We start from the raw sequence: 54,020 nt of genomic DNA on the forward strand, positions 1-54,020 counted from the left end.
GGACGGCGGCCGGGCGGCCGGTGGTGCCGGGGGCGACCGCGACGCGATCGGGCAGGCTGACCTCCAGGCGCTTGCCGCCGACCTCGACGACGACCGTGTGCCGGGCGTTCGCCGGAGCCGGAGCCTCGAGCTCGCCGTCCCACGCGGGGATGTCGTTGTCGAACTCGGTCTCGATCCAGCGCGTGTACACCCCGAACGTCCCGTCCTCGGCCGTGAAGGCGGGGTCGCGGACGACCTTGCGGTGGAACGGGATGACGGTGGGCAGACCCGCGACCTCGAACTCGTCCAGAGCCCGCCGCGCGCGCTCCAGGGCCTCGGCTCGGTCCTTGCCGGTGACGATGATCTTGGCGAGCAGGGAGTCGAACGCGCCGGACACCGCGTCCCCGGCGGTCACACCGGAGTCGAGGCGGATGCCGGGGCCGCCGAAGGTCTTGAACACGTGGATGGGGCCCGGCTGGGGGAGGAACCCGCGACCCGGGTCCTCGCCGTTGATGCGGAACTCGATGGAGTGACCCTGCGGCTGGGGGTCGTCGTAGTCGATCGTGCCGCCGGCGGCGATGCGGAACTGCTCGCGGACGAGGTCGATCCCGGTGACCTCCTCGGACACGGGGTGCTCGACCTGGAGGCGGGTGTTCACCTCGAGGAAGGAGACCGTGCCGTCGGCGCCGATGAGGAACTCGCACGTGCCCGCGCCGACGTAGCCGACCTCCTTGAGGATGGCCTTGGAGGCGGAGTAGAGCTTCTCGTTCTGCTCGGGGGTGAGGAACGGGGCCGGCGCCTCTTCGACGAGCTTCTGGTGCCGGCGCTGCAGCGAGCAGTCGCGGGTCGAGATGATGACGACGTTGCCCTCGGCGTCGGCGAGGCACTGGGTCTCGACGTGGCGGGGCTTGTCGAGGTACTTCTCCACGAAGCACTCGCCACGGCCGAACGCGGCGACGGCCTCACGGGTGGCGGACTCGAACAGCTCCTCGACCTCGTCGAGCTCACGGGCGACCTTGAGGCCGCGTCCGCCGCCACCGTACGCGGCCTTGATGGCGATCGGCAGGCCGAACTCCTGGGCGAAGGCGACGACCTCGTCGGCACCCGAGACCGGGCCGGGGGTGCCGGGCGCGAGGGGCGCACCGACCTTCTCGGCCACGTGGCGGGCGGTGACCTTGTCGCCGAGCGCCTCGATCGCCTCGGGAGAGGGGCCGATCCAGATCATCCCGGCGTCGATCACCGCGCGCGCGAACTCGGCGTTCTCCGCGAGGAAGCCGTAGCCGGGGTGCACGGCGTCGGCGCCGGCGCGGCGGGCGACGGAGAGGATCTTCTCGATCTGGAGGTACGTCTCGGCGCTGGTCGCGCCACCGAGCGCGTACGCCTCGTCGGCCAGGCGCACATGCAGCGCGTCCCTGTCCTGGTCGGCGTAGACGGCGACCGAGGCGATCCCGGAGTCACGAGCGGCACGGACGATGCGGACGGCGATCTCGCCGCGGTTGGCGACGAGCACCTTCGCGATTTCAGGCATGGTTGCCAGCCTAGCGAGTAGCATCCCGATACTTTTGACGACTCTCGACAAGAAAGAGGGAAAAACGTGGAGGGGAGTCTACGACCACAGATCCGTCCACCGGACCCCGAGGTCGGCGGTGAGGCGGCGCACGGTGGACAGCGACATCCCCACGACGGTGGAGGGGTCGCCTTCGACCTTGGTGATGAAGGCGCCGCCGAGGCTGTCCACGGTGAAGGCTCCCGCGACGTGCAGCGGCTCCCCCGACGCCACGTACGCGGCGATCTCCTCATCGCTCACGTCGTCGGCGAACGTCACCGCGGCCTCCGCGACCGCGGTCGCCTCGACGGGTTCGATGCCGGGGGCGACGCGGAACACGGAGTGCCCGGAGTGCAGCACCCCCGTGGCGCCGCGCATCTCCCGCCACCGGCGTGTGGCCTCCTCCGGCGTGTAGGGCTTGCCGTACACGCGCTCCCCGAGCGCGAACATCGAGTCCCCGCCGATGACGATGCCGTCGAACGCGCCCTCGGCGGCCAGCCGCTCGGCGACGGCCGCGGCCTTGGCACGGGCGAGCAGCAGCACGAGGTCGGCAGGCGCGAGGGGGCCCATGCGCTCCTCCGCCGCGGCGGCCAGGGCATCCTCGTCCACCTCCGGCGACAGCGTGAGCGGTTCGATGCCGGCCTGACGCAGCAGCATGAGCCGGGCGGGGGAGGTGGAGGCGAGGCAGACGCGCATGGAGACCACCGTATCCTCGAAGGATGACTTCCTCCGCAGCCGACGTGCTCGATCTCGACATCACCGGCATCGCCCACGGAGGCACTTTCGTCGCCCGTCACGAGGGACGCGTCGTCTTCGTCTCGGACGCGATCCCGGGGGAGCGCGTCCGTGCCCGGCTGCTCGACCCGTCCGCAGGCGCCGGGGAGCCCGATACCCGGAGCTTCTGGCGCGCCGAGACGATCGAGGTCCTCGACGCCTCCCCGCATCGCCGGCCGCACATCTGGCCGGAGGCGGACGTCGCGCACGACCCCGCCCAGCGGCCGGGGGGTGCCGACCTCGGGCACATCGACCTCGACCACCAGCGCGTGCTCAAGCGCCAGGTCCTCTCGGAGGCGTTCGACCGCTTCGCCGGCCCCGGCCTCGAGGCCCCGGAGATCGAGGCCGTGGAGTCCGGGGACGGGACGGGGTGGCGCACCCGGGTGACGCTGCACGTCGACGATGCCGGGCGGATCGGCCCGTTCGCCGCCCGCAGCCACCGGGTCGTTCCTGTCTCGACCTACCCGCTCGCCCGCCCCGCGATCGCCGAGGCCGCCCTCGCCCTGCGGGGCGAGAAGGCCGGACGCATCGAGCTGGTGGAGCCCGCGGACGGCCGGGTGCGCATGCTCCGGCACCCCGAGGCCGAGCGTCGGGCGCCCAGGGACCGCCGCCCTCGCCCGAAGCCCGAGGTGGTGCAGGAGCGCGTCGGCGACCGCACGTTCGACGTCGACGCCGGCGGGTTCTGGCAGGTGCACCCCCGCGCCGCCTCCGTCCTCGACGGCGCCGTGTACGGGCTGCTCGACGGACACGTGGAGCCGGACGCGACGCACTACGACCTGTACGGCGGCGTCGGCCTCTTCGCGCAGACGCTCGCCGATCTCGGCGGCACCGACGTCGTCACCGTCGAGTCCAGCCGACGCGCGACCGCGCATGCCGCCGCGAACCTCGCTCCGCTCGAGGTGGCCGCCGTCACCGCCCGCGTCGACCGTTTCCTGCAGCAGCCGCGGCGCGGAGGCGCGACGGGGGCCGTCGTGCTCGATCCGCCCCGATCCGGTGCCGGCCGGGCGGTGGTGGAGGGCGTGCACGCCCTGTCGCCGTCTGCCATCGCCTACGTCGCCTGCGACCCGGTCGCCCTCGCGCGCGACCTCGGGACGTTCCGCGGTCTGGGGTGGCGGGTGGAGGCCCTGCGCGGTTTCGACCTGTTCCCGCACTCGCACCACTTCGAGGTCGTCGCGCTGCTCACCCGGTGAGCGCATTCCCGGCCGCGGGTCCGTGACTCACTAGGCTGTGGGCATGAGCACCGTCGCCCTCATCGACGACCACGAGTCCGTCCGCCTCGGCCTCGAGGCCGCATGCGCCAGGGACGGCCAGACCGTGGTGTTCACGGGGAGCACCGTCGGCTCCTATCTCGTATGGCGGTCCTCGACGGGGGCTCCGCCCGCCGACGTCGTCGTGCTCGACCTCACGCTGGGGGACGGGACGACCGTGACGGAGAACGTCGTGTCCCTCGTCGCCGACGGTGCCAGCGTCGTGATCCACAGCGTCGCCGACCGGCCGGCCGCGGTCCGGGAGGCCCTGGCGGCGGGTGCGGCCGGTGTCGTCAGCAAGTCGTCGGCCCTCGACGACGTGCTGGACGCCATCCGGACCGTGGCTCAGGGCGAAGCGCTGAACAACGTCGAATGGGCGAGTGCGGTCGATGGAGACCGTGCGTTCGCCGATGCCCAGCTGTCCACCCGCGAGCGGGAGGTGCTCCGCCTGTATGCGACGGGTCTGCCGCTGAAGGCCGTGGCCGAGCGTCTCGGTGTCGCATACTCCACCGCGAAGGAGAACATCACCCGGATCCGGGTGAAGTACGTCGAGGTCGGTCGGCCGGCGCCCACCAAGGTCGATCTGCTGCGACGCGCGATGGAGGACGGCATCGTGACGGCCGACGGGGCGCCGAGTGCCCGCTGAGCCGCTGAGCGTCCGCGACGCCTGGAGCAAGATCCCGTCTCCCGGCAGCGCGGAGAACGGCTTCGAGCGGTTCACCGGCAAGCGGATGGAGCGCATCCTGGCGATCGTGGTCGCCTTGGGGTCGGCCGTGCTCGGGGCACAGGCGCTGATCGCGGCCGTGCAGACGATGTCCCGCGCGGACGCGCCGCACATCTCGATGCTCGTCGCCGTCTTCGTACCACTGACCGCGATGCTCGTCGCCTGTCTGGTCGGACGCGGCGTGCGCCTGGCCGCGGGGGTGTTCGCCGTCGTATACGTGCTCGCGCTCGCGGCATGGCCGGTCGTCGTCGACCCGACCGACAAGGTCGCAGGAGACCAGCCGTGGATCTTCTTCCTCGTGAACGTGGGCGTGGTGGCGGCGATGCTGGCCTTCCCCGTGCGGCTGCAGTTCGCGTGGGCTGTCGGCGTGCCCTTCGTCTACGGGTACGTGCGTCTGGTGCAGGGGGAGTTCTCCCGGGAGTTCTGGGTCACGACGGCATTCGACGTGTCCTTCACGCTGATCCTCGGCGTCGTGATCGTGTCGCTCGGCTGGATGTTCCGCTCGGTCGCCGCGGGCGTCGACGAGGCGCGGGGGACGGCCGTGGCCTCGTACGCGACGGCGGCCGCTGCGGCGGCGGCCGAGGAGGAGAGGGTCGCCATGTCGGCCCTCATGCACGACAGCGTCCTGGCCGCCCTCATCGCCGCAGAGCGCGCGGAGGGCGAGCGGGCACGGGAGCTCGCCGTGGCGATGGCCAGGGAAGCCCTCACGCGGCTCGCGAACACCGAGGCGGCGGTCGCGGAAGAGGGCAGCGACGAGCCGGTCGGAGCCGCGCAGATCGTCGTGGAGCTGCGACGGGCGCTCTCCGAACTCGGCGCGGACGCCATCGTGGAGGAGCGCGGCGGCAGTGGCCTCATCCCGGGGCGTGCCGCGCGAGCGCTCGTCCTCGCCGCCCGCCAGGCGATCGGGAACGCGGTCGCCCACGCCCACGGCCGTGGCCTGCACATCCTCGTCGTCGGTCACGGTGACGAGGGCATCGCCGTGACGATCTCGGACACCGGCGGCGGCTTCGACGTCGACGCCATCGGTCCCGACCGGCTCGGCATCCGCGCCTCGATCCTCGCCCGCATGGCCGGTGTCGCCGGAACCGCGCACATCTCCTCGGACGTGGACGGCACCGTCGTCACCCTGGGGTGGGAGCGCTCATGAACCGGACCGTCCGCAGCGTCGCGACCTCGCTCGCCGTCGGCTTCGCGCTGTACTTCGTCGCCCGGGGGATCTGGTGGATCGAGCAGCCGACGGCTCCGCTGCTCATGGTCCTCGCCATCGCCGTGTACCTCGTGGTGGTGAACATCGCGATCCTCGGGAGCCCGGCCACGGTGCGCATGCCGCTGTGGTCGGCGCTCCTCGCCCTCGGAGCGAGCGCGATCATCCCGGCACTGGTCACCCTCTCGCTGGACCCCGACGATCGGACGGCGCCCTTCGCCACCTGGTACATCGGCGCCCTCGGTCTGCTCGGCATCGTCTGCGTGGTCCGTCGCCGCGCGTGGGCGGGCTGGGCGACGCTGGTGGTGCTCGTCGTCGCCGCCTCCGCAGCCCTCGGGTTCGGCGTGGCGCTGAACCTCGGTGTGGTGGGGTCGATCATGTGGGTCGCGGTCGCCCAGCTCCTGGTGATGTTCTGGGACCGCGCCGTGAGCGACACAGAGCGCCTGTCGGAGATCCAGCAGGCGGTCTCGGCCTGGCACGCGACCCAGCGTGTGCGCCAGCGCGAGCGTCGCCTCCGCACCCAGTTCGCCCTCGCCGTCGCCGGCCCCGTGCTCAGCCGGGTGGTGGCGTCGCGCGGACAGCTGGACGACGATGAGCGGCTGGAAGCCCGGCTCGCGGAGGGGCGTCTTCGCGACGAGCTGCGTGGCGCGGATCTCCTGAACGACGACGTCCGCAACGCGATCGACGCCGCGCGCCGCCACGGCGCCTCCGTGACGGTGTTCGACGAGGGCGGTCTCGACGGCGTCGACGAGGGCCGGCGCATGGAGATCCGCGACGAGCTCGCGTCGGTGCTGCGCAGCGCCGGCACGGGGCGCATCATCATCCGCTCCGCACGAGACCCGCTCGTCGCCGTCACTGTCGTCGGTCGCGCGGGCCTGCGGGCATCGGACGACGATTCCGTCGACCTCTGGCACGAGATCGCGAGGGAGCGGCGGGGGACGGCAACCGACGCGCGGAGCTGAGAGTGGGCGAGGGGCGGCGAATCCGCCTGCCCCTCGCCGTGCGGACAGTTACCCGAAAACCGTCCGCTGGTGGCCGATCAGCGTCTGTCTACCCTGGGACAGAGAGACCAGCCGAACGCGAAGCGTCCCCTTCAGTCTGCGGGGTCGCGCAACGGTTGTCTGTAGGTATTTTGGGGGACAAGATCCGCGACCGGCCTCAGCCCGCGAAACGTCCCCAGGGGATGTCCCGGCGTAGGGGCCGACGCAGCGGACGCTGCGTGCGGGTCCATGCCGAGACCCGTGGCTCCTCGACCGTCGCCTCCGCCTGCTCGTTCGCATAGGCGTCCCCGAGCACCGCGATGAGGGCTGCGAGCTCCTCCTCGGTCGCGGTGCCGCGGGTGACCTCCAGCATCACGGGCGCAGGCGCTGCCCCGTCGGCGGCGGGTTCCTGGCCGCTCACAGCGGGATGTTCCCGTGCTTCTTCGGGGGCAGCTCGGCGCGCTTGCCCCGCAGGGCCCGGAGCGCCTTCGCGATCGCCACCCGGGTGTTCGCCGGCTCGATGATCCCGTCGAGCTCGCCGCGCTCGGCCGCGAGGAAGGGCGAGGCCACGTTGTACGTGTACTCGTTCGCGAGGCGGGTGCGGACGGCCGCCACGTCCTCGCCTGCTTCCTCCGCCTTGCGGATCTCCCCGCGATAGAGGATGTTGACGGCGCCCTGGCCGCCCATCACGGCGATCTCCGCGGTGGGCCAGGCGAGGTTCACGTCGGCACCGAGCTGCTTCGAGCCCATGACGATGTACGCGCCGCCGTAGGCCTTGCGCAGGATCACCGTCACGAGCGGCACGGTGGCCTCGGCGTAGGCGTAGAGGAGCTTGGCGCCGCGGCGGATGACGCCGGTCCACTCCTGGTCGGTGCCGGGCAGGTACCCCGGCACGTCGACGAGGGTCACGATCGGCAGCGAGAACGCGTCGCAGAAGCGCACGAACCGGCTCGCCTTCTCGCCCGCCTCGATGTTGAGCGTGCCCGCCATCTGCGAGGGCTGGTTGGCGATGATGCCGACCGAGCGGCCCTCGATGCGTCCGAAGCCGATGACGATGTTCGGCGCGAACAGCGGCTGGACCTCCAGGAAGTCGCCGTCGTCCACGACGTGCTCGATCACGGTGTGGATGTCGTACGGCTGGTTCGGGGAGTCCGGGATGAGCGTGTTGAGCGTGCGGTCCGCGTCGGTGGTCTCGAACTCGAACGCGCTCTCGTAGGACGGCAGCTCCGCCATGTTGTTGTCGGGCAGGAAGCCGAGGAGCGTGCGCGCGTAGTCGATCGCGTCGTCCTCGTCCTCGGCCAGGTAGTGCGCGACGCCGGAGCGCGTGTTGTGCGTGTAGGCGCCGCCGAGCTCCTCCATGCCGACGTCCTCGCCGGTGACGGTCTTGATCACGTCGGGTCCGGTGACGAACATCTGGCTGGTCTTGTCGACCATGATGACGAAGTCGGTGAGGGCGGGGGAGTACACGGCGCCGCCGGCCGCCGGGCCCATGATGATCGAGATCTGCGGGATCACGCCGGAGGCACGGGTGTTCAGACGGAAGATCTCGCCGTACTTGCCGAGCGCGACGACACCCTCCTGGATGCGCGCGCCGCCCGAGTCGAGGATGCCGATGCACGGCATGCCGCCGGCCAGGGCGAACTCCATGATCTTCACGATCTTCTCGCCGGCGACCTCGCCCAGCGACCCGCCGAAGGTGGAGAAGTCCTGCGAGTACACGGCCACGGTGCGGCCGTGGATGGTGCCGACGCCGGTGACGACGGAGTCGCCGTACGGGCGCGAGCGGTCCATGCCGAACGCGGTGGTGCGGTGGCGCACATACTCGTCGAACTCGACGAAGCTGCCGGGATCGACGAGGAGCTCGATGCGCTCGCGGGCGGTCATCTTGCCCTTGGCGTGCTGCTTCTCCTTCGCCTTCGTCTCGGCGTCGACGACGGCTTCGGTGTAGCGAGCGCGCAGATCCGCGATCTTTCCGGCGGTGGTAAAGGGGTCGGGCTTGTCCGTCACGGATTCCACCCTAGCGTCGGGTTCGCGCCGTCCGTTGGATGATCGGCACAACGGGGCGGCGGATCCTTTGGCGAGGTGCACGCTCCCTCATTCGGCGGTCGTGTCGGAACCCGGGCGCGGTGGCAGTCCGTGATCGCCGTCTCCGGGACGGGCGTCGAGCTCGTCGGCGGAGTGCTCCCGTCGGCGGCCGGCGATCTCGCCGACCCGGTGCCCGACCCATCCCGCGCCGCGCGCCACGGTGCCCGCGGCTCCCGCGACCGCGTTGCCGGCGTAGCGCGCTCCTCTCAGCATCCGCAGCTCCACCTTCTCGGCGTCGGGGATGGGCTCCAGCTCGGCAGGGAGGGTGAGGGGTGCCGCCCCGAAGGCTCGGTGGGAGGTGGTGAGCACGCGGCGTCCGAGGATGTGGTTGCCCGCCCCGCCGATCGCCGCGCCGATCCCGAAGGGCATCGCCTTGCCGATGAAGGAAGCCCCGCCCTTGGCCGCGAACTGCTTCACGAACATCCCTTTGAGCTGGTCGACGAGCGGCCCCACGGCGGCGCGGGGGAGCGACTTCGTCACCAGCTCGCCCCAGTACGCCGACCGGCTGCTGCCGCGACCGGTGACCTGCCGGGCGAGCTGCCCGACGAGGTCGACGCCCTCCTTGCCGAGCATGAGGGTCATGACGAGAGCGCGGGCACGGTCGGGGTTGCCCACCGCGATGCCGTGCACCTCGGCGACCGACTGCGCGAAGAGGGCCGTGGATTCCACGAACCCCACGGTCTCGACGCCGGAGAGCGCGAGGGTGATCCCCGTGCCGATACCCGGCACGACGGCGGTCGCGCCCACCGCGGCCCCACCGGTCGTGACGGCCGCGAGGTAGCGCCGCTCCAGGATCCGGATGATCTCGTCAGGGGTCGCGTGCGGGTTGCGGAGCCGGATGCTGCGGATGTGGGCGAGCACCAGGGGGCGCTGGATCGAGAGCACCCGGTCGAGCCCGCGGACCATCATCGGGTGTTCCGGGGAGCCGACCGGCGGCACGCCCTTGTCCCACGGGGCGTCGTCCGGGAGGGAGTGGATCTTGTGCACCTTGGGGGCCATGTGCCGATCCTATGAAGCCCGTCCGCGAAAACACCGAGAGCCCCGGTCCGTGGCGGATCGGGGCTCTCGGACGGGAGCGTCACACGAAGAGGTTCGCGCGCTCCAGGTCTTCCGCGAAGTCGACCTCGACCGCGTACAGGTCGGAGACGTCCATCGGCTCGAGCAGCAGGCCGTCCTCGGCGATCGCCAGCTCGAGACCCCGCTCGAAGTAGTCCTGGTCCTCGACCCGCTGCAGCTGGCGCATGAACGCCTTCTTGAAGCCCGAGGAGATGTAGTTGATGCCGACCGCCTCGCCGAGGCCGCCCTTGACGGACTTCGACAGCTCCTTGATGAAGCCCTCCGCCGTGACGGTGTACTTCACCTCTTCATCGCTGACCTTGGCGGTGTTGACGGTGACGAACGACTGGTCCCGCTCGATGTACGCGGCGGCGCGACCGAGGATCATCGGGTCGAACACGACGTCGCCGTTCATCCACAGCACGCCGCTCTTGCCGGTGGCGCTCAGGGCGCGCAGCAGGCTCTTCGAGGTGTTGGTCTCGTCGTAGCGGTCGTTGTGGACGTAGTTCACGGAGGGGAAGGCCTCGATGATGGTCTCCGCGCGGTAGCCCACGACCGTCGTGATGCGTGCGTCGGATCCGAAAGCGGCCCGGATGTTGTCGTGCTGCTGGCCCATGATCGTGCGGCCGTCGTTGAGCTCGGTGAGCGGCTTGGGCAGCGCACGGCCGAGGCGGGAGCCCATTCCGGCTGCGAGGATGACGGTCTGAAGAGTCACGAATACTCCTAAGGAAGTTGTGTTCACGGTCGGTTCACCGACCAGACACTTCGTCGTGCCGGGGATCATGCTAGCGATTCCCCCTGAGAACCCCGGGGTCAAGCAGGCCCCGTTGTCATTTCGTGATCGAGTACACACGCAACGCACAGGGACGACAACCCCCTTGCGAAACGCGCAGAGGAGGGGATCGGATTGCGGATTGTCGCGTGGGGCCTTGGCTCTCAGCCACCCGTTGATACCGTAGGACGGTGACTTCCTCCCCTGATGACCCCACCCCCCAGGCAGAGGGAGCCGAGACTCCGACCGAGGCCTCCGCGCCCGCTCGGAAACCGGCCGCCAAGAGAACTGCCTCGTCCTCCGCCGGCGCCAAGAAGGCGACCGGAGTGAAGTCCTCCGCGCCGAAGCCGGCAGCGGCGAAGACCACTGCCTCGAAGGCCACAGCCTCGAAGAGCACCGCCTCGAAGAGCACCGCCTCGAAGAGCACCGCCTCGAAGAGCACCGCTGCGAAGTCCACCTCAGCGAAGACCGCCGGTACGAAGTCCACGTCGGCGAAGACCACGGCGGCGAAGGCCGCCGGTGCGAAGGCCGCTCCGGCGAAGACCATCGGTGTCAAGGCTGCTCCGGCGAAGTCCTCCGCAGCGAAGTCCTCCAGCCCGGCGAAGTCCTCGACGGCGACGAAGACTCCCGCGGCGAAGACTCCTGCGGCGGAGAAGTCGACCGCCGCGCGGCCCACACCGACCAAGGCTGCGGCTGAGAAGGCGGCCCCCACGTCTGAGGTCGTGGTCGAGCCGACACCCGCAGCGAGTGTGGACCCCGCGGCTGCGCGCACGGCGTCCGCCGCCCGAGCGGCCGCGGTGAAGAACACCGCCGCGCGGAGCACAAGCCCGAAACGTCCGTCCGCGACGACGACGAAGCCGAGCACGGCTGCCGCCAAGACGACGGCTGCCAAGACGGCTGCGGCGAAGGCGGCTGCGGCGAAGACGGCCGCCGCGAAGGCATCCGCGGCCAGGACGACGGCCAAGACCACCGCCGCCAAGACCGCTGCGGCGAAGGCGGCTGCGGCCAAGGCGGCTGCCGCGCAGGCCGAGGAAGCCGAGGCCGCGGAGGCGAAGGCGGCGGAAGCCGCGGCTGCGGACGCGCAGGCTGCGGAAGTACAGGCCGCTGCGCAGATGCAGCCCGAGGAGTCCGCCGCGGTGGCGGCGCCGACCGTGTCCGCACCGGCCGGTGAGTCCGACACCGCGTCCGCCGAGGCGGTGGCGACGAACGAGCGCGCCGCCGCGACGGCGACCCGCGTCGAGGATGCCGCCGTCGCGGAGTCCGCCTCGACGGAGTCCACGGTCGAGGCATCGGACACCGCACTCCCGGTGACGAAGGAGCCTGCGCTGGAGGACAGCCGCGTCGCGGACGTCGAGGTCGTCGAAGTGGTCGAAGGCGTGATCGCCGAGGAGCCGCCGGCCGAGGTCGTCGAGGAGGAGGCGGCGGAGCCCGCCACCGAAGCCATCCGGATCCGCGGTCTCGTGAAGCAGTTCGGCGAGAACCGCGCGGTCGACGGCATCGATCTCACCGTGCCCGCGGCCTCGTTCTACGGCATCGTCGGCCCCAACGGTGCCGGCAAGACGACGACCCTGTCGATCGTCGCCGGCCTCCTGCGTGCGGACGAGGGCAGTGTCCTCATCTGCGGCATCGACCAGGCGCGCGAGCCGCTGGCGGCGAAGCGCGTGATGGGCGTCCTGCCGGACCGCCTGCGCACGTTCGACCGCCTCACCGGCCGGCAGCTGCTGTACTACTACGGGCTGCTCCGCGGCCTCGCCGCCGACGTCATCGAGAAGCGCACCGGCGACCTCGCCAGGGCCTTCGATCTCGGCGACGCCCTGAACCGGGTGGTGTCCGACTATTCGGCGGGTATGACCAAGAAGATCATGCTCGCGGGCGCGATGATCCATTCGCCGCGCGTCCTGGTGCTCGATGAGCCGTTCGAGTCCGTCGACCCGGTCTCTTCCGCCGTGATCCTCGACATCCTGCGCGCCTACGTCGCGCACGGCGGCACCGTGATCCTGTCGAGCCACGGCATGGACCTCGTCGAGCGCGTGTGCTCCCGGGTGGCCATCATCGTCAACGGCGAGGTGCTCGCCGAGGGCACGATCGACGAGGTGCGCGCGGGGCAGACGCTCGAATCGCGCTTCGTGGAGCTCGCGGGTTCCAGTGGAGAGGTGGAGGGGCTCGAGTGGCTGCACACGTTCTCCGACTGAGGTTCGCGCTTCTCCTGGGAGCCCTGCGTGGGGAACACCGGGGGCGCACCCTGCTCTCCTTCGGCGCCGTGATCGCGGTCACGGTGGTCGTCTGCGTGGCGGTGTTCAGCCTCGGTGATGCGCCGGTTCCGGTCTCCCAGGCGGTGACCGTGCTCGGCGGTGCGGCCGTCCTGCTCGGCTTCCTCGTGGGGCCCCTGCTCGTGGGGGCCGTCGATCAGCTCGATCCCCGGCGTTTCGCGGTGTTCGGCGTCGACGAGCGGAAGATGCCCGGGGTCCTCGCGATCGCCTCACTGGTCAGCGTGCCCAGCCTTGCGCTCCTCGCGGTCTACGTCAGTGTGACGATCGTCGCCGTCCGCGCCGGTGCGCCGTGGGTGCCGGCCGTCCTCCTGGCGGCGGTCGGGCTGCTGTCGACCATCCTCCTCTCCCGAGTCGGGATGGCGCTCAACGCGCTGCTGCTGCCGGAGCGTCGATCCCGCGAGCTGACGGCGCTGTTCGCCCTCGCCTTGATCGTCATCGCCTTCCCCGTCGCGGTGTTCCTCGGCTCGCTCCGCTGGGACGGCGAGGTGCCGGCATCGTTGGCGACCCTGACCTCGGTGATCGGGTTCACCCCGCTCGCCGCGTCGCCGGCGGCGATGTTCGCCGCGGCCGCCGGTGAGACGGCTGTGGCCTGGGTCAGCGGATTGATCGCCGTGGCCACCCTGGCGTTGCTGTGGCTCGCCTGGACATGGTTCGTGCGCCGCCTGCTGACGACGACGGAGCGTCCGGTGGCGGCACGCGAGCGCACCGGACTCGGCTGGTTCGCCCTGCTGCCCTCGAACGCCTTCGGCGCCATCGCCTCGCGAAGCCTCGTGTACTGGCTCCGCGACCGTCGGTACATCATGAACATCATCGTGGTGCCCGTGGCGGGCGTGCTGACCGTGTTCCCGCTGATCGTCGCGGGCGTGCCGGTCGAGATCGCCGCGCTCGTCCCCGTGCCCGTCATGGCCCTCTTCTTCGGATGGCTGCCGCACAACGACGTCGCCTACGACTCGACCGCCCTCTGGACGCACGTCGCGAGCGGCGTCCGGGGAGTCCCGGATCGGCTGGGGCGCCTGGTGCCGGTGCTCCTGGTCGCCGTGCCGGTGCTGGCGATCGCCGTACCGCTCTCGCTCGTGCTGGCCGGCCGCTGGAGTCTTCTCCTCCCGCTCGTCGGCCTCGGCGCGAGCCTGCTCTTCTCTGCGCTCGGCATCTCGAGCGTGGTGTCGGTGGTGGCGCCGTATGCGGTCTCCCGCCCCGGGGACAGCCCGTTCCAGCAGCCGCAGCGACCGACCTCCCGGGGGATCTACGGCCCGGCGGCGGCATTCCTCGGTGCGATCCTCCTGAGCGTGCCGACCATGTGGCTGTTCGGCGCGAGCATCGTCGCCGATCCCGGCTTCGCGCCTGCGGCGTTCTGGGTCGGCATCGTCACCGGGGCGGTCGCGTTCATCGGAGGAGCCGTGATCGGCGGGCGCATCTTCGAGCGCAGCGGCGAGCGTCTGATGGAGTTCGTCGAGACGGCATGAGACCCGCCCCGGCGAGGCTCGGACGCGGCTAGAATCACGGGATGAGTACTCCGCTGGACAGCCCCGATCAGGGCGGCGTGGCAACGCTTGATCGCGAACTGGAAGAGCTCCTCCGCGAGGAGAACATCGAACCGGGCGACCACGAGCGCTTCTCGCACTACGTCAAGAAGGACAAGATCCTCGAGTCGGCGATCACGGGCAAGCCCGTCCGCGCGCTCTGCGGAAAGAAGTGGACGCCGGGTCGTGATCCGGAGAAGTTCCCGATCTGCCCCACGTGCAAGGAGATCTACGAGTCGATGGTCGGCTGACCGCCGACCGCCGTCTGCGCCTCAGTCCGCCTCGACGTAGACCGTCGGGATCGCCGGATCCGACTTGCTGAGTGCGAGCGCGCGCACCGGCAGCTCTTCGCGCACACGCAGGTGATGCGCGCGGGCGGCAGCCGTCCCCGCCGCGCCCTCGGCGGCGGTGTCGATCTCGCCGCCCTCGACGAGGGTGACCTGGAGCGGACGTCCGTCCGGGTGCTCGGCAGGCGTATCCAGCGCTTCGAAGCCGTCGGAGACGACCACCGTCTCCGCTGCGGCGACGCCGTCGTCGAGGGTGCGGAACGCCGCCTTGCGCCCACCGAACGACGCCTTGTCGGCCGAGGCTTTGGCGACCCCGATCCATGCCCCATCGGAGTCCTGCCGGGCGACGAGCTTGTAGACCATGCTCGCGGTCGGATACCCGGAGCCGGTGACGACCGAGGTGCCGACGCCGTAGGCGTCCACGGGGGAGGCGGCGAGGGCTGCGATCGCGTATTCGTCCAGGTCGCTGGTGACCGTGATGCGGGTCTCGGTGGCGCCGAGCTCGTCGAGCTGTGCCCGGACCTCCGCGGCGACGATCGGGAGGTCGCCGGAGTCGATGCGGACGCCGCCCAGTCTGGTCCCGGCCACGCGGATCGCGGTCTCAACGCCGGTGCGGATGTCGTAGGTGTCCACGAGGAGCGTGGTGTCCACGCCCATGCTCTCGACCTGTGCCCGGAAGGCGTCCTCCTCGCTGTCGTGCAGCAGCGTCCAGGAGTGGGCGGCGGTGCCCATGGTCGGGATGCCCCAGGCGCGCCCGGCCTCGAGGTTGCTCGTGGCGCCGAAGCCGGCGATGTAGGCGGCCCGCGCGGCAGCAACCGCCGAGCGCTCCGCCGCGCGGCGGGAGCCCATCTCGGCGAGCGGTCGCTCACCGGCGGCGATGCTCATGCGCGCGGCGGCCGTCGCGACGGCGGAGTCGTGGTTGAGCACGCTCAGCGCCAGGGTCTCCAGGACAACCGCGTCCGCGAACGAGCCCTCGACCGTGAGGATGGGGGACCCGGGGAAGTACAGCTCGCCCTCGCGGTAGCCACGGATGGTCCCGGTGAAGCGATAGCGCTCGAGGTAGGCGAGGGTCTCGGGGTCGACGACGCGCTCGTCGCGGAGGAAGCGCAACTCGTCGTCACCGAAGCGGAAATCGCGCAGCAGCCCGAGCAGCCGCCCGGTGCCGGCCACGACGCCGAAGCGGCGTCCGCCGGACAGCCGTCGCGAGAAGAGCTCGAAGACACTCGGACGGGAGGCGGTGCCGTCCCGGAGCGAGGCGGCGAGCATCGTGAGCTCGTAACGGTCGGTGAGCAGCGCCGTCGACGTGGTCATGCGCTCAGCTTAGTGAGGCCAGGATGCACGAGGCGCCGCGCACGCGGGTAGGCTTGGGGGTCATGAACGACGCGCCCATCGGGATCTTCGACTCCGGTGTCGGCGGGCTCACGGTGGCCAGGGCCATCCGGGCCCAGCTGCCCCGCGAATCGTTCGTCTACATCGGCGACACCGCCCACTCGCCGTACGGCCCCAAGCCCATCGCCGACGTGCGCCGCTACGCGCTCGAGGTGCTCGACACGCTCGTGGACCAGGGCGTGAAGATGCTCGTGATCGCCTGCAACACGGCCTCCGCGGCCATGCTGCGCGATGCGCGCGAGCGCTACGACGTGCCGGTCGTCGAGGTGATCGGTCCGGCCGTGCGACGCGCGGTGTCCACGACGAGGAACGGCCGGGTCGGCGTGATCGGCACGGTCGGCACCATCGGCTCCCGGGCGTACCAGGACATGCTCGAGGTGAACGAGCGCCTGCAGGTGTTCACGGCGGCCTGCCCCCGGTTCGTCGAGTTCGTCGAGGCCGGGGTGACCGGGACCCCCGAGGTGCTGGCCGTCGCCGAGGAGTACCTCGCACCACTGCGCGAGGCCGAGGTGGACACGCTCGTCCTCGGCTGCACGCACTACCCGTTCCTCCGTGGCGCCATCAGCTACGTCATGGGGGAGGGCGTGACCCTGGTCTCCAGCGACGACGAGACCGCGGGTGACGTGTACCGCCAGCTCGTGCGCGGTGATCTGCTGGCGCCGCCCGACGCCACCGCGACCTACGTCTACGAGGCCACGGGCGACTCCGCCGATGACTTCACGGCGCTCGCGAACCGGCTCATGGGCCGTGAGGTGCGCGACGTGCAGCTCGTCCAGACCGGCGTCATCACGCTTCCCGATTCCGCCCTCGACGCGCGCTGAGCCCGTCGCTCCATCCCCGACCGAGAGAAGCACATGACCGACATCGTCCGCGCCGACGGCCGTTCCACCTCGCAGCTCCGCGAGATCACCATCGAGCGCGGCTGGAGCGCGCAGGCCGAGGGCTCGGCTCTCATCAGCTTCGGCGGGACGAAGGTGCTGTGCACCGCCTCGTTCACGAACGGTGTGCCGCGCTGGCTCACCGGCAAGGGCAAGGGCTGGGTCACAGCGGAGTACGCCATGCTCCCGCGCGCGACGAACAGCCGCAACGACCGGGAGAGCGTGAAGGGGCGCATCGGCGGCCGGACGCACGAGATCTCCCGCCTCATCGGACGCGCTCTCCGCGCCGTCGTCGACACCAAGGCGCTGGGCGAGAACACCATCGTCATCGACTGCGACGTGCTCCAGGCGGACGGCGGCACCCGCACGGCGGCCATCACCGGCGCCTACGTCGCCCTGGCCGACGCGATTGAGTGGGGACGGGACAAGAAGTTCATCGGCAAGAACTCGACGCCGCTGCTCGACTCCGTCGCCGCGGTCTCGGTCGGCATCGTCGACGGAGAGCCGATGCTCGACCTCGCCTACGTCGAGGACGTCCGCGCCGAGACCGACATGAACGTCGTGGTGACCGGTCGCGGCCTGTTCGTCGAGGTGCAGGGCACGGCCGAGGGGGCGCCGTTCGACAAGCGCGAGCTCGACGCGCTCCTCGACCTCGGGGTCGCCGGCTGCGCGGAGCTGAAGGACCGGCAGCTCGCCGCTCTGGCGGGAGCCTGAGCATGCGCGTCGTCCTCGCGACCCACAACCCGCACAAGGTCGCGGAGTTCCAGCAGATCGTGCAGCAGACGCGGCCCGACCTGGAGGTCGTCGGCTACGACGGTCCCGAGCCGGTCGAGGACGGGGTGACGTTCGCCGAGAACGCGCTCCTCAAGGCGCGTGCGGCTGCCGCGCACACCCGCCTCGCGGCGCTCGCCGACGACTCCGGCATCTGCGTGGACGTGCTCGGCGGCTCGCCAGGGGTGTTCTCGGCGTACTGGGCAGGGCAGAAGAAGGACGCCACGGCGAACCTGGAGCTGCTGCTCGACCAGCTGCGTGACATCGCCGACCCGCATCGATCGGCGCACTTCACCTCGACCATCGCGCTCGTCCTCCCGGACGGTCGCGAGCACGTCGTGGAGGGGGTCTGGCCCGGACGCCTCGCCCACGAAGCCTCCGGAGCCGGGGGCTTCGGCTACGACCCGATCTTCCTCCCGGACGGTCAGCCGGCCGGCGCGGAGCGCACCGTGGGGGAGTTCACGGCGGAGGAGAAGCAGGCGCAGTCGCATCGCGCCCGCGCCTTCACGGCGCTCGTGCCGCTGCTCGCCGCGCTCTGAGCATTCCGCGGAAGAATCCCTGCTGAAGCTGAGAATCGTTACTGTTCCCGACTAGCCGGGAACGGCCTCGCTGCACCCGCCACCGGGCTAGCCTGGGGGCATGCACGATCACGCGCCCGCGCCCGGCGGTCTCCGTTCGGCGAGCAGCCGCCGCCTGCTCGCGATCTCCCTGACCCTCACGGCCACCGTGATGATCGTGCAGGTCGTCGGAGCTCTGCTCACGGGCTCGCTGGCGCTGCTCGCGGACGCCGCGCACATGTTCACGGACGCCTCGGCGCTCGTGATCGCGCTGATCGCCGCGACCGTGGCGGCGCGGCCCGCGGACGACCGGCGGACGTTCGGCTATCAGCGCGCGGAGGTCTTCGGCGCGCTCATCAACGCGGTCATCCTCATCGCCCTCGCCACGGTCGTCGCCGTGCAGGGGGTGCAGCGGCTACTGAACCCCGCCGAGGTCGAGGTCGCCGGCGGGCTCATGCTCGTCGTCGCGGTCGTCGGCCTCGTCGCGAACGCGGTGTCGATGTGGCTGCTCAGCCGTGCCCAGCGCACGAACCTGAACGTGCGCGGCGCCTACCTCGAGGTGATGGGCGACCTGCTCGGCTCGCTCATGGTCATCATCGCGGCGGGCGTGATCCTCGTGACGGGCTGGATGCCGGCCGACGCCCTCGCCTCGCTGTTCATCGCGGCGATGATCATCCCGCGGGCGTTCGTCCTGCTCAAGGAGGTGTTCTCCGTGCTCGCCGAGTCGGCGCCGAAGGGCATGGCCGTCGGCGAGATCCGCACCCACCTGCTCGGCTACGACGGCGTCGTCGGGGTCCACGACGTGCACGTGTGGCAGCTCACCCGCGGTGCTCCGGTCTTCACCGCGCACGTCAGCGTGCGGCCGGACCTGCTGGCGGACGGCCGCTCGGCGGCGCTGCTGTCGGAGATGCAGGCGTGCCTCGCGGATCACTTCGACGTCGCGCACTCCACGTTCCAGATCGAACCAGCCGAGCAGAGCGACTGCGAACCGCACCACGCCTGAGCGGCGTGCCCCTCAGGCCTCGACGGTGATCTCGTCGACGGTCTTGTCGGGACGCAGACCCCGCCAGCGGGCGTGCCGCAGGAAGCCGTCCGGCGTCCAGTTCGCGAACTCCACCTCGCCCACGACCTCGGGGCGCACCCACAGTGCGTCGGAGGCGTCGGGTCGGGGGACACCGTCGAGCGGTGCGCGCGGCACCCGCAGCGGCTCCAGGCGCGCCAGGAGATCGCGGAGGATGCGGTCCGTGAAGCCGGTGCCCACACGACCGATGTAACGGAGATCGCCATCCTCCGGGACCGCGAGGAGGAGGGAGCCGAGAGTGCCCTCCCGCTCGCCCTTCCCCGGGCGGATGCCGACGATCACCGCCTCCTGCATGCGGGTGTTCTTGAGCTTGAGCCAGGACGACGAGCGCTGGCCGGCACGATACCGTGACGCCGGGTCCTTCACGACGACGCCTTCCAGACCGAACTCCTCGCTCGCGGCCAGCGCCGCGTCCACGTCGTCGAAGACGGGAGGGACCCGGATAGGCGCGTCGACCCCCGCCACGATGTCGCCGAGCAGCGTCCGCCGCTCGCGCAGCGGCATCCCGGTGAGGTCGTGCCCGTCGAGACGGAGCAGGTCGAACAGCATGTACACGACGGGCGTGCGCACGACCTCGCGCTCGATCTCCCGCGGCCGGGTGAGATGCATGCGGTTCTGCAACAGCGAGAAGCTCGGCCGGCCGGCGCTGTCGAAGGCGACGGTCTCCCCGTCGACGATCGCCTCGTCGACCGGGAGGAACGGGGCGCCGTCGGCCGTCAGCTCGGGGTAGCGGGCGGTGATGTCGGTGCCGCGACGGGCGTGCAGCGACATCTGCCCGTCGCGCCAGGTGCCGATCGCACGGATGCCGTCCCACTTCACCTCCACCCAGGACGGGGTGCTGAGGTTCCGAGCGATCGCGGGGGTGCCGTTCTCGGCGAGCATCGGGGCGAGGGAGGGGAGGGTCGCTCCGGCGGGGGACGGTGCGGGCGCGGCGAGGGGCCGTCCGTGGCGGGCGGGGGCGGGGGCCGCCGCCCGGATCGCGGGTGCCAGGGTCGCGGCGGGCGCGTTCGCAGGCAGTGCCGGAGCGTCGGGGCGGAGCGACGAGAGGGGGTCGAATCCCGCAGCCGCGCGCGCGAGCACGTCGTCCAGTTCGAGGTGTGCGAGCCCCGGATCGTCGAGCTCCTCCCACGTGCGTGGCGCCGCGACCCCGGGGCGAGCGCGCCCGCGCAGGGAGTACGGGGAGATCGTCGTCTTCTTGCCGTTGTTCTGGCTCCAGTCGAGGAACACCTTGCCCCCGCGCACGGCCTTGGACATGACGCTCGTCGCAAGATCCGGGTGCTCGTTCTCGATGATGCGGGCCAGCTCCTTGACCACGGCTGAGACCTCGGCGCTGGTCTGCTCCCCGGGCAGGGACGCGTAGAGGTGGATGCCCTTGCTGCCGCTCGTGACGGGAAGGGGGTCGAGACCCATGCCGGTGAGGAGCGTCCTGGCGATCCGGGCGACCTCGGCGCACTGCGCGAGGTCGGCACCGGGTCCGGGATCGAGATCGAGCACGAGACGGTCCGGGCGTCCGGGCAGACCCTCCGGGGTGAACCGCCACTGCGGCACGTGCAGCTCGATCGCCGCGACCTGCGCGAGCCACACGAGCGTGGGCACGTCCTCCACCAGCGGGTACGCCTTGGGACCGTCGGAGTGCTGGATGTCCTGCCGCGGGATCCAGTCCGGAGCCCCGGGCTCGAGCTGCTTCGTGAAGAAGGAGTCTTCGGGGGCGGCGGCGGTGCCGACGCCCTCGACCCAGCGCTTGCGGGTGACTGGGCGGCCGTCGAGGAGCGGCAGGAGCAGGGGCGCGATGGCCGTGTAGTAGGCGATGACCTCACCCTTGGTCGTGCCCGTCTCCGGATAGACGACCTTGTCGAGGTTGGTCACGCGCAGTCGTCGGCCGTCGACCTGTACGACCTGCGCCTCTCCCACCATGGAGCCAGCGTAGTCAAGGGGTGGTCGTGACGGGTGGGGCTGGTGTCTACTGGTGTGATGAGGACGATCTGGAAGGGCGCCTTGACGTTCGGGCTGGTGAACGTGCCGGTCAAGGTGTACTCCGCGACCGAGGACCACGACGTGCCGCTGCATCAGGTGCACGACAAGGACGGCGGCCGCATCCGCTACCAGCGGACCTGCGAGGTGTGCGGCGAGACGGTCGCGTACTCCGACATCGACCGCGCCTACGTCGACGACGGCCAGACGGTCGTGCTCACCAAGGACGACCTCGCCGCGCTGCCGGCGGAGAAGAGCCGCGAGATCGACGTCGTGGAGTTCGTGCCCTCCGAGCAGGTCGATCCGCTCACCCTCGACAAGCCGTACTACCTGGAGCCCGACTCGAAGTCGCCCAAGGCGTACGTGCTGCTGCGCAAGACTCTGGAGCAGACCGACCGCACCGCGATCGTGCGGTTCACGCTGCGCCAGAAGACCCGGCTCGCCGCGTTGCGCGTGCGGGGCAAGGTGCTCGTGCTCCAGACGCTCCTGTGGTCGGACGAGGTCCGGGAGGCGGAGTTCCCGTCTCTCGATGAGGACGTGCGGATCTCGAAGAAGGAGCTGGAGCTGTCTTCTTCGCTCGTGGACAGCTACTCGGCCGACTTCGACCCCGAGGAGTTCGTCGACGAGTACCAGAAGGAACTGCGCACCCTCATCGACGCGAAGATCGAGGCCGGGGAGACGTTCGATGTGGCCGAGACGTTCGGCGGCGACGCCGAGAAGGCAGCGGACGGCGGCGAGGTGATCGACCTGATGGAGGCGCTGCGCGCGAGCGTGGCCCGCTCCAAGGAGAAGCGCTCGAAGAACGCGGGCTGACCCGCCACGGGGTCAGTGCTTTCCGTCGCCGTCGAGGTCGGGGGCCCGGTCGAACACGTCGGCGTCGAGGACGAGCTCCTCCGCCTCCTCATGGTCGGTCACGACGTCTTCGCCCGCGGCCGCGGCCTTCTTCGCCTTGTGGCGCTCGGTGAGGTAGTGCCACAGGGTGACGATCGCCGTCCCGCCGACGGCGATGAGCAGGATGATGTCGATGTACTCGACGACGAGGTGCCGGATCCACGGGATGTAAGCGATGAGGTAGCCGACCATCGTGAGGCCGAAGCCCCAGATCATCGCTCCGATGAAGTTGTAGAGCGAGTAGCGCCGCCAGGGCATGTGGCCCACGCCGGCGGCGACCGGGGCGAACGTGCGCACGATCGGCACGAAGCGCGCGAGGATCACGGTGAGTCCGCCGAAGCGCTCGAAGAACGCGTTGGTGCGCTCGACGTTCTTCTTGCTGAACAGGCCGGACTCCTTGCGTTCGAACACCGCGGGGCCGCCCTTGTGTCCGATGACGTAGCCGACCTCGCCGCCGATGAACGCCGAGAGGGCGATGAGCAGCGAGACGACCCAGATGTTCACGCCGAAGACGTTGCTCGTGTGGGTCAGCAGGCCCGCGATGATGAGCAGCGTGTCACCGGGCAGAAGGAAGCCGACCAGCAAACCGGTCTCGGCGAAGATGATGAAGCAGACCACGAGGAGCGCCCACGGACCCGCCGCCCCGATGATCGTCTGCGGATCGAGCCACGGGATGAGCGCGGTGGGGGCGTGCAGCATGCTTTCGAGCACTGGCGGGATTCCCGTCGGTCGTGAGGTGTCGGCGGTGGAGCGATGCGGGCGCCGAAGCACCCGTCGTGCGGAAGGTGGGACTTGAACCCACACGCCCTGGGGCACAGGAACCTAAATCCTGCGTGTCTGCCAATTCCACCACTCCCGCGCGGTGGCTTCAGTCTACTGACCCGCGCGCTGTTCGACCCTGGGGATCGTCCCGCAGTTCCGCGCCGTCACGCCGAGCGGCGACGCTCCAACCGGACGACGGCGACGAGGGCTCCCGCCGCGAGTGCACCGAGGCCGCCCATCGCCATGTCGCCGATGGTGTCCTCATAGGTGACGAAGATCTCGTCGGTGATGAACGTGCGACCCGCCCACTCGATCATCTCCCACACGGCGCTGGCCGCGAGCCCGATCACGGTGCAGAGGACGATCGGGATGCGGGGGCGGAACGTCGGCGACTCCTGCGCGGTGACGATGCCGAGGCGGGAGAGCACGAGGTAGCCGGTGGCGGCGAGGGCGCCTGTGCAGACGAAGTGCACGACGAGGTCCCACCCCGTGAGCGTGCGGTACAGGTCGAACACGTTGCTCGCCGCCGCGATGAGCACGATCAGGCCGATCGCGAGGTCGATGCCGCCGCGCATCCCGAGGACGCGGGGGAGCATGAGGGCAGGGAGGGCGAGGGCGAGGATGCCGGCGTCGGTCGCTGTCGACCAGATCGCTGCGACGAGGACGCTGAGGATGCCGATCACCCGGACGGCGTCGGCACCGTATTCTGCCACGGACTGCGGTGGGCGGAGGAAGTCCTCCTTCATGCGGGCTCCTCGGAGGCGACGGCGGCGAACGGGGCCAGATCGATCAGGGCGTGCACGGGGAGATGATCCGACGGCCAGCCCCCTCCATACTGCCGCGCGTCGATGCCGGCCCGGCGCACGGGAAGCGCGGGGGAGACGAGGATGCCGTCGATGCGGCGTCCGCGGCGGGGCGTCCGATAGCCGGCGAACGTGCTCCAGGAGGGGGTGCGTCGGGACACGGCGGACGTCCACGAATCGCGGAGGACGTCGTCGGCTTCGAGGGCGCGCCATGCTGCCGAGCCGGCGGAGGCGTTGAGGTCCCCGAGGACGACGACGGGAGCAGCAGAGGCGGCGGCGACGTCGTGCACCGCCTGCGCCTGACGGAGCCGCGCCCAGGGCGAGAACGCATCGAGGTGGGTGTTGAGCACGGTGAGCACGGCGTCCGTGCGGCGGTCGCGGAAGGACGCCTCCACCGCCACGCGCGGCGCGACGCTCAGCCAGGAGCGGGAACCGGGGCGATCGGGGGTGCGTGAGAGGGCGATCTGTCGCCAGGTGCGCAGTTCCAGCCGGTCGGCGTCGTAGAAGAGCGGACAGCCCTCGCCGCGGGGTCCCGGGAGGCGGCCATGGCCGACGCGGCGGAACGAGGGCCCGAGGGCGGCAGAGATCGCGGCGGCCTGCGCGGGAAGGGCCTCCTGCACACCGACGACGTCCGGCCGCTCGGTGCGCAGGAGCGCGGTCAGCCGGGGGCGTCGGATCTCCCAGCGGTCGGCGCGCGGCCAGGCGAGCGCGCCGAGGTCGCGGCGGATGTTGAGGGTCATGACGTGCAGCTCGGTGGCAGACGGTGTTCCGAGGAGCGGGGCGGTCATCGGCGGGCTCCGGGCGCAGGGACACCGAGTCGGTGCAGTGCGCGGCGCAGAGCGAGCCGCACCCAGCGCACGGGAGGGAAGTCCTCCGGCCAGTGCATGAGGACGGTGCGGGCGCCGATCCAGGCCCGGCGGGCGAAGGAGCGGCCGCTGCCGAACGGGCGCATGGAGATGCCCATGTCGGTGTGCAGGAGCCAGCGGATGCGGTGGCGTTCGCCGACATGGAAGGCGAGGTCGAGGTCGTCGTGGAGGTCGGCGTCGGCGCGGTGCACGTGGTCCCGGACGGCGAGCCACGTCGATCGGCGGAGGGCGAGGTTCGACCCGAACAGCGGTACGTGACCGAGAGCCGAGCCGCACACGACGACGTAGGAGAAGAGGTAGGCCGCCGCCAGGGGGCGGCGCAAGAACCGAGGGCCGTCCACGAAATGAGCCCCGCCTGTCCAGGCGCCGACCCGCGGATCCCGCATGCACGCGGCTGCCATCGTCTCGATCCACCGCGGCCCCGGGACACCGTCCGCGTCGAGTCGCAGGATCACGTCGCCCGTCGCCGCGTCGCACCCGGTCGCGCTCGCCGCGGGGATGCCCGGGGTGTCGCACCGCACGACCCGTGCACCCTGCCGGACAGCCACGGCGGCCGAATCATCGGTCGAGGCGTTGTCCACGACGATGATCTCGTCGGGAGGAAGCGTCTGCCGGGCGAGGGCGCGGAGACACAGCCGCAGTTCCGCCGCGTCGTCCTTGACCGGGATGACCACGCTCAGGGTCGGTTCGGGGGCGGCTGGTGTGGCGCGGTGCACGTCGTCTCCTTGCAGGTCTGCTCCTCAGCCTAAGGAGCGCGACGGCGGGGGACGTACCGGTTGACACCAGGGCGGGCGGCTCGATACGGGAGACCTTAGGAGGAGTTCTCTATGCAGACGGCCTGCCCCTCGACGAAGGTATCGATCGCGGTCCGGCGGAGTTCCTGTTCGCGGTCGGGGTCCGCGTCGTCACCGTTCTGGACGCCGACGCGGTAGTCGTAGAGCGCGCGCAGGTCGTCGCTCACCGCGGTCGCAGCCTCCTGCACCTCGCCGTCGACCTCCAGATCGGCGTACTCGTCCGCGAGCTTCTTCAGGCGCTCGGTCTGCTCCGGGCTCGGCGTGCCGCCGACCGTGTCCTGGGCGAAGAAGGCCTCGAGCTCCGTGTCGACGGCGGCCACGCTCTGGCACTGCAGGAGATCGGCACCACTGGTGCAGCCGGACAGGAGGAGAACGCCGAGGAGGCCGCACGAGACAGTGAACCGCTTCATGCCCCCACCATACGTCGATGGAATGAACGCCCTCCAGCGTTCCCCAGAAGCAGTCTGCTGATCCATATAACACGACCGCGCATCGTTCAAGTCGGCATTAAGGAGGACAGACAAGAGACGCAGGTTGTGGCACCTTCTTCGCAGGCGGGCTGCATAGAAAGGTACAAAGATGAACCGCACGAGGAACATCTCGATGCTCGCCACTGCCGTCTCGCTGGTCGGGATCGCGCTTCTGTCATCGCCAGCCGCAGCTGACGACTACGTTCAGCCCGTGAATGACTCCATCACCGTGGATGGCGTCGAGTATCGCGCCGACGTCATGCCGGGTTTCGACCCGAGTTCAGGCGTCCAGATCGCTGGCTCGCCCACCCAGACGCGCGCAACCGCGCGTTCGGGAAGTTTCTGCCGGACCGGCTGGGTCGTCCCCGGGACAGGGACCAAGTACACGTCTGTTCAAGGTTGTTCGGTGATTGGTTGGGACGCCAAGGCGAAGTGGACCTACGACTGGGCCGCTAACTTCAACTCCAGCGGACGGATTTGTGCCGAAGGCAAGGGGTTCGTGAAATCCGGTACTCGATACGTGCAAACATGGCGTGGATTGGGCTGCAATAGCTCAGGCTCCGGGACCGTCCCGTGGGGAAACGTCGCCGGGAACTTGCAGATGCGGGGGTACGTTACCTCCGTTCCCATCGGGTGGGCTGGCGACTTCGGGTGAACGACCGTAGGCGATTGAGCCTCGCTCCGCTGGCCATCGGGGCTGTCGTCCTGATGGCCGGCGGCTGCACCGCCGCAGAATCAGTCACGGAATCGACGCAACTGAGACTGACGGGTGACGATGTTAGGCGTCTTGCCCAAGATCTCGACTGTGCTGAGGTTCGCGTACTCGAAGACGACGTGTATCACTACGACGCCATGACGGGCTTCGAGTGCGTCGGGGGCGATGGACGCTGGGTGACGGTTCGCGCCTACCAGTCCGACGCCTCGGTGGGGCAAGTGCTTGTGGACTGAGAGGGGCAGTTCGGGGATGACCTCAATGTCATCGCGGGGGCCAACTGGTTCGCTCTCGGTCCGCCGCAGCGTCTCGCACAGATTGAGGACATTCTCGAGATCGGACCATCACACGGAACCTCGGCTCCGTCGCCCGAACCGCTCACGCGAGAGCAAGAAGGTGTGCGGGCCTGCACTGTCGGAGTCGTGAGCATCGCCCGGAATCAGGTGCTCGGGTCTCCCGATGGAGCGCTCGCAGAGTCGTACGAGAGCGTCTTTCCTGGTATCGGACGAGAAGCGGATGAGGTGGCTGTGACGCTGACGGGCATGGTGACTTCCGAAGCTGATTTCGAGTATGCGATCGAGGATCTCGGGCCGGAGATCAAGTCATTTTGCGCCGAAACCGTTGAATGATCTCGGCCTCTTCGTGGAGGCCGCGCATGGGGTGTGGATAACTCCGCGGGCCGGGAGCGGATCGTTGCGAGGATGCAGGGATGGAGCAGCCCGCGTCGATCATCGCCGACCTCGTGCGGCGTCGGCTGCGGACCGAGGGGGTGGATCCGGCGACCGACCCGGAGCGGGCGCGGGAGGTGGCCCGGGCGGAGGTGCGGCGTCACGATGATCGGGCGCTCGCGCGGGGCGGGGTGCTCGTCGAGGACGAAGAGGCGTGCGTACGGGACGTGCTGGCGACGGTGAGTGGGTTCGGTGCTCTGCAGCCGCTGCTCGACGACTCGGGCATCGAGGAGGTGTGGGTCAACGGCGACGGGGCCGTGCACACGGCGCGGGGTGGGGTGGCAGAGCGGACGGCGCTGTGGTTGGACGAGGCGACGGTGCGGGATCTGGTGGAGAGGATGCTGCAGGCGACGGGACGGCGGGTGGACATCGGACAGCCGTTCGTCGATGCCTCGCTGCCGGACGGCTCGCGGCTGCACGTCGCGATCGCCGACGTCGTGCGCGGGTCGTGGGTGGTCAACATCCGCAAGTTCCTTCCCGGGCATCGCTCGCTGGAGGCGCTCACGGCACAGGGCGCGCTGGTTCCCGAGGCCGCGCGGGCCCTCGGTGAGGCGATGCGGACGGGCGCATCCGTGATCGTGTCGGGGGCGACCCATGCGGGGAAGACGACGATGCTCGGAGCGCTGCTCGCCGCCTGCGCGGCCGAACAGCGCATCATCACGGTGGAGGAGACGTTCGAGCTCGCGGTGGACGGCCCCGATGTGGTTGCGCTGCAGGGACGTCAGCCGAGCCTGGAAGGCACGGGGGAGATCACGCTTCGACGGTTGGTGAAGGAGGCCTTGCGGATGCGGCCGGACCGCCTCGTGGTGGGCGAAGTGCGCGATGCCGAGGCCCTCGACCTCGTGCTCGCGCTGAACACGGGCGTGCCCGGCGCCTGCACGGTCCACGCCAACTCCGCCGCGGAGGCGCTCGACAAGCTGTGCCTGCTTCCCCTGCTCGCCGGACGGAACATCGACCGCGACTTCGTCGCTCCGGCGATCGCGTCGTCCGTCGATCTCGTCGTGCACTGCGCGCGCGATGCGGCGGGGCGCCGATTCGTCGAGGAGATCGTCGCGCCGACGGGTGAGGTGATCCAGGGGCGGGTGCTCAGCACGCCGGTCTTCGGTGCCGGGCGCCCGCGCGGCCGATCGACCGTGGCCGGGACGGAGGCCCTCGCATGACGATCCTCCTCGGGGCGACGCTCGCGGCCGGCGTGCTCCTGATCCTGTCACCGTGGCTGTGGCCGGCGAGGGAGCGCTCCGCGACTGCTCCGCATCGCGGTCGTCTGGCTCGTCTCGCGGGCGAGGCAGGGTTTCCGGCGGTGCAGACCCGCTCCCTCCTGATCGGCATCGCCGGTGCTGCGCTCGGCGCCGCCTCCCTCGCCTGGCTCGTCACGGGGAGCGCCGCGCTCGCGATTCTCGCTGGGCTGGCCGGAGGCACGGCGCCGATCGCCTACCTGCGTGGCCGACGGCTGCGGCTGCGGCGTCTGCGGCGCCAGCTCTGGCCCGACGTCTGCGACCTGCTGATCGCCGCGATCCGCGTCGGCCTGTCGCTCCCCGATGCGGTGGCCACCCTCGCGGAGTCGGCTCCACCGCCGCTCCGACCCGCGTTCGACGTGTTCGCCCGAGACCTCCGGAGCAGCGGACGGTTCGACGCCAGCCTCGACCGGCTGAAAGTCGTCCTCGCTGATCCTCTCGGGGACCGGATCATCGAGACCCTGCGGATGGCGCGGCAGGTCGGCGGGACCGAGCTCATCGGCGTGCTGCGGGCGCTCTCGTCGTCCGTGCGCGCCGACGCGGCGCTCCGCGGCGAGGTCGAGGCGCGGCAGTCGTGGATCCGCGGGGCGGCCGTCCTCGGAGCCGTGGCACCGTGGGTCATCCTCACCCTCCTGATCCTGCGTCCGGAGGGGGCCAAGGCCTATGGCACCCCGGAAGGGATCGCCGTGATCGTCGTCGGCGCGGTCGTGTCCGTCGTCGCGTTCCGCCTTATGATCCGGATCGGTCGGCTGCCCGAGCCGCGTCGGTGGTTCGGGTGAGCGGGCTCTCCGCGCTCGCCGTGGCCGTGCTGCTCGGCGGGGGATTCGCCGCGGGTGTCCTCTCGCTTCTGGCGGGCCTCCCGCGGTGGCGGGCGGCGTCGCTCGCGTCGCGGATCGCGCCGTACGTGCGGGACGTCGTCGACGACGAGGTGTTGCCGCGCGACGCCTTCGCCGGGCCCGGCACCCTGCCCGCCGGAGGGTTCCGCCTCGGTGCGCGCGGGGCGCGGGCGCTCGACCGTCTGCTCGGCGGGACGGACGCTCTCCGACGGCGGCTCGCGCAAGCGGGCTCCGCACTCGATCCCGTCGCCTTCCGCGGTCGTCAGCTCGCGGTGATCGTGGGCGGAATCGCTGCCGGAGCGCTCGCCGTCATCGTTCTCGTCGTGATCGGTCGGTGGTCGCCTCCGGTCGGGTCGATCCCGCTCCTCGCGGGAGCGGCGGCCGGTGTGGCGTACGACCTGCGACTGTCGGCGCGGGTGCGTGCGCGGAAGGTGCGCCTGACCGAGGAGCTGCCGACGACGCTGGAGTTCCTGGCGCTCTGTCTCTCGGCGGGCGAGGGGTTCCTCGATGCCGTGAAGCGCGTGGCCGGTGTGGGGTCGGGGGAGCTCACGGGCGAGCTGCGTCGCGTGGTACTGGAGGTCGGGACGGGGTCGCCGCTGGCGGACGCGCTGAGCGCCATGGCGGCCAGGCTGGAGCTGCCGGGGCTGACACGGGCCGTGGACCAGATCGTCGCCGCGCTCGAGCACGGAGCGCCGCTCGCCGCCGTCCTCCGCGCGCAGGCCGACGACACGCGGGAGGAGGCCAAGCGCACGCTCATCGAGCAGGCCGGACGGAAGGAGATCTTCATGCTGCTGCCGCTGGTCTTCCTGATCCTGCCGCTGTCCGTCGTGTTCGCGATCTACCCGGGCCTGTTCATCTTGCGCCTCGGCATCGGGTGAGTGGTCGGTGGGTGAGGTCGCGAGGGCTTACGTTTTGTCTATGGGAAGTCTCGAGTACAACAGCTCTCGTCCGCCGATCGATGTCGAGGACACCCTGCTGGCGCATCTGAAGATCGTTATCTCCACGAAGCTGCGGCGCCAGGAGAGCTTCATGATGACGTGGCCGTCGGGCAAGAAGAGCCCCGGTCGGCTCTCCGCGTGGATGCACCCGGCCATCCCGCTGGTTCTCGAGTTCGACGCCGACCCGGTCCCGGCGATCGACCCGGCCCGGGTCAGTCACATGATGGAGCGCTTGAACGCGCGCGGCGAGCTCCTCATCGACGAGTTCACCTCCTGACGCTACCGCGGCTTCCCGCGGCGCTCAGACGTCCCAGTCCGGTAGTCCCCCGAGGTCTTCGGCGAGGCTTCCCTCGCCGGCTACCTTGACTCGGAAGAGGAACACTCGCGACGTCGGGTGGACGAGGACACTCGCGAGGCCGTCCGACGTGGCGAACGAGACGAATGTCGGCTCGGTACGTGCGGCGGCTTCGATCCGTTCTCGGAGGGCGACGACATCGGTGCCGCGAGGCAGAGGATAGGTGAGCCCGTCGATCTCGACCCGCGCCCGCATCTCATCGTCAGGTCCGGGGCGCATGCGTGACAGGCTATCCCTCGTCGTGGTGTCCGGACCCGGGGTTGTGCGAATCGTGCGACGGGAGTACAGAACCCCGCCGCTTCGTCCTTCGCGCAGCGACGACGATGATGACGACGGCGACGAGGATCACCACGCCGACGACGATCGCGGTCAGCACCGGAATCGACGGCAGCAGGGGTTGGGTTCCACGGGGCAGGAGCCTATTGCGCTCCCGCGGCTTCCGGTAGACGACCATGAAGGCCGCCCCTGTGGATAACGTCCGCGCCGCGACGGGTCGCCGATGCACACTGGCGGCATGATCTCTCGTGCGCGCTCGATGTTCCGTGCCCTGCAAGACGACGAACGGGGAGACGTGCCCGGCTGGGTGCTCGTCACATTGATGACCGCGGGCCTCGTCGTGCTCATCTGGGCGGTCGCCGGACCCGCGCTCACCTCCCTCTTCGAGCAGGCCATCCAGCGGGTATCGGGGCTCTGACATGCGTGCGCCTGCGGGGGTGACCGACGACCGCGGATCGAACCCGGTGGAGTTCCTCCTCGTCGGCACCCTGCTCACCGCGCTCACCCTCGCGGTGCTGCAACTGGCGTTCGCGATCTACGTGCGCAACGTCGTCCATGACGCCGCCGTGGAGGGAGCGTACTACGCGGCTCTCGCCGACACCACGGCCGCGGAGGGGGAGGAGCGGGCGCGCGAGGTCATCCGTCGTGCGGTCGGCCCCTCCTATGCGGACGACATCACGGTGGCCTCGGCACGGCGGGGCGGACAGGAGACCGTCGAGGTCCGCATCCGGACGACGCTCCCGGTGTTCGGGCTCGTCGGTGTCCCTGCGGCCTTGCAGGTGGAGGCTCACGCACCGGCGGAGTCGTTCGATGCGCGATGATGCGGGGTCGAGCTCGCTGGAGTTCATCGCCGTCGGGGTGATCATGCTCGTGCCGCTGCTGTACCTCGTGATCGCCGTGGGCTCGGTGCAGGAGCAGTCGTTGGGCGTCGAGGCCGCGGCGCGGCAGGCCGCACGTGCCATCGCCTCGGCACCCGACATGTCGGAGGCTGCCGGCAGCGGGGAGCGAGTGTTGGAGGCGATCGTCGAGGAGTACGGCATCGACCCCGACGCCATCGACGTGGCGGTCTCGTGCCGCCCCCGTCCATCGCCCTGTCCGGCGGCCGGAGCGACGGTGGTCGTCACGGTCTCGACGCGGGTGCCGCTGCCGCTCGTGCCGGGCGTGCTCGGACTCGACCAGGCGACCTCTGTCCCCGTGGAGGCTGTGTCGGTGCAGAAGGTGTCGCGGCGATGGGGCGGGGGATGAGGGGGCGCGTGCCGGCCCTGAAGCAGCACGGTGAGGGCGACGACGACGGGAGCGTACTGCTGCTCGTGCTCGGCTACCTCCTCCTCGCGCTCGCGGTGCTGTTCGTGTGCATCTGCGCCACCGACCTCTACATCGCCCAGAAGCGGCTGGACGGGCTCGCGGACGCGGCGGCGCTCGCCGGAGCGGACGGCTTCACGCTGCAGGTGGAGGGGGAGGTGCCCCGGGCGACGCTCTCCGACGCGGGGGTGGCCGAGCAGGCGCTGCCGCTCGTCCTCGGAGCGGGGTTCGAGGCGACCGTCGTCGACGCGGGCACCCCGGACGGCGTGAGCGCGCGCATCACCGTCGCGGCGACCTGGCACCCGCCGCTGCTCTCGCCGTTCGTGCCGGATGGGGTGCCGCTGCAGGCGACGGCCACGAGCCGAACGGCGCTGCGCTGAGCGACCGGGCACTCAGTCGTCGGCCGGGTCTGGCGTGGGCGGGGGCGTCCGAGGGACGAACCGGGGGATCCAGCGCAGGAACCCGGCGGCGCCGACGAGTCCGATCAGACCCATGGCTCCCGCCGCGAACGACAGGGAGGCGACCGCGGTGATGCCCGAGACGAGGAGCGGAGCGACCGCGCCGCCGGCATCGGTCAGCGTGCGCCACGACCCGAGGAACGCGGCTGGGTCGTGCTTCGGGGCGACGTCCGCGCCGAGGGTGAGGAGGATGCCGCTCGACAGGCCGTTGCCGACGCCGAGGACCGCGGCGAACATGCCGAACCAGAGCACCGCGGAGTCGAGGTCGTGCGTGACCGACAGAGCGAGGAACCCGGCGCCCATCAGCACCATCGCGGGCATCGCCGCCCAGAGCCGGCCGAAGCGGTCCATCACCTGGCCGCTGGCGTAGAACAGGGCGAAGTCGATGGCTCCGGACACGCCGACGACCAGGGCGATCGTCGACGCGTCGAGGCCCAGCGAGAGCCCCCACAGCGGCAGGACGACCTGCCGTGCCGACCGCACTGCGGACAGCGAGGCCGCAGCGAGTCCGAGCCGACCGAGCACTCCGCGCTGCCGCCACATGGTCTGGAAGATCCCGGCCCGCTCGACGGTGGGGATCGACCCGGTCACGGCCTCTCCGCTGTCCTCCGCGAACCGGATCGTCGTCCGCAGCGGGGCGACCGTCTTCTCCGGATCCGGTCCGAAGAGCACGAGCACGACCATGACCACGAGGCAGGCGAGGAAGAACCAGATCGCCGCGGCCTCGGTGCCGAAGAGCTGCAGGAGGCCGGCGGAGACGAACGGGCCGATGAAGATGCCCAGACGGAAGCTGCCGCCCAGCAGGGAGAGCGAGCGGGCTCGGAACGCCAGCGGCACCCGCGTGGTCATGAACGCGTGGCGAGCGAGCCCGAACGCCGCGGCGCACAGGCCGAGGAGGAACACCGATGCTGCGAGGACCCCGAGCGACGGCGCGAACACCATGCCGACGGCGGCGAGGATGGCGATGACGCCCGCGATCACCATCGTGAAGCGCTCGCCGATGCGGCCAACGGCCCAGCCGGCCGGGAGATTGCCGCACAGCTGACCGACCACGAGCGCCGAGGCGACGAGGGCCGCGAAGGCAACGTCGGCGCCCATGGACGCGGCGATGACCGGGATGAGCGGGATGACCGCACCTTCGCCGAGGGAGAAGAGGACGGTCGGCAGGTACACCATCGGCCCGAACTGGCGGAGGACCGTGGATGCACTGCTCACGCCCTTCACGCTACTCCGGTCGGCGCGGACGACCGGACACCACCGTCCCCGCGCGCGCGGGCGGCACGTTAGGCTGAGGTGTCATGCTCGAACTAGATCTCTCCGCCGAAATCCAGGCGCTCAGGCACACCTTCGGCGACATCAGCGAGGTCGTCGATGTCAACCGTCTCCGCGAGGACATCGCGCGTCTCAGCGAGGAGGCCGGCGCGCCCGACCTCTGGGACGACACCGAGAACGCCCAGAAGGTCACCAGCGCCCTCAGCCACCGCCAGTCGGAGCTCGCCCGCATCACCGGCATCGCGCAGCGGCTCGACGACCTCGAGGTGCTCGTCGACCTCGCGAACGAGATGGGCGACGAGGAGTCGGCGATCGAGGCGCGCAAGGAGCTGCAGACGCTCACCGACCTCATCAACCAGCTCGAGGTGCAGACGCTGCTCGATGGCGAGTACGACGAGCGCAGCGCCATCGTCACCATCCGCTCCGGCGCCGGCGGCGACGACGCCACCGACTTCGCCGAGATGCTCATGCGCATGTACCTGCGCTGGGCGGAGCGGCACAAGTACCCCGTGAAGGTCATGGACACCTCGTACGCGGAGGGCGCGGGCATCAAGTCGGCGACCTTCGAGATCGACGCGCCGTACGCCTTCGGCACGATCTCGGTCGAGGCGGGCACGCACCGCCTCGCCCGCATCAGCCCGTTCGGCTCCGCGGACAAGCGCCAGACGTCGTTCGCCGCCGTCGAGGTCATCCCGCTCATGGAGGAGGCGACCGAGGTCGACATCCCCGAGAGCGACATCCGGGTCGACGTCTTCCGCTCCTCCGGCCCCGGCGGCCAGTCCGTCAACACGACCGACTCCGCCGTGCGCATCACCCACCTGCCGACCGGCATCGTCGTGTCGATGCAGAACGAGAAGTCGCAGATCCAGAACCGCGCTGCGGCCATGCGCGTGCTGCAGAACCGCCTCCTCCTGCTGCAGAAGGAGCAGGAGGCCGCCAAGAAGAAGGAGCTCGCTGGCAACATCACCGCGAGCTGGGGCGACCAGATGCGCTCCTACTTCCTCTACGGCCAGCAGCTCGTGAAAGACCTCCGCACGGGCCAGGAATCCGGCAACCCGGCCGCCGTGTTCGACGGTGATCTCGACGACTTCATCTCGGCGGGCATCCGCTGGCGCAAGCGCAAAGACGAGGACTGAGGGTTCACACCCACACGACGAAGGCCCCGGGAGCTCCCGGGGCCTTCGTCGTGTGGTGCGGGTGGATCAGCGTGCCGACGCCTCGACGGTCACCCTGGCGACCTCCTGCAGCATCTCGTCCGTGATGACGATCACGTAGGACGGGCTCTCGGCGACGTCGAACGACACCGTGCCCTCCACCGTCGAGCCGGCCTTCTGCTCGCTGGACTCCAGCGTCGCGTCGCCGAAGATGTCGTAGTCGCCCTCGGTACCGTCAGCCGTCTCGACGGAGAAGTAGAGCGGGTTGACGTACGTCGTCCCGTCGAGCGTCTCCCAGGCGACGTCGATCACCAGGTAGCCGCCGTTGTTCGCCTCGAAGTCCGAGCCGTTGCTCGGTCCGTACGTCGCCGAGCGGATCGTGACCTCGGCGGTGCCCTCGATCTGCGGCACGGCGACCGGCTCGCCGAGCGTGCCCTCGGCGACCTCCCCCGAGCCCGTGTCGCCGGTGTCATCGGTCTCCGGCGCCGGGCTCTGGCTCGTGCCCTCGTCGTAGTCGGGAAGCGGGACCGGGCGCACGTTGTTCGCGACGGACACGACGAAGAGGATGCTCACGACGATCGCGACGATCCCGCCGAGCACGGACACCCCGAGACCGGTGATCCCCGGCCACTTGGTGCCCTTCAGGAACAGCGAGATGAGGGAGACGATGAATCCGGCCGTCAGAAGGACCCAGGCGAACGGGAGCGTCAGGGGGATGAACGCGAGGATGAGGCCGAGCGCGGCGATCCCGAGGCCGACGAGGCCGAGCACCGACGTCTTCTTCGGCCCGACAGGAGCCGGCGCCTGGCCAGGGTACGGCGCCTGTCCGGGGTAGGCGTTCTGTCCGGGATATGCACCCTGACCAGCGGGGGCCTGCCCCGGGTAGCCGCCGACGCCTTGCGTGCTCGGGTACGCGCCCGGGGCCGGGTACCCGCCCTGAGCCTGGTACGCATTCGCGCCGGGAGCGGCGGGAGGATAGGCCGCGGCTCCGCCCTCGGCGCCCGCCGGCGGGACGACCGGTGCCGCACCGGGGAGGTCGTGCGCGCCGGAGGCGGGCGCCGTCCAGTCCTGTGCGGGCTCGGGGGAGATGACGAAGTCGGTCGCGGGCTCGTCCGGGGCGATCTCGCGCTCGGCCGCGACGGTGGCGGAGGGCTCGGCGGACGCAGCCGCCTCCTCCGCCAGGGGCGCACTGCCGGTCGCCTCGGCTGTGGTGTCGGGGGAGAGGTCCTCTGCGACCGCTTCGTCGGTCGTCGCAGCGGTCGTCTCTGTGGTCGCGGTCGTGTCCGGCGCGAAGTGCTCCGTCCACTGCTGGCCGTCCCACCAGCGCAGGCGCCCGGAACCGTCGTCGTACCAGCCGGCAGGTGTCGTCATGGGGGTCCCCTCCGTGTGTGCGCTCGCGCGCGGTGGACGCGAATCGACACTCCATGTATAGCAGCGGGCGACGACCTCAGTGGGCCTGCGAGCACCGCGGAGGAGCGGAGCGGCGTCCTGCGCGGCGGGGTGTCGTGCCGGGGCGGGGCCCGTAGCGCGCTTAGGCTCGAATCGCCATGATTCGGTTCGAGAACGTCACGAAACGCTACCGCGGGACGTCGAAGCCCGCCCTGTCCGGTGTCGACTTCGAGGTGCAGCGCGGGGAGTTCGTCTTCCTGGTCGGTGCCTCCGGCTCCGGCAAATCCTCCTGTCTGCGCCTCATCCTGCGCGAGGATGTGCCCACGACGGGTCGCGTCGCCGTCCTCGGTCGTGATCTGCGGGCTCTGGCGAACCGGAAGGTGCCGTACTTCCGTCGGCACATCGGCTCGGTGTTCCAGGACTTCCGGCTGCTGCCGTCCAAGACGGTCTACCAGAACGTCGCCTTCACGCTGCAGGTCACCGGGTCGTCCCGCGGCTTCATCCAGCAGGCCGTTCCCGAGGCGCTCGCGCTCGTCGGGCTCGACGGCAAGGAGAAGCGCATGCCGCACGAGCTCTCCGGCGGCGAGCAGCAGCGTGTCGCGATCGCCCGCGCGCTCGTCAACCGTCCGCAGGTGCTTCTCGCGGACGAGCCCACCGGAAACCTCGACCCGGCGACGTCGGTCGACATCATGCAGTTGCTCGCGCGGATCAACGCGGGAGGCACGACGGTGCTCATGGCCACCCACGAGGCGGGCTTCGTCGACCAGATGCGCCGCCGCGTGATCGAGCTCCGCGACGGCGAGATGGTCCGCGACGAGGTGCACGGCGGATACGGGGACACCTCGAACATCCCGCGCCTGGTACCGGAGGAGGTCCGCGGAGCCGCTGCGGCCGCCGCCCTCACAGCTGTGCAGGAGGTGCAGCGCCAGACCGCCGACCTCTCCGTGGTCCGCGCCGCGCTGGCCGAGGAGCTGGATGCCCAGCGTCGGGCCGCCGCAGCATCTCCCGCGGTCACCAGGCCCGCTGCTGACGCGACCCCGCAGGTGGTCGAGCCCCCGGAGCCTGCGCGGGAGCCTGGCGTGGTCGAACCGCCGGACGTCGTGCAGCCGCAGCCTGCCGCCGAGCGCCCCGCGCCCGCGGGTCCGCGGACGCACCCGATCGTGATCCCGGAGGTGGACGTCGCCGAGCTCGGCGTCGCGGACCGCCTCGGACTGTCCGACCAGGACGACGAGGAAGTGGGCCCGACCTCATGAGAATCGGCCTGATCCTGACCGAGGCCCTCGTCGGCCTGCGGCGCAACATCTCGATGGTGATCTCCGTCGTGCTCGTCACCTTCGTGTCGCTGACGTTCGTGGGCGCCGCGATCCTCATGCAGTCCCAGATCGGCGTCATGCGCGGCTATTGGGCCGAGCGCGCCCAGGTGGCGGTGTACATGTGCTCCGCGGTGTCGGAGTCGGACACCTGCGTGGACGGCGCGGCGAGCGAGGAGCAGGTCGCCGCGGTGCGCGCCCAGCTCGAGGGCGACGCGCTGTCGCCCCTCATCAGCTCCATGACCTTCGACACGAAGGAGGAGACCTACGCCAAGCTCGTCGAGCAGGTGGGGGAGGAGCAGGCCAGCGTGCTCTCGCCCGACCAGGCGTTCGAGGTCTTCTTCGTCACGATGAAGGACCCGGGCCAGTCGCAGGTGCTCGCCGAGGCGTTCAGCGGGCAGGCCGGAGTGGAACAGGTGCAGGACCAGCTCCAATACCTCGAACCGCTTTTCTCCGCCCTGACGGTGGCGACGTACATCGCCGTCGGCATCGCGGTCCTCATGCTCATCGCCGCGACGCTGCTGATCGCCACGACCATCCGCCTGTCCGCCTATGCGCGACGCAAGGAGATCGGGATCATGCGGCTCGTCGGCGCCTCGAACCGCTTCATCCAGACGCCGTTCGTGCTGGAGGGCGTGTTCGCCGCGCTCCTGGGCTCGGCCCTCGCGAGCGGGGCGGTCGTCGCCGGCATGCACTTCGGCGTGAACGGCTACCTGCGCGGGCGCGTGCCCTTCATCACGACGTGGGTGACCATGCAGGACGCGATCCTCGTGGTCCCGGTCCTCGTCGGGATCGGTGTCGTGCTCGCCGCGCTCTCGGCCGGCTTCGCGATCCGACGGTGGCTGCGCACCTGATACCCTGAAAGGCTGCTCGGCCGATCCGCTGCCGAGCCGTCCACGGCACCACAGCACAGGAGATCATCATGCCCAGGGAACGCGGGGAGAAGGTCATCGCGACCAATCGTCGCGCGCGTCACGACTACAACATCGAGAAGTCGTACGAGGCGGGCATGGTGCTCACGGGCACCGAGGTGAAGTCGCTCCGTCAGGGACGCGCGAACCTCAGCGACGGGTACGCGTTCGTGAAGGGCAACGAGGTCTTCCTCGACGCCGTGCACATCCCGGAGTACTCGCAGGGGCACTGGACGAACCACTCGGCCAAGCGCATCCGCAAGCTCCTGCTCCACCGGGAGGAGATCGCGAAGCTCGCTCACGCCGTCTCCGCAGGCGGATACACGCTCATCCCGCTCAAGCTGTACTTCTCCGACGGCCGCGCCAAGGTCGAGATCGCCCTCGCGAAGGGCAAGCGCGAGTACGACAAGCGCCAGACCCTCCGCGAACGCCAGGACACCCGCGAGGCCGAGCGCGCGATGCGGCTGCGCAACCGGGTGGGGGAGTAGCCTCGCCGGCTCAGGGGCTCGGCGTGAAGCCGAACACCCGGCCGAGGAATGCGAGCTCGCGTTCCAGCGCGTCGACGATGGTCTCCGCGCTGCGGAATCCATGCCCCTCGCCCGGGTACAGCACGTACTCGTGGTCGATGCCGTTCGCCGCCAGCGCGTCGCGGATGGCCTCGGACTGGGACGGCGGCACGACACGGTCTTCCCCGCCCTGCAGCAGCAGCACCGGCACGTCGATGCGGTCGGCGTGCGTCAGGGGTGAGCGCTCGATGTACACGTGTTCGGCAGCGGGGAGCGGACCGACGAGCCCGTCGAGGTACGACGCCTCGAAGTCGTGGGTCTCGGCGGCGAGCATCCGCAGATCCGCGACGCCGTAGCGGCTGATGCCGGCGGCGAACGTCCCGCCGCGCACGAGCGCCGAGAGCACCGTCCAGCCGCCGGCCGAGCCGCCGCGGATGGCGATGCGCGCGGGGTCGGCGAGCCCGGCGTCGGCGAGCCCGCGGGCGGCCGCGATCACGTCGTCCACGTCGACGACGCCCCACTGCCCCTGCAGGCGGTCGCGGTACGCCCGACCGTAACCGGTGGACCCGCCGTAGTTCACGTCGAGGACCCCGATTCCCCGGCTCGTGAAGAACGCGATCGAGGCGGAGGCCGCTCCCGTGACGTGGGCGGTCGGCCCGCCGTGCACGAGCACGATGTAGGGCGGGAGCTCGCCGTCGGCGCCGCGGGGTTCTCCGGGCGCGGCGGGCGGATAGGCGAACGCGTGCACGGGGCCGTGCGCCCCCTCCACGACGAGCTGCTGGGCCGCCGGCATCCAGTCCTCGTCGACCGGAGCGCCGCCGGTGACGGTCTCGACGTCCCCGCTGTCCACGTCGACGCACCAGACGCCGGAGGTCACGCGCGAGCCGTCTCCGCTGAGCAGGACGCGGGAGCCGGAGACGTCGTCCACGCTGAGATGCCCGTCGCCCGGGACCGTGATCACGCGCGTCCCGCCGTCCGGGGACACGAGCTGCACCTCGTCGCGTCCGTCGGTGCGGACGGCCACGAGGCGGCCGTCCGCCAGCAGCTGGAACCAGCGGTTGCCGAGCACCCACAGGCCGTAGCCGGTGTCCGCGTCGGACGAGGTCAGCGGGCGGGAGGCGCCGGGCTGGGGTCCGTCGAACGCGAGGTGCTGGAGCTGCCAGCGTCCCGAGGCGTCGTCGGCGAACACGAGTGCGTCGTCGCCGGTCCATTCCGGCTGCAGGGCGGCGGAGGTGGGGACCCGGGTGATCGTCCCCCCGGCCGCCGATCCGATCGCGAGTGTGGCGCTCTCCCAGGGCATGCTGTCCGCCTGCCATTCGACCCACGCGACGCGGCTGCCGTCGGGCGAGAGCGCGGGGTGGGCGAAGAACCCGGGACCGTCGACGACCACCCGGATCGCGGAGGCGTCCTCGGCGGCTGAGCCGTCAACGGGGATCTCCACGATCGCCCGCCGGTGCGGGTCGGTCGAGAGGTCTTCGCGGACGGCCAGCAGCCGGCCGCTCTGCACGCGCAGCCCGCCGTACGACGGGCCGGCGGCGGTGAGGGGGCGCGGTTCCGCGCCGCGGTCCATGCGGTGCACACGCTGGTCGGCTCCGGAGACGAAGTACAGGGTGTCGCCGTCGACGGTCCAGGCACCGCCCCCGTACTCGTGCACGCGGGAGCGGGCGTTCCAGGGGGCCGGGAGGATCTCCGCTCCCGTCGAGCTGCGTACCGTCACCCTTCCGCCTTCGGCGGGCACGGACTCGGCCCACCACACCTCGTCACCGACGAAGCGGGCGCCGTCGATGCGCGGAGCCGCTCCCGCGACGGCGGCGGCGGTGAAGGGGGAGGACCAGGAACCGAACGGTGAGGACATGCCTCGAGCCTATGGGCGGTGACACACGACGTCACACTCGTGCGGCGGGACGAGGCCGTGTTCTAGGTTTCTGGAAACGCCCGGTTCATCCCGGGCGTGGAGCGACAGCCGAGCCCGGCACCCGCCCGCGAACGACGTGCTCTTCGTCGTGCGCGGACCCCGGCCCCTGTCCCCTGGAGAGAAGATGTCTTCCACGTTCGACACCGTTCGCGCCTCCCGCGTGCCGTTCTCGTTCGAGCTCTACCCGCCGCGCTCGGAGTCGAGCCAGGAGGCCCTGCACGAGACGGTCCGTCGTCTCGCCGCGGCCGGCCCGGAGTTCCTCTCGGTGACCTACGGCGCGGGCGGGTCGACCGGTGGCCGCTCGCTCGATGTGCTGCGCTTCATCCGGGAGCACACCGACGTCGAACCCCTCGCCCATCTCACCTGCGTCGGCAACACCTACGCCGGCGCCACGGCGCTCATCCGGGAGTTCCTCGACGCCGGGATCCTCCGCTTCCTCGCTCTGCGCGGAGACCCGCCCGCGGGGCAGAGCGAGCCCTTCCTCGGCGACCTGGAGAGCGCCGCGCAGCTCGTGCAGCTCATCGATCGCGTGCAGGCCGAGCGCGCGCCGTACCAGGAGTCGCCGGTCCCCGGACTTCCCGGGGCGGCCCTGGTGGCGCCCCGGCAAAAGGTCGACATCGCGGTCGCCGCCTTCCCGAAGGGGCATCCCCGGGCCACGCACCGCACGCAGGATGTGGAGGCTCTGCTCGCCAAGCAGGCCGCGGGGGCGACCTTCGCCATCACCCAGCTCTTCTTCCACCCTGACGACTACCTCGCCTTCGTGGAGCGCGCCCGCACCGGCGGCGTCACCATCCCGATCCTCCCCGGCATCATGCCGATCACGTCGCCGACCCGGCTGGCCCGGGTCCTGGAGCTGACAGGGGAGGACCTGCCCAGCGAGCTCGCGATCGCCCTCGACGTCGAGCCGACCGCCGAAGGGCGCCGGGAGATCGGGATCTCGTGGGCGGCACGCCTCGCCGCCGACGTCGTCGCCGGCGGCGCCCCCGGCGTCCACCTCTACGCGTTCAACCAGCACGAGACCGTCCTGACCGTCCTCGCCGAAGCCGGCATCGTCCCGGCGCTCCGGCACTAGTCCCCGCCGAAAGGAAACACCATGACCGCATTCCCCGAGGGCACCATCCTCGGCTACCCCCGCATCGGCCGTCGCCGCGAGCTCAAGAAGGCCGTCGAGGCGTTCTGGGCGGGCCGCATCGACGAGCAGGAGCTGGAGCAGACGGCCGCGGAGCTGCGCGCGGCGACCCGCGAGCGCCTGGCGGGGCTCGGCCTCGGCCGCACGGACTCGTCTATCCCGGAGTCCTTCTCCTACTACGACCAGGTCCTCGACGCCGCCGTCACGGTCGGCGCGATCCCCGCCCGCTTCGACGACCTCCGCGAGGCGGACGGCACGATCGGCCTGCCCGCGCTGTTCACCGTCGCCCGGGGCGAGGGCGAGCGTGCGCCGCTGGAGATGACGAAGTGGTTCGACTCGAACTACCACTACCTCGTGCCGGAGATCGGTCCGGAGACGGTGTTCTCCCTCGCCAGCGACCGCCTGGTGCGCGAGGTCGCGGAGGCCGCCGCCGCCGGCTTCGTCACGCGTCCCGTGGTCGTCGGACCGGTCACCCTGCTGGCGCTCGCCAAGGCGTCGGACGACGCGCCGGAGGGGTTCGAGCCGCTATCGCGGCTGGAGGACGTGCTGCCCGTCTACGTCGACCTGCTCGCCCGCCTGCGCGCCGCGGGCGCCGAGTGGGTGCAGCTCGACGAGCCCGCCCTCGTGAGCGAGTCCCTGCCGGCCACGACCGCGCAGCTCGCCTCCGCCGCGGAGCGCGCGCTCGCGGTGCTGGGCACCGCCGAGGAGCGTCCCTCGATCCTCGTCGCGGCCCCGTACGCGAGCCTCGGCGAGACGTTCGCGACCGTCGCTGCGGCCCCCGTCGAGGCCATCGCCGTCGATCTCGTGCGCGGCACCGTGCCCGACGCGGTGCCTGGCCTCGAGGGCAAGACCCTCGTCGGCGGTGTCATCGACGGGCACAACATCTGGCGCGGCGACCTCTCCGCGGCGTTCGACGCGCTGGAGGCGCTCCGCGCGCTCGGCGCCCCGGTGTCGGCATCGACCTCGACCTCGCTGCTGCACGTGCCGCACGACGTGGACGACGAGACGGCGCTGGACGCGCGCCTCGTCTCCTGGCTCGCGTTCGCGGATCAGAAGGTGCAGCAGGTCGTGACCCTCGCCCGCGGCCTGTCCGCAGGGCGCACGGCGATCGCGGCCGAGCTGGACGCGGCGACCGCCGCGCTGCAGGACCGCCTGACCGCTCCCGGCGTGCGCGACGGCGAGGTGCGTGCCCGCGCGCTGAGCGACGCCGACTTCGCCCGTGCCCCGTACCAGGACCGGGAGGAGGCGCAGAACGCCCTCGGCCTGCCGGCGCTGCCCCTGACGACGATCGGCTCGTTCCCGCAGACCGGCGACATCCGTCGCGCGCGCGCCCAGTTCCTCCGTGGCGAGATCCCCGAGGACGACTACGAGGAGTTCCTGCGCCGTGAGGTCGCCGCGGTCGTCTCCCTGCAGGAGGACCTCGGTCTCGACGTCCTCGTGCACGGTGAGCCGGAGCGCAACGACATGGTGCAGTACTTCGCGGAGAACCTCGACGGCTTCGCGGTCACGCAGCACGGCTGGGTGCAGTCGTACGGCTCGCGGGCCACGCGTCCGTCGATCCTCTGGGGCGACGTCTCGCGTCCCGCGCCCATCACGGTCGCCTGGTCGGCGTACGCCCAGTCGCTCACGGCGAAGCACATGAAGGGGATGCTCACGGGCCCCGTCACGATCCTCGCGTGGTCCTTCGTCCGCGACGACCAGCCGCTGGGCGAGACCGCGAACCAGGTGGCGCTGGCGCTGCGCGATGAGATCGCCGACCTGGAGGCCGCGGGCATCCAGGTGATCCAGGTCGACGAGCCGGCGCTCCGGGAGCTGCTCCCGCTGAAGCAGGCCGACCAGCCGGCGTACCTCGACTGGTCGGTCGCCTCGTTCCGACTGGCCACGGGCGGCGCTGCGGCGGCCACGCAGGTGCACACCCACCTCTGTTACTCGGAGTTCGGCGTCGTGATCGAAGCGATCCGTGCGCTCGACGCGGACGTGACCTCCATCGAGGCGGCCCGGAGCCGCATGGAGGTCGTCGCGGACATCGCCGAGGTGGGCTTCGATCACGGCATCGGCCCCGGCGTGTACGACATCCACTCCCCGCGCGTGCCCACCGTGGAGGAGGTCGAGTCCCTGCTCCGGCGTGCGGTCGACGAGATCCCGCTCCGGCAGCTCTGGGTGAACCCGGACTGCGGTCTGAAGACCCGCGGCTACGCCGAGACCACGGCGTCGCTGCGGAACATCGTCGAGGCGACCCGACGGGTGCGCGAGGACGTGGTGGTCACCGCCTGACGCGGTCGTCCCCGGACACACGAAGGCCCTCCCGGCGCACCGGGAGGGCCTTCGTCATCGTCTCCCCGACGATACGGCGTCTCAGACGGCGCGCATGACCGCGACGACCTTGCCGAGCACGACCGCCTCGTCGCCCAGGATCGGCTCGAACGCGGAGTTGCGGGGCAGCAGCCACGTGTGGCCGTCGCGACGGCGGAGCACCTTGACGGTCGCTTCGCCGTCGAGCATGGCGGCCACGATCTCGCCGTTCTCCGCCGTGTTCTGCGAGCGCACCACGACCCAGTCGCCGTCGCAGATGGCGGCGTCGATCATCGACTCCCCGGAGACCTTGAGCATGAAGAGGTCGCCCTTGCCGACGAGCTGACGGGGGAGCGGGAAGATCTCCTCGACCTGCTGATCGGCGGTGATCGGCACACCGGCGGCGATCCGCCCGACCAGGGGGACCAGGGCGGCATCGCCGACGGGGGTCGTCACATCGGCCGGGTTCTCCGTGCCCGTGCCGGGGAGGTCGATGAGGACCTCCATCGCGCGGGTCTTGCCCGGGTCGCGCCGCAGGTAGCCGCTGAGTTCGAGCTGACCGAGCTGGTGGGTGACGCTGGACAGCGACTTGAGCCCGACGGCGTCGCCGATCTCCCGCATGCTCGGCGGATAGCCGTTCTGTGCGATCGAGGCCTGGATGACCTCGAGGATCGCCATCTGCTTCGGGCTGAGGTTCTTGCGACGACGGGTGCGCGGCGCCTCGGACTCGAGGGCTGAGGTGTCGCTCATGGTGCTCCTTCACTGCGTGATCCGACGTGCCGCTTCGAATGTCGGTGGCCCGTGGTGGGGTGTCCTTATCGAAACCGTATCCGAGAAACGCGCCGATCTGGAAGATCTGTTCGAGCGTGTCGGGCGCATCGCGGGGCATGGTTTCGAAGACAGCTTGACAGATGTTCGAACTCGAAGATATCTTCGGAACGTAGCTTCGCATCCACGACTCCCGGCCGAGTCGCGGATGCGAAAGCTACGCCAACCTCCCCGGGCTCCGGCGCCGGGACAGTAAGGAGCAGACATGAGCAGCATGAGCCTCAGCACCGCGACCGCCCTTCCGGCATCGGCCCGTCCGGCCACCCGGCTGCGGATCACGGCCCGCGGCCGCCGCACCCTGCTCGCGCTCGCCTCCGTGCCGCTCGCTGCGGGCATCGCCTTCGCCGCCCTCGGCGGGGGCAGCGCGATCGCCTCCGGTGTAGACGCACCGGCCGTCTCCGTCGAGACCGTCACGGTCATGCCCGGTGACACGCTCTGGTCGATCGCGAGCAGCATCGCTCCCGACGCCGACCCGCGGGATGTCATCGGCGAGATCAGCCGGATGAACCTCCTGCGCGGCGGTGAGCTCCAGGTCGGCCAGGAGCTCGCGCTCCCGGCACGGTACACCGACTGACGCGGAGTCCGAGGTCCTGCCTCCGGTCCGTCACGATCTGATCGTCACGATGACCTCGGCTCTCCGTGCTCCTCTTAAGATGGGAAGGGTGACCTTCTCCCTCAACGATCTCCCGCTCCGCGACGATCTGCGCGGACTCACCCCGTACGGAGCGCCGCAGGCCCCGCTGCCGGTGGCGCTGAACGTCAACGAGAACACGCATCCGGTTCCCGACGAGGTCGCGAGCGACATCCTCGATGACATCGCGGTGGCGATCCGAGACGTGAACCGGTACCCGGACCGTGAGTTCACCACGCTGCGGGAGGCGTTCGCCGACTATCTGGGTCACGGCCTCACGTCGGAGCAGATCTGGGCGGGCAACGGATCCAACGAGGTGCTGCAGCACATCTTCCAGGCGTTCGGCGGACCGGGGCGCACGGCCTTCGGCTTCGGCCCCACGTACTCGATGTACCCGCTCATCGCGAAGGGGACCGGCGCGTCCTGGATCGCCGGCACCCGTCAGCCCGACTACACGGTCACCCCGGAGGAGGCGGCGGAGCAGGTGCGCGCGGCCGACCCCGACATCGTGATCCTCTGCTCGCCGAACAACCCGACCGGCACCCCGCTGGGGCTCGACGTGGTGGAGGCCGTCTACGAGGCGGCCCGCGGCGTCGTGATCGTCGACGAGGCGTACCAGGAGTTCGCGCCGCGGGATGCGGCGTCGGCCCTCACCCTCCTGGAAGGACGGCCGCGGCTCGCCGTCTCCCGCACCATGAGCAAGGCGTTCGCCTTCGCCGGCGCCCGCGTCGGCTACCTCGCGGCCGATCCGGCGTTCATCGACGCGCTGCGGCTCGTCCGGCTGCCGTACCACCTCAGCGCTCTCACGCAGGCTGCGGCGGTGGCCGCGCTCCGCAACGCCGACGTCATGCTCGGCATGGTGCAGGAGATCGTGGAGCAGCGGGACCGCATCACGGCGACGCTCGAAGCCCTCGGGTACACCCCGCACCTCTCGTGGTCCAACTTCGTGCTGTTCGGCGGCGTCGCGGATCCGCAGGCGACGTGGCAGCAGCTGTACGACCGCGGCGTGCTCGTCCGCGACGTCGGCATCCCCGGCCACCTGCGCGTCAGCGCCGGCACGGAGGCGGAGACCACGGCGTTCCTGGACGCCTTGGCCTCGATAGGATCGGCATCATGACCATCCCCGCGCCCACCGCACGCACCGCGAGCCGCGTGCGCAGCACGTCGGAATCCACCGTCGAGGTCGAGCTGAACCTCGACGGCACCGGCGCGAGCACCATCGACACCTCGGTGCCCTTCTTCGATCACATGCTCACGGCGTTCGCGAAGCACTCGCTGACCGACCTCAGGGTACGGGCGTCCGGGGACACGCACATCGACGCACACCACACGGTCGAGGACGTCTCGATCGTGCTCGGCCAGGCGATCCTCGCGGCCCTCGGTGACAAGTCCGGCATCTCCCGCTACGGCGACGCCCTCGTCCCCCTGGACGAGGCGCTCGCGCAGGCGGTCGTCGACATCTCGGGTCGCCCGTACCTCGTGCACGACGGGGAGCCCGCGGGCTTCGAGCACCACCTGATCGGCGGGCACTTCACCGGGTCGCTCGTGCGGCACGTCTTCGAAGCCATCACCTTCAACGCCGCGCTGACCGTGCACGTCCGGGTGCTGAGCGGGCGCGACCCGCACCACATCGCCGAGGCCGAGTTCAAGGCGTTCGCGCGGGCGTTCCGTCAGGCGAAGGCGCTGGATCCCCTCGTCGACGGCATCCCGTCCACCAAGGGAGCCTTGTGAGCGCCGCGCCCCGAGTCGCCGTCTTCGACTACGAGTCCGGTAACGTCCACTCCGCGGTCAAGGCCCTCGTCGCCGCGGGAGCCGACGCTGTCCTCACGCGCGACCGCACCGAGGCGCTCGAGGCCGACGGGTTCGTCGTGCCCGGTGTCGGCGCCTTCCAGGCGGTGCGGGACGCCCTGCACGCCCACGGCGGCGACGAGATCATCGGCCGTCGCCTCGCGGGTGGCCGACCGGTGCTCGGCATCTGCGTCGGCATGCAGGTGCTCTTCGAGCACGGCGTCGAGCGGGGGCACGACACCGCGGGCCTCGGCGAGTGGCCGGGCGCCGTGACGGAGCTCAACGCGCCTGTCCTGCCGCACATGGGCTGGAACACCGTCGAGCCGGGGGAGGACACCGTCCTGTTCCGCGGGATCGAGCAGGAGCGCTTCTACTTCGTGCACTCCTACGCGGCGCAGTCCTGGGAGCTCGACGTGATCCCGCCGTTCCCGCAGCCCGTGCTCACATGGGCGGACTACGGCGGCCCGTTCCTCGCGGCCGTGGAGAACGGCCCCCTCTCGGCGACGCAGTTCCACCCGGAGAAGTCCGGAGACGCCGGCATCCAGTTGCTCAGGAACTGGGTGGAGAGCCTCTGACGCCGAGCCGCGTCCGCGCCCGGCGTCACGCGGTTTGTCCCGCGCCCCGCGGCGGACTACCCTCGTCTCTCGTGCCCTCTCGGGCCGCGAACTCACCCGAACCAAGGACCTCATGAACGACTTCGCGCAGTCCCCCTCGCTCACGCTCCTTCCCGCGGTCGACGTCGCCGGCGGCAAGGCGGTCCGTCTCACGCAGGGGGAGGCCGGGACCGAGACGAGCTACGGCGACCCGCTCGACGCGGCAGGGGAGTGGGTCTCGCAGGGCGCCTCCTGGATTCACCTCGTCGACCTCGACGCGGCGTTCGGACGCGGCAGCAACGCGCCGATCCTGCGCAAGGTCATCAAGCAGTTCAAGAACGTCAACGTCGAGCTCTCCGGCGGCATCCGGGACGACGCGAGCCTGGAGGCCGCTCTGGAGAGCGGCGCCGCCCGCATCAACCTCGGCACCGCCGCTCTGGAGAACCCCGAGTGGGCGGCCGACGTGATCAGCCGCTTCGGTGAGGCGATCGCCGTCGGCCTCGACGTCCGCGGCACGACCCTCGCGGCGCGCGGCTGGACGAAGGAGGGCGGCGACCTCTGGGAGGTGCTCGAGCGCCTCGAGGACGCCGGCTGCAGCCGCTACGTCGTCACCGACGTGACCAAGGACGGCACGCTGCGCGGCCCGAACCTGGAACTCCTGCGCGAGGTGACCTCGCGCACGCCGAAGCCGGTCGTCGCGTCCGGCGGCATCTCGAACCTCGACGACATCGCCGCGCTGCGCGACCTCGTGCCCCTGGGCGTCGAGGGCGCCATCGTCGGGAAGGCTCTGTACGCGGGTGCCTTCACGCTCGCGGAGGCCCTGGATGTCGCCGGAGACTGATCCGCACGCCTGCGGTCCGGAGTCGCACAACCGGGCCGATTCCGCCGGGGTCCCCTGGGAGGGGCGCAGCTTCGAGTCGAACCCGCATGCAGCGGACGACGGCTCGGCGGACCCGGCTCTGCTCGCCGCGGTGCACCGATTCCGCGCGGGGGAGGGGAGCCAGTCCGAGGTCGTCGACGCGTTCCGCTCCGCCCGGGTGCTCGTGCCCCTGATCGCCGAGAAGGGCGAGGAAGGGGTGGCGCCCAGCGGTCTCGCGGTGGACAAGACGCAGGAGCTCTCGATCGTCACCGTGGCCGCACCGGACGGGCGCCGCGTCCAGCCGGTGTTCTCGTCGGTCGAGACGATGCAGCATTGGGACCCGTCGGCGCGTCCCATCCCGGTCGAGGCCGTCCGTGCCGCCCTGGCCGCGTCGTCGGAGGACACCGACCTCATCGTGCTCGACCCGACCTCGGACACGGAGTTCGTGATCCGCCGCCCCGCCGTCTGGGCCGTGGCGCAGGGCCACGCGTGGGAGCCGAGCTTCCTCTCTCCCGAGGTCGTCACCGCCCTCCGGGAGAGCATCGCGCATGAACTCGCCGTGATCGACGTCGCGGTCGCGCCGGGAGACCCGGACGCCCGGCTCCGCGGACCGGAGCTCATCGTCGTGCTGGAGCTCGTCGACGGTCTGGAGCGCGAGGTGCTGGATGCCGTGCTCGCCCGGCTCGCCCAGCGCTGGGCGGCGGACGACCGCATCGCCGTCCTCGCCGACTCGCTGACGGTCAAGCTCCGCCGCAGCAGCTGAGGCGGAGCGTCGGCCGGATCAGGTGACGGGACCGGTCCACTTCTCGCCCGGGCCCTTGCCGATCGGGTCGGGGATGGTCGAGGCCTCGCGGAAGGCGAGCTGCAGCGAACGGAGGCCGTCGCGCAGCGAGCGTGCGTGCATGTCGCTGATCTCCGGGGCGCCGGCGGTGATGAGCCCCGCCAGGGCGTTGATGAGCTTCCGCGCCTCATCGAGGTCGAGCTGGGCCGCGGCCTCGGGGTCGTCTGCCAGGCCGAGCTTCACGGCCGCGGCGCTCATGAGGTGCACGGCGGCGGTCGTGATCACCTCGACGGCGGGGACGTCCGCGATGTCACGGACGGCCGAGGAGGCTGCCTCCTCCTGCCGAGCCCATCGCTCTTCGCGCTCGCGGGCCGCCTCGTCCGATGCCTGGTTCGTCACTTCGCCTTGCTTTCTGTTAGACTTTGGCGGGCTCCGGAGCGTCATGCTCCGGAACGAAAGAGGATTCACTTCCCACCCGCGCTTGCCGTTCCAGGCTACCGGGTCTTGCGCTCCGCCGGCTCCGCTCGTCATGAGAGGGCCGGTAGACAGGGCGCGAAGCCGGCATCTGAACGCCGGCGGGTGGGGGACGACTCCGATTTCGCCCGGGATGCAGACCGCATCACGGTGGCCGAATCACATCGTCTAAGGAGCTCCGCATCAGCGATCCCCGTACCAATGAGCGCATCCGCGTCCCCGAGGTCCGCCTCGTCGGCCCCGCGGGTGAGCAGATCGGCGTTGTCCGCATCGAGGCAGCGCTGCGTCTCGCCCAGGAAGCCGATCTCGACCTCGTCGAGGTCGCCCCGAACTCGAAGCCGCCCGTCGTCAAGATCATGGACTACGGCAAGTTCAAGTACGAGGCCGCGCAGAAGGAAAAGGAAGCGCGTCGCAACCAGGCGAACACGATCCTCAAGGAAGTCCGCTTCCGTCTGAAGATCGAGGCGCACGACTACACGACGAAGCTCAAGCGCGCCGAGGGCTTCCTCAAGGCCGGCGACAAGGTCAAGGCCATGATCCTCTTCCGCGGTCGCGAGCAGTCGCGCCCGGAGCAGGGTGTCCGTCTGCTGCGCAAGTTCGCCGAGGACGTCGCCGAGTTCGGCACGGTCGAGTCCAACCCGACCATCGACGGCCGCAACATGGTGATGGTCGTCGCGCCGCACAAGAGCAAGTCCGAGGCGAAGCAGGAGCAGAACGCCGTGCGCGCCGCGAACAAGCAGGCCGCGCGCGAGGCGAAGAACGACGCGGACACCTCCGCGGACGCCAAGGCGGAGTAGGTCCGCCCCCAGAACTCCCGCACCGCGGGTTGACACCGTCGCCTGAGAAGGCGCCATACGAAGGAAGAGAAGATGCCGAAGCAGAAGACCCACTCGGGTGCTAAGAAGCGCTTCAAGATCACCGGCAGCGGCAAGCTGAAGAAGCAGCAGGCCGGGATGCGCCACAACCTCGAGCACAAGTCGAGCCGTCGCACCCGTCGTCTGAACCAGGACCAGGTGCTCGCGAAGGCGGACTTCAAGGTCGCGAAGAAGCTTCTCGGTCGCTGACGCGCCCGATCGCAGGATAGGAACACAGGAAAATGGCAAGAGTCAAGCGGGCGGTCAACGCCCACAAGAAGCGTCGGGTCATCCTCGAGCGCGCCTCCGGCTACCGCGGTCAGCGTTCGCGCCTCTACCGGAAGGCCAAGGAGCAGGTCATCCACTCCCTGGTCTACTCGTACCGGGACCGTCGCAAGCGCAAGGGCGACTTCCGTCGTCTGTGGATCCAGCGCATCAACGCTGCGGCCCGCCAGAACGGCATGACCTACAACCGCTTCATCCAGGGTCTGGGCCTCGCGGGTGTCACGGTCGACCGTCGTATGCTCGCCGACCTCGCGGTGAACGACGCCGCGACGTTCACGACGCTGGTCGAGACGGCGAAGAAGGCTCTGCCCTCCGACGTCAACGCGCCGAAGTCGGCCGCGTAAGCATCTCGCTTCCGAACGGGCGCTTTCCTCCGGGAAGGCGCCCGTTCCGCGTATCCGGGCGGCGTCGGGCTGACCGTAGACTGAGTTCGTGCTGGAGAACCCCCGTTCCCCCCGAGTCCGTGCCGTCGCCAAGCTGACCAAGCGCAGCGCGCGCACCGAGACCGGTCTTTTTCTGCTCGAAGGTCCGCAGTCCGTCCGCGAGGCGCTGACGTACCGTCCAGAAGCGATCGTCGAGCTGTTCGCGACCCCGCACGGGTGGGAGAAGCACGCGGACATCCGCGCCGCCGCGGCGGAGGCGGGCGTCGACGTCGAGTACGTGAGCGAGGACGTCCTCCATGCGATGGCCGACACGGTGACGCCGCAGGGACTCGTCGCGGTGGTCCGTCAGACGCCGACCTCGGTGCGGGACATCTTCGATGCGGCCCCGCGTCTCGTCGCGATCTGCGAGGAGGTGCGCGACCCCGGGAACCTCGGCACCATCATCCGGGCCGCCGACGCCGCCGGTGCCGATGCCGTCGTGCTCACCGGTCGCACGGTCGATCCGTACAACCCCAAGGTGGTGCGGGCGACGACCGGCTCACTCTTCCACCTCCCGGTCTCGGTGGGCAGTGAGCTCGACGAGGTCGTGCGTCGCGCACACGATGCGGGACTGCAGATCCTCGCCGCGGACGTGAAGGGGGACGACCTCCTCGCGGCGCGCGCGGACGGGGTCCTCGGGGCGTCGACGGCCTGGCTGTTCGGCAACGAGGCGCGCGGACTCGAGGACGAGGCGCTGACACGAGCCGACCGCGTGCTCCGGCTGCCGATCTTCGGGCGCGCCGAGTCGCTCAACCTCGCCACCGCGGCGAGCGTCTGCCTGTACGAGAGCGCGTTCGCCCAACGCGCGGCCTCCACCGGCTGACCGGCGACGGGACGGGACGCGGGATGAGGATTCTGATCGTCGAGGACGACGAGCGGGTGGCGGGGGCCTTGCAGGCCTTCCTCGCGCGCTCGGGCTATGCCACCGTGCATGCGGCAGACGGGGCAGCGGCGCTGGAGCACCTCGACGCCGACACCGAGGTCGTCCTTCTCGACCTCGGGCTGCCGGACGTCGACGGGATCGACCTCTGCCGCCGCATCCGCGGACGGTCTGACGTGCCGATCGTGATCGTCACCGCCCGCAACCAGGTCGCCGAGCGGATCAAGGGGCTGCGCGCCGGTGCCGACGACTTCGTGGTGAAGCCCTACGACGTGCACGAGCTCCTGGCGCGGATCGAGGCGGTCACCCGCCGATCACGGCCGCTGCGCACGGAACCCGACACCCGGGTGCTGCTGCACGACGGGGCCGTGCAGATCGACCTCGTGGCGCGGGAGGTGCAGGTCGGCGGGGTGCCGCTGGCGCTCACCCGCAAGGAGTTCGACATCGTGGGCGTGCTCGCGCGGTATCCGGGCGTCGCGGTGCCGAAGGAGCGCCTCATCCGCGAGGTCTGGAATACCGACTGGCGTGGCTTCGGCCACTCCCTCGAGGTGCACGTGGCCGCCATCCGGAAGAAGAGCGGCGATCGCGCGTTCATCGAGACCGTGCGCGGCGTCGGCTACCGGCTCGCGGGGTCCTGACACGTGCGCCGCCGCCTGATCGTCGTCTTCCTCGTGCCGCTGATCGTGGTGCTCGTCGCGCTGGGCGGCGTGACCGGGTGGAGCGCGGCTCGCAGCGTCCAGCAGTCGTTCTACGCCGAGCAGCTCGGCGACCTGGGGTACTTCGCGACGAGCGCCCGACAGGCGCTGCGCTCCGGGAGTCCGGCGGTGATGGACGCCGAGGTCCGCCGCTTCCAGGAGGTCTACGGGATCGAGGTGACCGTGTTCGATCTCACCGGCAGCCCGTGGGCGGCGGGGGATCACGGCGACACGGTCCTGTCGGAGGGGGATGCGCAGCGGGTGCGGCTGGCGCTCTCCGGACGCCGCGCCGAGCAGCCGACCTCTTCCGCCTGGATCGTGTCCGATGCGGCGCTCGTGGAGCCGGTGTTCGACGACGGCGACGTGATCGGCGCCGTGCTCGTGACCGGAGGCACCCAGACGCCGCAGACCGTCATCCTCCGGCAGACGCTCGTGCTCGGCCTCATCGTCGTGCTGCTGTGCGCGCTCGGCATCCTCCTGGTCGCCGGGCTGGCCCGTTGGGTGCTCTCCCCGGTGCGCCGTCTCGACGAGACGA

General features: G+C 70.8%; 62 protein-coding genes and 1 tRNA gene (1 of these 63 running past the window's edge). 41 read left to right on the forward strand and 22 right to left on the reverse strand.

Features of this window, described 5'->3' with window-relative positions; all coding sequences use genetic code 11:
• Positions 1-1,507, reverse strand: a 1,507-nt coding sequence (locus DW296_RS03415; protein WP_136051096.1) for an acetyl-CoA carboxylase biotin carboxylase subunit, incomplete at its 3' end; no start/stop codon positions are given.
• Positions 1,508-1,585: 78 nt separating this feature from the next.
• Positions 1,586-2,221 carry a Maf family protein gene (locus DW296_RS03420; protein ID WP_136051097.1) on the reverse strand — a complete coding sequence of 212 codons (636 nt, stop codon included), beginning with the start codon at positions 2,219-2,221 and terminating at the stop codon, positions 1,586-1,588.
• A 23-nt stretch (positions 2,222-2,244) separates the two neighbouring features.
• Between DW296_RS03420 and DW296_RS03425 the strand changes: the two genes are divergently transcribed.
• From DW296_RS03425 to DW296_RS03440, 4 genes are read left to right on the forward strand one after another with little or no spacing between them, the layout of a single operon-like run.
• Positions 2,245-3,489, forward strand: coding sequence for a class I SAM-dependent RNA methyltransferase (locus DW296_RS03425; protein ID WP_136051098.1), 1,245 nt, complete (start codon positions 2,245-2,247; stop codon positions 3,487-3,489).
• A 43-nt stretch (positions 3,490-3,532) separates the two neighbouring features.
• Positions 3,533-4,192 (forward strand): response regulator transcription factor, encoded by a 660-nt coding sequence (locus DW296_RS03430; RefSeq protein WP_071329676.1) that lies wholly within the window; start codon positions 3,533-3,535, stop codon positions 4,190-4,192.
• Positions 4,182-5,417, forward strand: a complete 1,236-nt coding sequence (locus DW296_RS03435; protein WP_136051099.1) for an ATP-binding protein — start codon at positions 4,182-4,184, stop codon at positions 5,415-5,417. Before DW296_RS03430 ends, DW296_RS03435 begins: the two co-directional genes overlap by 11 nt.
• Positions 5,414-6,436 carry a hypothetical protein gene (locus tag DW296_RS03440; protein WP_136051100.1) on the forward strand — a complete coding sequence of 341 codons (1,023 nt, stop codon included), beginning with the start codon at positions 5,414-5,416 and terminating at the stop codon, positions 6,434-6,436. Before DW296_RS03435 ends, DW296_RS03440 begins: the two co-directional genes overlap by 4 nt.
• Before the next feature lie 196 nt (positions 6,437-6,632).
• Here DW296_RS03440 and DW296_RS03445 read toward each other — a convergent pair whose 3' ends face one another.
• From DW296_RS03445 to DW296_RS03465, 5 genes are all read right to left on the reverse strand, one after another.
• The gene (locus DW296_RS03445; protein ID WP_342588947.1) at positions 6,633-6,875 is read right to left on the reverse strand and encodes an acyl-CoA carboxylase subunit epsilon; all 243 of its coding nucleotides are present in this window, start codon (positions 6,873-6,875) and stop codon (positions 6,633-6,635) included.
• A complete protein-coding gene (locus DW296_RS03450; protein WP_371259856.1) occupies positions 6,872-8,461 on the reverse strand; it encodes an acyl-CoA carboxylase subunit beta in 1,590 nt (529 codons plus the stop codon). The genes DW296_RS03445 and DW296_RS03450 overlap by 4 nt, the downstream gene beginning before the upstream one ends.
• An 87-nt stretch (positions 8,462-8,548) precedes the next feature.
• Positions 8,549-9,538, reverse strand: a complete 990-nt coding sequence (locus tag DW296_RS03455) for a hypothetical protein (RefSeq protein WP_240742974.1) — start codon at positions 9,536-9,538, stop codon at positions 8,549-8,551.
• Positions 9,539-9,617: 79 nt separating this feature from the next.
• On the reverse strand, positions 9,618-10,310 hold the full coding sequence (locus DW296_RS03460) for a phosphocholine cytidylyltransferase family protein (protein ID WP_060923420.1): 693 nt from the start codon (positions 10,308-10,310) through the stop codon (positions 9,618-9,620).
• A 115-nt stretch (positions 10,311-10,425) separates the two neighbouring features.
• Entirely contained in the window at positions 10,426-11,232 is an 807-nt protein-coding gene (locus tag DW296_RS03465; RefSeq protein ID WP_136051101.1) for a hypothetical protein, read from the reverse strand.
• On the opposite strand from DW296_RS03465, the gene DW296_RS16635 reads away from it, so the two are divergent.
• Genes DW296_RS16635 through DW296_RS03480 form a run of 3 tightly spaced genes read left to right on the forward strand, consistent with a single transcriptional unit; the run spans position 11,165 to position 14,408 of the window.
• On the forward strand, positions 11,165-12,559 hold the full coding sequence (locus DW296_RS16635; protein WP_240742975.1) for an ABC transporter ATP-binding protein: 1,395 nt from the start codon (positions 11,165-11,167) through the stop codon (positions 12,557-12,559). The two genes, DW296_RS03465 and DW296_RS16635, sit on opposite strands and share 68 nt — an antisense overlap.
• Positions 12,535-14,100 (forward strand): hypothetical protein, encoded by a 1,566-nt coding sequence (locus DW296_RS03475; RefSeq protein ID WP_136051102.1) that lies wholly within the window; start codon positions 12,535-12,537, stop codon positions 14,098-14,100. The genes DW296_RS16635 and DW296_RS03475 overlap by 25 nt, the downstream gene beginning before the upstream one ends.
• 41 nt (positions 14,101-14,141) lie before the next feature.
• Positions 14,142-14,408: a DUF3039 domain-containing protein gene (locus DW296_RS03480; protein ID WP_060923586.1), complete on the forward strand. Its 267-nt coding sequence runs from the start codon at positions 14,142-14,144 to the stop codon at positions 14,406-14,408.
• 21 nt (positions 14,409-14,429) lie between these two features.
• Here DW296_RS03480 and DW296_RS03485 read toward each other — a convergent pair whose 3' ends face one another.
• Complete coding sequence (locus tag DW296_RS03485) at positions 14,430-15,755, reverse strand: nicotinate phosphoribosyltransferase (RefSeq protein WP_136051103.1); 1,326 nt, start codon at positions 15,753-15,755, stop codon at positions 14,430-14,432.
• Positions 15,756-15,817: 62 nt separating this feature from the next.
• On the opposite strand from DW296_RS03485, the gene murI reads away from it, so the two are divergent.
• The 4 genes from murI to DW296_RS03505 all read left to right on the forward strand — a co-directional run bounded on the left by murI (position 15,818) and on the right by DW296_RS03505 (position 19,042).
• Positions 15,818-16,654 (forward strand): glutamate racemase, encoded by an 837-nt coding sequence (gene murI, locus DW296_RS03490; RefSeq protein WP_136051104.1) that lies wholly within the window; start codon positions 15,818-15,820, stop codon positions 16,652-16,654.
• Between the two features lie 33 nt (positions 16,655-16,687).
• The gene (rph, locus tag DW296_RS03495) at positions 16,688-17,425 is read left to right on the forward strand and encodes a ribonuclease PH (RefSeq protein WP_136051105.1); all 738 of its coding nucleotides are present in this window, start codon (positions 16,688-16,690) and stop codon (positions 17,423-17,425) included.
• 2 nt (positions 17,426-17,427) lie between these two features.
• Entirely contained in the window at positions 17,428-18,021 is a 594-nt protein-coding gene (gene rdgB, locus DW296_RS03500) for an RdgB/HAM1 family non-canonical purine NTP pyrophosphatase (protein WP_136051106.1), read from the forward strand.
• A gap of 100 nt (positions 18,022-18,121) precedes the next feature.
• Positions 18,122-19,042, forward strand: a complete 921-nt coding sequence (locus DW296_RS03505) for a cation diffusion facilitator family transporter (protein ID WP_062636599.1) — start codon at positions 18,122-18,124, stop codon at positions 19,040-19,042.
• A gap of 12 nt (positions 19,043-19,054) precedes the next feature.
• Here the strand turns inward: DW296_RS03505 and ligD are convergent, their stop codons facing one another.
• The gene (gene ligD / locus DW296_RS03510) at positions 19,055-21,034 is read right to left on the reverse strand and encodes a non-homologous end-joining DNA ligase (RefSeq protein WP_136051107.1); all 1,980 of its coding nucleotides are present in this window, start codon (positions 21,032-21,034) and stop codon (positions 19,055-19,057) included.
• Positions 21,035-21,091: 57 nt separating this feature from the next.
• Between ligD and ku the strand changes: the two genes are divergently transcribed.
• A complete protein-coding gene (gene ku, locus DW296_RS03515) occupies positions 21,092-21,904 on the forward strand; it encodes a non-homologous end joining protein Ku (RefSeq protein WP_136051108.1) in 813 nt (270 codons plus the stop codon).
• A 12-nt stretch (positions 21,905-21,916) separates the two neighbouring features.
• On the opposite strand, the gene DW296_RS03520 is transcribed toward ku, so the two are convergent.
• The 6 genes from DW296_RS03520 to DW296_RS16405 form a co-directional block, all read right to left on the reverse strand.
• Positions 21,917-22,681: a DedA family protein gene (locus tag DW296_RS03520; protein ID WP_062636605.1), complete on the reverse strand. Its 765-nt coding sequence runs from the start codon at positions 22,679-22,681 to the stop codon at positions 21,917-21,919.
• 78 nt (positions 22,682-22,759) lie between these two features.
• Positions 22,760-22,841 (reverse strand) — tRNA-Leu (locus DW296_RS03525).
• 67 nt (positions 22,842-22,908) lie between these two features.
• Entirely contained in the window at positions 22,909-23,490 is a 582-nt protein-coding gene (locus tag DW296_RS03530) for a hypothetical protein (RefSeq protein WP_136051109.1), read from the reverse strand.
• Positions 23,487-24,335 carry an endonuclease/exonuclease/phosphatase family protein gene (locus tag DW296_RS03535; protein ID WP_136051110.1) on the reverse strand — a complete coding sequence of 283 codons (849 nt, stop codon included), beginning with the start codon at positions 24,333-24,335 and terminating at the stop codon, positions 23,487-23,489. The genes DW296_RS03530 and DW296_RS03535 overlap by 4 nt, the downstream gene beginning before the upstream one ends.
• A complete protein-coding gene (locus tag DW296_RS03540) occupies positions 24,332-25,129 on the reverse strand; it encodes a glycosyltransferase family A protein (RefSeq protein WP_136051111.1) in 798 nt (265 codons plus the stop codon). Before DW296_RS03540 ends, DW296_RS03535 begins: the two co-directional genes overlap by 4 nt.
• 95 nt (positions 25,130-25,224) lie before the next feature.
• Positions 25,225-25,617, reverse strand: coding sequence for a hypothetical protein (locus DW296_RS16405; RefSeq protein WP_168428969.1), 393 nt, complete (start codon positions 25,615-25,617; stop codon positions 25,225-25,227).
• A 193-nt stretch (positions 25,618-25,810) separates the two neighbouring features.
• Between DW296_RS16405 and DW296_RS03550 the strand changes: the two genes are divergently transcribed.
• The 7 genes from DW296_RS03550 (at position 25,811) to DW296_RS03580 (ending at position 30,403) form a co-directional block, all read left to right on the forward strand.
• Positions 25,811-26,332, forward strand: coding sequence for a hypothetical protein (locus tag DW296_RS03550; RefSeq protein WP_136051113.1), 522 nt, complete (start codon positions 25,811-25,813; stop codon positions 26,330-26,332).
• A 14-nt stretch (positions 26,333-26,346) separates the two neighbouring features.
• Positions 26,347-26,625, forward strand: a complete 279-nt coding sequence (locus tag DW296_RS03555) for a hypothetical protein (protein WP_136051114.1) — start codon at positions 26,347-26,349, stop codon at positions 26,623-26,625.
• Positions 26,626-26,811: 186 nt separating this feature from the next.
• Positions 26,812-27,018: a hypothetical protein gene (locus tag DW296_RS03560; protein WP_136051115.1), complete on the forward strand. Its 207-nt coding sequence runs from the start codon at positions 26,812-26,814 to the stop codon at positions 27,016-27,018.
• An 80-nt stretch (positions 27,019-27,098) separates the two neighbouring features.
• Positions 27,099-28,277, forward strand: a complete 1,179-nt coding sequence (locus DW296_RS03565) for a CpaF family protein (protein WP_136051116.1) — start codon at positions 27,099-27,101, stop codon at positions 28,275-28,277.
• Positions 28,274-29,131: a type II secretion system F family protein gene (locus tag DW296_RS03570; RefSeq protein ID WP_136051117.1), complete on the forward strand. Its 858-nt coding sequence runs from the start codon at positions 28,274-28,276 to the stop codon at positions 29,129-29,131. The genes DW296_RS03565 and DW296_RS03570 overlap by 4 nt, the downstream gene beginning before the upstream one ends.
• Positions 29,128-30,066, forward strand: coding sequence for a type II secretion system F family protein (locus tag DW296_RS03575; protein ID WP_136051118.1), 939 nt, complete (start codon positions 29,128-29,130; stop codon positions 30,064-30,066). The genes DW296_RS03570 and DW296_RS03575 overlap by 4 nt, the downstream gene beginning before the upstream one ends.
• Positions 30,067-30,106: 40 nt before the next feature.
• Positions 30,107-30,403, forward strand: coding sequence for a DUF7882 family protein (locus tag DW296_RS03580; RefSeq protein ID WP_025105304.1), 297 nt, complete (start codon positions 30,107-30,109; stop codon positions 30,401-30,403).
• Positions 30,404-30,427: 24 nt separating this feature from the next.
• Here the strand turns inward: DW296_RS03580 and DW296_RS03585 are convergent, their stop codons facing one another.
• Complete coding sequence (locus tag DW296_RS03585) at positions 30,428-30,700, reverse strand: hypothetical protein (protein WP_126893634.1); 273 nt, start codon at positions 30,698-30,700, stop codon at positions 30,428-30,430.
• Positions 30,701-30,710: 10 nt separating this feature from the next.
• Entirely contained in the window at positions 30,711-30,935 is a 225-nt protein-coding gene (locus DW296_RS03590) for a hypothetical protein (protein WP_136051119.1), read from the reverse strand.
• A 60-nt stretch (positions 30,936-30,995) separates the two neighbouring features.
• Here DW296_RS03590 and DW296_RS03595 point away from each other — a divergent pair, with 60 nt between their 5' ends.
• From DW296_RS03595 to DW296_RS03610, 4 genes are read left to right on the forward strand one after another with little or no spacing between them, the layout of a single operon-like run.
• On the forward strand, positions 30,996-31,175 hold the full coding sequence (locus tag DW296_RS03595; RefSeq protein WP_136051120.1) for a hypothetical protein: 180 nt from the start codon (positions 30,996-30,998) through the stop codon (positions 31,173-31,175).
• A gap of 1 nt (position 31,176) precedes the next feature.
• Positions 31,177-31,578: a TadE/TadG family type IV pilus assembly protein gene (locus tag DW296_RS03600; RefSeq protein WP_025105300.1), complete on the forward strand. Its 402-nt coding sequence runs from the start codon at positions 31,177-31,179 to the stop codon at positions 31,576-31,578.
• Positions 31,568-32,002: a TadE family protein gene (locus tag DW296_RS03605; protein WP_136051121.1), complete on the forward strand. Its 435-nt coding sequence runs from the start codon at positions 31,568-31,570 to the stop codon at positions 32,000-32,002. Before DW296_RS03600 ends, DW296_RS03605 begins: the two co-directional genes overlap by 11 nt.
• A gap of 8 nt (positions 32,003-32,010) precedes the next feature.
• Positions 32,011-32,439 (forward strand): pilus assembly protein TadG-related protein, encoded by a 429-nt coding sequence (locus DW296_RS03610; protein WP_240742976.1) that lies wholly within the window; start codon positions 32,011-32,013, stop codon positions 32,437-32,439.
• 12 nt (positions 32,440-32,451) lie between these two features.
• On the opposite strand, the gene DW296_RS03615 is transcribed toward DW296_RS03610, so the two are convergent.
• Positions 32,452-33,693, reverse strand: coding sequence for an MFS transporter (locus tag DW296_RS03615; RefSeq protein ID WP_136051145.1), 1,242 nt, complete (start codon positions 33,691-33,693; stop codon positions 32,452-32,454).
• Positions 33,694-33,815: 122 nt separating this feature from the next.
• Between DW296_RS03615 and prfB the strand changes: the two genes are divergently transcribed.
• On the forward strand, positions 33,816-34,925 hold the full coding sequence (gene prfB / locus DW296_RS03620; RefSeq protein WP_025105296.1) for a peptide chain release factor 2: 1,110 nt from the start codon (positions 33,816-33,818) through the stop codon (positions 34,923-34,925).
• A gap of 66 nt (positions 34,926-34,991) precedes the next feature.
• Here prfB and DW296_RS16640 read toward each other — a convergent pair whose 3' ends face one another.
• Positions 34,992-36,314 (reverse strand): DUF2510 domain-containing protein, encoded by a 1,323-nt coding sequence (locus DW296_RS16640; RefSeq protein ID WP_240742977.1) that lies wholly within the window; start codon positions 36,312-36,314, stop codon positions 34,992-34,994.
• Between the two features lie 176 nt (positions 36,315-36,490).
• Between DW296_RS16640 and ftsE the strand changes: the two genes are divergently transcribed.
• The 3 genes from ftsE (at position 36,491) to smpB (ending at position 39,041) form a co-directional block, all read left to right on the forward strand.
• Positions 36,491-37,585, forward strand: coding sequence for a cell division ATP-binding protein FtsE (gene ftsE, locus DW296_RS03630; RefSeq protein ID WP_136051123.1), 1,095 nt, complete (start codon positions 36,491-36,493; stop codon positions 37,583-37,585).
• Positions 37,582-38,496, forward strand: coding sequence for a permease-like cell division protein FtsX (ftsX, locus tag DW296_RS03635; protein WP_136051124.1), 915 nt, complete (start codon positions 37,582-37,584; stop codon positions 38,494-38,496). Before ftsE ends, ftsX begins: the two co-directional genes overlap by 4 nt.
• Positions 38,497-38,564: 68 nt before the next feature.
• Positions 38,565-39,041: an SsrA-binding protein SmpB gene (gene smpB, locus DW296_RS03640; RefSeq protein WP_050722832.1), complete on the forward strand. Its 477-nt coding sequence runs from the start codon at positions 38,565-38,567 to the stop codon at positions 39,039-39,041.
• A gap of 10 nt (positions 39,042-39,051) precedes the next feature.
• On the opposite strand, the gene DW296_RS03645 is transcribed toward smpB, so the two are convergent.
• A complete protein-coding gene (locus DW296_RS03645) occupies positions 39,052-40,914 on the reverse strand; it encodes a S9 family peptidase (protein WP_136051125.1) in 1,863 nt (620 codons plus the stop codon).
• 184 nt (positions 40,915-41,098) lie between these two features.
• Between DW296_RS03645 and DW296_RS03650 the strand changes: the two genes are divergently transcribed.
• Both DW296_RS03650 and metE read left to right on the forward strand, forming a co-directional pair.
• Entirely contained in the window at positions 41,099-42,046 is a 948-nt protein-coding gene (locus tag DW296_RS03650) for a methylenetetrahydrofolate reductase (RefSeq protein ID WP_136051126.1), read from the forward strand.
• A gap of 21 nt (positions 42,047-42,067) precedes the next feature.
• A complete protein-coding gene (gene metE, locus DW296_RS03655; RefSeq protein ID WP_136051127.1) occupies positions 42,068-44,377 on the forward strand; it encodes a 5-methyltetrahydropteroyltriglutamate--homocysteine S-methyltransferase in 2,310 nt (769 codons plus the stop codon).
• Positions 44,378-44,458: 81 nt separating this feature from the next.
• On the opposite strand, the gene lexA is transcribed toward metE, so the two are convergent.
• Positions 44,459-45,145: a transcriptional repressor LexA gene (gene lexA, locus DW296_RS03660; protein WP_136051128.1), complete on the reverse strand. Its 687-nt coding sequence runs from the start codon at positions 45,143-45,145 to the stop codon at positions 44,459-44,461.
• Positions 45,146-45,428: 283 nt separating this feature from the next.
• Here lexA and DW296_RS03665 point away from each other — a divergent pair, with 283 nt between their 5' ends.
• The 6 genes from DW296_RS03665 to DW296_RS03690 all read left to right on the forward strand — a co-directional run bounded on the left by DW296_RS03665 (position 45,429) and on the right by DW296_RS03690 (position 49,857).
• A complete protein-coding gene (locus DW296_RS03665) occupies positions 45,429-45,797 on the forward strand; it encodes a LysM peptidoglycan-binding domain-containing protein (protein WP_136051129.1) in 369 nt (122 codons plus the stop codon).
• A 79-nt stretch (positions 45,798-45,876) separates the two neighbouring features.
• Positions 45,877-46,971, forward strand: coding sequence for a histidinol-phosphate transaminase (locus DW296_RS03670; RefSeq protein ID WP_199787653.1), 1,095 nt, complete (start codon positions 45,877-45,879; stop codon positions 46,969-46,971).
• Positions 46,968-47,585, forward strand: coding sequence for an imidazoleglycerol-phosphate dehydratase HisB (hisB, locus tag DW296_RS03675; RefSeq protein WP_136051130.1), 618 nt, complete (start codon positions 46,968-46,970; stop codon positions 47,583-47,585). Before DW296_RS03670 ends, hisB begins: the two co-directional genes overlap by 4 nt.
• Complete coding sequence (gene hisH / locus DW296_RS03680) at positions 47,582-48,217, forward strand: imidazole glycerol phosphate synthase subunit HisH (protein WP_136051131.1); 636 nt, start codon at positions 47,582-47,584, stop codon at positions 48,215-48,217. The genes hisB and hisH overlap by 4 nt, the downstream gene beginning before the upstream one ends.
• A 112-nt stretch (positions 48,218-48,329) precedes the next feature.
• The gene (gene priA / locus DW296_RS03685) at positions 48,330-49,076 is read left to right on the forward strand and encodes a bifunctional 1-(5-phosphoribosyl)-5-((5-phosphoribosylamino)methylideneamino)imidazole-4-carboxamide isomerase/phosphoribosylanthranilate isomerase PriA (RefSeq protein WP_025105284.1); all 747 of its coding nucleotides are present in this window, start codon (positions 48,330-48,332) and stop codon (positions 49,074-49,076) included.
• On the forward strand, positions 49,060-49,857 hold the full coding sequence (locus DW296_RS03690; RefSeq protein WP_136051132.1) for an SseB family protein: 798 nt from the start codon (positions 49,060-49,062) through the stop codon (positions 49,855-49,857). Before priA ends, DW296_RS03690 begins: the two co-directional genes overlap by 17 nt.
• An 18-nt stretch (positions 49,858-49,875) precedes the next feature.
• Here the strand turns inward: DW296_RS03690 and DW296_RS03695 are convergent, their stop codons facing one another.
• Positions 49,876-50,274: a DUF1844 domain-containing protein gene (locus DW296_RS03695; protein ID WP_060922526.1), complete on the reverse strand. Its 399-nt coding sequence runs from the start codon at positions 50,272-50,274 to the stop codon at positions 49,876-49,878.
• Positions 50,275-50,531: 257 nt separating this feature from the next.
• Here DW296_RS03695 and infC point away from each other — a divergent pair, with 257 nt between their 5' ends.
• From infC to DW296_RS03725, 6 genes are all read left to right on the forward strand, one after another.
• Positions 50,532-51,146, forward strand: coding sequence for a translation initiation factor IF-3 (gene infC / locus DW296_RS03700; RefSeq protein WP_136051133.1), 615 nt, complete (start codon positions 50,532-50,534; stop codon positions 51,144-51,146).
• 72 nt (positions 51,147-51,218) lie between these two features.
• Positions 51,219-51,413 (forward strand): 50S ribosomal protein L35, encoded by a 195-nt coding sequence (rpmI, locus tag DW296_RS03705; RefSeq protein WP_025105280.1) that lies wholly within the window; start codon positions 51,219-51,221, stop codon positions 51,411-51,413.
• A gap of 32 nt (positions 51,414-51,445) precedes the next feature.
• Complete coding sequence (rplT, locus tag DW296_RS03710; protein ID WP_017202428.1) at positions 51,446-51,832, forward strand: 50S ribosomal protein L20; 387 nt, start codon at positions 51,446-51,448, stop codon at positions 51,830-51,832.
• An 88-nt stretch (positions 51,833-51,920) separates the two neighbouring features.
• The gene (locus DW296_RS03715) at positions 51,921-52,733 is read left to right on the forward strand and encodes a TrmH family RNA methyltransferase (RefSeq protein ID WP_136051134.1); all 813 of its coding nucleotides are present in this window, start codon (positions 51,921-51,923) and stop codon (positions 52,731-52,733) included.
• Positions 52,734-52,756: 23 nt separating this feature from the next.
• Positions 52,757-53,428, forward strand: coding sequence for a response regulator transcription factor (locus DW296_RS03720; protein ID WP_136051135.1), 672 nt, complete (start codon positions 52,757-52,759; stop codon positions 53,426-53,428).
• Positions 53,429-53,431: 3 nt separating this feature from the next.
• A protein-coding gene (locus DW296_RS03725; protein ID WP_136051136.1) for an ATP-binding protein crosses the window boundary here: on the forward strand, positions 53,432-54,020 show its start. Its footprint extends 785 nt past the window's final position; the window shows 589 of its 1,374 coding nt (coding positions 1-589); its start codon is at positions 53,432-53,434; the stop codon falls past the right edge of the window.

It is taken from the genome of Microbacterium sp. K36 (assembly GCF_004794355.1).
Classification (GTDB): Bacteria; Actinomycetota; Actinomycetes; order Actinomycetales; family Microbacteriaceae; genus Microbacterium; species Microbacterium paraoxydans_D.

What these genes read in the sequence shown, in the direction of transcription:
- DW296_RS03580 (WP_025105304.1), top strand. Translation starts at nt 30,107, where the DNA reads ATGGGAAGTCTCGAGTACAACAGCTCTCGTCCGCCGATCGATGTCGAG.
- DW296_RS03665 (WP_136051129.1), top strand. Translation starts at nt 45,429, where the DNA reads ATGAGCAGCATGAGCCTCAGCACCGCGACCGCCCTTCCGGCATCGGCC.
- ku (WP_136051108.1), top strand. Translation starts at nt 21,092, where the DNA reads ATGAGGACGATCTGGAAGGGCGCCTTGACGTTCGGGCTGGTGAACGTG.
- DW296_RS03425 (WP_136051098.1), top strand. Translation starts at nt 2,245, where the DNA reads ATGACTTCCTCCGCAGCCGACGTGCTCGATCTCGACATCACCGGCATC.
- DW296_RS03440 (WP_136051100.1), top strand. Translation starts at nt 5,414, where the DNA reads ATGAACCGGACCGTCCGCAGCGTCGCGACCTCGCTCGCCGTCGGCTTC.
- murI (WP_136051104.1), top strand. Translation starts at nt 15,818, where the DNA reads ATGAACGACGCGCCCATCGGGATCTTCGACTCCGGTGTCGGCGGGCTC.
- metE (WP_136051127.1), top strand. Translation starts at nt 42,068, where the DNA reads ATGACCGCATTCCCCGAGGGCACCATCCTCGGCTACCCCCGCATCGGC.
- DW296_RS03530 (WP_136051109.1), bottom strand. Translation starts at nt 23,490, where the DNA reads ATGAAGGAGGACTTCCTCCGCCCACCGCAGTCCGTGGCAGAATACGGT.
- priA (WP_025105284.1), top strand. Translation starts at nt 48,330, where the DNA reads ATGAACGACTTCGCGCAGTCCCCCTCGCTCACGCTCCTTCCCGCGGTC.
- ftsE (WP_136051123.1), top strand. Translation starts at nt 36,491, where the DNA reads ATGATTCGGTTCGAGAACGTCACGAAACGCTACCGCGGGACGTCGAAG.
- DW296_RS03505 (WP_062636599.1), top strand. Translation starts at nt 18,122, where the DNA reads ATGCACGATCACGCGCCCGCGCCCGGCGGTCTCCGTTCGGCGAGCAGC.
- rdgB (WP_136051106.1), top strand. Translation starts at nt 17,428, where the DNA reads ATGCGCGTCGTCCTCGCGACCCACAACCCGCACAAGGTCGCGGAGTTC.
- DW296_RS03670 (WP_199787653.1), top strand. Translation starts at nt 45,877, where the DNA reads ATGGGAAGGGTGACCTTCTCCCTCAACGATCTCCCGCTCCGCGACGAT.
- DW296_RS03600 (WP_025105300.1), top strand. Translation starts at nt 31,177, where the DNA reads ATGCGTGCGCCTGCGGGGGTGACCGACGACCGCGGATCGAACCCGGTG.
- DW296_RS03480 (WP_060923586.1), top strand. Translation starts at nt 14,142, where the DNA reads ATGAGTACTCCGCTGGACAGCCCCGATCAGGGCGGCGTGGCAACGCTT.
- DW296_RS03605 (WP_136051121.1), top strand. Translation starts at nt 31,568, where the DNA reads ATGCGCGATGATGCGGGGTCGAGCTCGCTGGAGTTCATCGCCGTCGGG.
- DW296_RS03430 (WP_071329676.1), top strand. Translation starts at nt 3,533, where the DNA reads ATGAGCACCGTCGCCCTCATCGACGACCACGAGTCCGTCCGCCTCGGC.
- DW296_RS03585 (WP_126893634.1), bottom strand. Translation starts at nt 30,700, where the DNA reads ATGCGCCCCGGACCTGACGATGAGATGCGGGCGCGGGTCGAGATCGAC.
- DW296_RS03535 (WP_136051110.1), bottom strand. Translation starts at nt 24,335, where the DNA reads ATGACCGCCCCGCTCCTCGGAACACCGTCTGCCACCGAGCTGCACGTC.
- ftsX (WP_136051124.1), top strand. Translation starts at nt 37,582, where the DNA reads ATGAGAATCGGCCTGATCCTGACCGAGGCCCTCGTCGGCCTGCGGCGC.
- DW296_RS03690 (WP_136051132.1), top strand. Translation starts at nt 49,060, where the DNA reads ATGTCGCCGGAGACTGATCCGCACGCCTGCGGTCCGGAGTCGCACAAC.
- DW296_RS03720 (WP_136051135.1), top strand. Translation starts at nt 52,757, where the DNA reads ATGAGGATTCTGATCGTCGAGGACGACGAGCGGGTGGCGGGGGCCTTG.
- hisB (WP_136051130.1), top strand. Translation starts at nt 46,968, where the DNA reads ATGACCATCCCCGCGCCCACCGCACGCACCGCGAGCCGCGTGCGCAGC.
- DW296_RS03595 (WP_136051120.1), top strand. Translation starts at nt 30,996, where the DNA reads ATGATCTCTCGTGCGCGCTCGATGTTCCGTGCCCTGCAAGACGACGAA.
- rpmI (WP_025105280.1), top strand. Translation starts at nt 51,219, where the DNA reads ATGCCGAAGCAGAAGACCCACTCGGGTGCTAAGAAGCGCTTCAAGATC.
- rplT (WP_017202428.1), top strand. Translation starts at nt 51,446, where the DNA reads ATGGCAAGAGTCAAGCGGGCGGTCAACGCCCACAAGAAGCGTCGGGTC.
- DW296_RS03645 (WP_136051125.1), bottom strand. Translation starts at nt 40,914, where the DNA reads ATGTCCTCACCGTTCGGTTCCTGGTCCTCCCCCTTCACCGCCGCCGCC.
- DW296_RS03590 (WP_136051119.1), bottom strand. Translation starts at nt 30,935, where the DNA reads ATGGTCGTCTACCGGAAGCCGCGGGAGCGCAATAGGCTCCTGCCCCGT.
- DW296_RS03455 (WP_240742974.1), bottom strand. Translation starts at nt 9,538, where the DNA reads ATGGCCCCCAAGGTGCACAAGATCCACTCCCTCCCGGACGACGCCCCG.
- DW296_RS03650 (WP_136051126.1), top strand. Translation starts at nt 41,099, where the DNA reads ATGTCTTCCACGTTCGACACCGTTCGCGCCTCCCGCGTGCCGTTCTCG.
- DW296_RS16405 (WP_168428969.1), bottom strand. Translation starts at nt 25,617, where the DNA reads ATGAAGCGGTTCACTGTCTCGTGCGGCCTCCTCGGCGTTCTCCTCCTG.
- ligD (WP_136051107.1), bottom strand. Translation starts at nt 21,034, where the DNA reads ATGGTGGGAGAGGCGCAGGTCGTACAGGTCGACGGCCGACGACTGCGC.
- DW296_RS16640 (WP_240742977.1), bottom strand. Translation starts at nt 36,314, where the DNA reads ATGACGACACCTGCCGGCTGGTACGACGACGGTTCCGGGCGCCTGCGC.
- DW296_RS03565 (WP_136051116.1), top strand. Translation starts at nt 27,099, where the DNA reads ATGGAGCAGCCCGCGTCGATCATCGCCGACCTCGTGCGGCGTCGGCTG.
- lexA (WP_136051128.1), bottom strand. Translation starts at nt 45,145, where the DNA reads ATGAGCGACACCTCAGCCCTCGAGTCCGAGGCGCCGCGCACCCGTCGT.
- DW296_RS03615 (WP_136051145.1), bottom strand. Translation starts at nt 33,693, where the DNA reads ATGGTGTACCTGCCGACCGTCCTCTTCTCCCTCGGCGAAGGTGCGGTC.
- DW296_RS03520 (WP_062636605.1), bottom strand. Translation starts at nt 22,681, where the DNA reads ATGCTGCACGCCCCCACCGCGCTCATCCCGTGGCTCGATCCGCAGACG.
- rph (WP_136051105.1), top strand. Translation starts at nt 16,688, where the DNA reads ATGACCGACATCGTCCGCGCCGACGGCCGTTCCACCTCGCAGCTCCGC.
- DW296_RS03420 (WP_136051097.1), bottom strand. Translation starts at nt 2,221, where the DNA reads ATGCGCGTCTGCCTCGCCTCCACCTCCCCCGCCCGGCTCATGCTGCTG.
- smpB (WP_050722832.1), top strand. Translation starts at nt 38,565, where the DNA reads ATGCCCAGGGAACGCGGGGAGAAGGTCATCGCGACCAATCGTCGCGCG.
- prfB (WP_025105296.1), top strand. Translation starts at nt 33,816, where the DNA reads ATGCTCGAACTAGATCTCTCCGCCGAAATCCAGGCGCTCAGGCACACC.
- DW296_RS03485 (WP_136051103.1), bottom strand. Translation starts at nt 15,755, where the DNA reads ATGACCACGTCGACGGCGCTGCTCACCGACCGTTACGAGCTCACGATG.
- DW296_RS03570 (WP_136051117.1), top strand. Translation starts at nt 28,274, where the DNA reads ATGACGATCCTCCTCGGGGCGACGCTCGCGGCCGGCGTGCTCCTGATC.
- DW296_RS03550 (WP_136051113.1), top strand. Translation starts at nt 25,811, where the DNA reads ATGCTCGCCACTGCCGTCTCGCTGGTCGGGATCGCGCTTCTGTCATCG.